General features: G+C 44.1%; 48 protein-coding genes (2 of these 48 cut by a window edge). 27 read left to right on the top strand and 21 right to left on the bottom strand.

Going from position 1 to position 57,671, the window contains the following annotated elements; all coding sequences use genetic code 11:
- The 5 genes from HY064_10630 to HY064_10610 form a co-directional block, all read left to right on the top strand.
- A protein-coding gene (locus HY064_10630; GenBank protein ID MBI3511108.1) for a SpoIIE family protein phosphatase crosses the window boundary here: on the top strand, nucleotides 1-2,970 show its 3' portion. 264 nt of this gene lie to the left of the window's left edge; only the last 2,970 of its 3,234 coding nucleotides appear in the window; its start codon lies off the left edge, out of view; the stop codon is at nucleotides 2,968-2,970.
- A 4-nt stretch (nucleotides 2,971-2,974) separates the two neighbouring features.
- On the top strand, nucleotides 2,975-5,047 hold the full coding sequence (locus tag HY064_10625; GenBank protein ID MBI3511107.1) for a tetratricopeptide repeat protein: 2,073 nt from the start codon (nucleotides 2,975-2,977) through the stop codon (nucleotides 5,045-5,047).
- A 1-nt stretch (nucleotide 5,048) separates the two neighbouring features.
- Complete coding sequence (locus HY064_10620; protein ID MBI3511106.1) at nucleotides 5,049-7,151, top strand: SpoIIE family protein phosphatase; 2,103 nt, start codon at nucleotides 5,049-5,051, stop codon at nucleotides 7,149-7,151.
- Between the two features lie 359 nt (nucleotides 7,152-7,510).
- Complete coding sequence (locus HY064_10615; protein MBI3511105.1) at nucleotides 7,511-11,077, top strand: gliding motility-associated C-terminal domain-containing protein; 3,567 nt, start codon at nucleotides 7,511-7,513, stop codon at nucleotides 11,075-11,077.
- 160 nt (nucleotides 11,078-11,237) lie between these two features.
- Complete coding sequence (locus tag HY064_10610) at nucleotides 11,238-12,935, top strand: peptide ABC transporter substrate-binding protein (GenBank protein ID MBI3511104.1); 1,698 nt, start codon at nucleotides 11,238-11,240, stop codon at nucleotides 12,933-12,935.
- Between the two features lie 29 nt (nucleotides 12,936-12,964).
- On the opposite strand, the gene HY064_10605 is transcribed toward HY064_10610, so the two are convergent.
- From HY064_10605 to HY064_10580, 6 genes are all read right to left on the bottom strand, one after another.
- Nucleotides 12,965-14,239: a TlpA family protein disulfide reductase gene (locus HY064_10605; GenBank protein ID MBI3511103.1), complete on the bottom strand. Its 1,275-nt coding sequence runs from the start codon at nucleotides 14,237-14,239 to the stop codon at nucleotides 12,965-12,967.
- Nucleotides 14,236-14,991, bottom strand: coding sequence for a hypothetical protein (locus HY064_10600; GenBank protein MBI3511102.1), 756 nt, complete (start codon nucleotides 14,989-14,991; stop codon nucleotides 14,236-14,238). Before HY064_10600 ends, HY064_10605 begins: the two co-directional genes overlap by 4 nt.
- 120 nt (nucleotides 14,992-15,111) lie before the next feature.
- Nucleotides 15,112-16,665, bottom strand: coding sequence for an aldehyde dehydrogenase family protein (locus HY064_10595; protein MBI3511101.1), 1,554 nt, complete (start codon nucleotides 16,663-16,665; stop codon nucleotides 15,112-15,114).
- Nucleotides 16,666-16,994: 329 nt separating this feature from the next.
- Nucleotides 16,995-17,771 (bottom strand): hypothetical protein, encoded by a 777-nt coding sequence (locus HY064_10590; GenBank protein MBI3511100.1) that lies wholly within the window; start codon nucleotides 17,769-17,771, stop codon nucleotides 16,995-16,997.
- A gap of 237 nt (nucleotides 17,772-18,008) precedes the next feature.
- A complete protein-coding gene (rseP, locus tag HY064_10585) occupies nucleotides 18,009-19,337 on the bottom strand; it encodes an RIP metalloprotease RseP (protein ID MBI3511099.1) in 1,329 nt (442 codons plus the stop codon).
- Nucleotides 19,338-19,484: 147 nt separating this feature from the next.
- A complete protein-coding gene (locus tag HY064_10580; GenBank protein MBI3511098.1) occupies nucleotides 19,485-19,829 on the bottom strand; it encodes a helix-turn-helix transcriptional regulator in 345 nt (114 codons plus the stop codon).
- Nucleotides 19,830-19,913: 84 nt separating this feature from the next.
- Between HY064_10580 and HY064_10575 the strand changes: the two genes are divergently transcribed.
- The gene (locus HY064_10575) at nucleotides 19,914-20,270 is read left to right on the top strand and encodes a hypothetical protein (protein ID MBI3511097.1); all 357 of its coding nucleotides are present in this window, start codon (nucleotides 19,914-19,916) and stop codon (nucleotides 20,268-20,270) included.
- 120 nt (nucleotides 20,271-20,390) lie between these two features.
- Here the strand turns inward: HY064_10575 and HY064_10570 are convergent, their stop codons facing one another.
- From HY064_10570 to HY064_10560, 3 genes are read right to left on the bottom strand one after another with little or no spacing between them, the layout of a single operon-like run.
- Nucleotides 20,391-21,575, bottom strand: coding sequence for a 1-deoxy-D-xylulose-5-phosphate reductoisomerase (locus tag HY064_10570; GenBank protein MBI3511096.1), 1,185 nt, complete (start codon nucleotides 21,573-21,575; stop codon nucleotides 20,391-20,393).
- A gap of 26 nt (nucleotides 21,576-21,601) precedes the next feature.
- Nucleotides 21,602-22,219, bottom strand: a complete 618-nt coding sequence (locus tag HY064_10565) for an OmpA family protein (GenBank protein MBI3511095.1) — start codon at nucleotides 22,217-22,219, stop codon at nucleotides 21,602-21,604.
- Complete coding sequence (locus HY064_10560) at nucleotides 22,216-23,085, bottom strand: M23 family metallopeptidase (GenBank protein MBI3511094.1); 870 nt, start codon at nucleotides 23,083-23,085, stop codon at nucleotides 22,216-22,218. Before HY064_10560 ends, HY064_10565 begins: the two co-directional genes overlap by 4 nt.
- A 215-nt stretch (nucleotides 23,086-23,300) precedes the next feature.
- Between HY064_10560 and HY064_10555 the strand changes: the two genes are divergently transcribed.
- The 14 genes from HY064_10555 to atpG all read left to right on the top strand — a co-directional run bounded on the left by HY064_10555 (nucleotide 23,301) and on the right by atpG (nucleotide 35,795).
- Nucleotides 23,301-25,961 (top strand): tetratricopeptide repeat protein, encoded by a 2,661-nt coding sequence (locus tag HY064_10555; protein ID MBI3511093.1) that lies wholly within the window; start codon nucleotides 23,301-23,303, stop codon nucleotides 25,959-25,961.
- A gap of 135 nt (nucleotides 25,962-26,096) precedes the next feature.
- Nucleotides 26,097-26,495 (top strand): polymer-forming cytoskeletal protein, encoded by a 399-nt coding sequence (locus tag HY064_10550; GenBank protein MBI3511092.1) that lies wholly within the window; start codon nucleotides 26,097-26,099, stop codon nucleotides 26,493-26,495.
- Nucleotides 26,496-26,517: 22 nt separating this feature from the next.
- Complete coding sequence (locus HY064_10545) at nucleotides 26,518-26,682, top strand: AtpZ/AtpI family protein (protein MBI3511091.1); 165 nt, start codon at nucleotides 26,518-26,520, stop codon at nucleotides 26,680-26,682.
- A 99-nt stretch (nucleotides 26,683-26,781) separates the two neighbouring features.
- On the top strand, nucleotides 26,782-27,546 hold the full coding sequence (locus HY064_10540) for a hypothetical protein (GenBank protein MBI3511090.1): 765 nt from the start codon (nucleotides 26,782-26,784) through the stop codon (nucleotides 27,544-27,546).
- A 10-nt stretch (nucleotides 27,547-27,556) separates the two neighbouring features.
- On the top strand, nucleotides 27,557-28,225 hold the full coding sequence (locus tag HY064_10535) for a hypothetical protein (protein ID MBI3511089.1): 669 nt from the start codon (nucleotides 27,557-27,559) through the stop codon (nucleotides 28,223-28,225).
- Between the two features lie 89 nt (nucleotides 28,226-28,314).
- Nucleotides 28,315-29,010 (top strand): hypothetical protein, encoded by a 696-nt coding sequence (locus HY064_10530; protein ID MBI3511088.1) that lies wholly within the window; start codon nucleotides 28,315-28,317, stop codon nucleotides 29,008-29,010.
- Between the two features lie 139 nt (nucleotides 29,011-29,149).
- On the top strand, nucleotides 29,150-29,521 hold the full coding sequence (locus HY064_10525) for a hypothetical protein (protein ID MBI3511087.1): 372 nt from the start codon (nucleotides 29,150-29,152) through the stop codon (nucleotides 29,519-29,521).
- Nucleotides 29,522-29,735: 214 nt separating this feature from the next.
- Nucleotides 29,736-30,395, top strand: a complete 660-nt coding sequence (locus HY064_10520; GenBank protein ID MBI3511086.1) for a hypothetical protein — start codon at nucleotides 29,736-29,738, stop codon at nucleotides 30,393-30,395.
- A 184-nt stretch (nucleotides 30,396-30,579) separates the two neighbouring features.
- A complete protein-coding gene (gene atpB / locus HY064_10515) occupies nucleotides 30,580-31,755 on the top strand; it encodes a F0F1 ATP synthase subunit A (GenBank protein ID MBI3511085.1) in 1,176 nt (391 codons plus the stop codon).
- A gap of 27 nt (nucleotides 31,756-31,782) precedes the next feature.
- Nucleotides 31,783-32,043: an ATP synthase F0 subunit C gene (gene atpE / locus HY064_10510; GenBank protein ID MBI3511084.1), complete on the top strand. Its 261-nt coding sequence runs from the start codon at nucleotides 31,783-31,785 to the stop codon at nucleotides 32,041-32,043.
- A 91-nt stretch (nucleotides 32,044-32,134) separates the two neighbouring features.
- The gene (locus HY064_10505) at nucleotides 32,135-32,629 is read left to right on the top strand and encodes a F0F1 ATP synthase subunit B (GenBank protein ID MBI3511083.1); all 495 of its coding nucleotides are present in this window, start codon (nucleotides 32,135-32,137) and stop codon (nucleotides 32,627-32,629) included.
- Nucleotides 32,630-32,637: 8 nt separating this feature from the next.
- Entirely contained in the window at nucleotides 32,638-33,192 is a 555-nt protein-coding gene (gene atpH, locus HY064_10500; protein MBI3511082.1) for an ATP synthase F1 subunit delta, read from the top strand.
- Nucleotides 33,193-33,270: 78 nt separating this feature from the next.
- On the top strand, nucleotides 33,271-34,851 hold the full coding sequence (locus HY064_10495) for a F0F1 ATP synthase subunit alpha (protein MBI3511081.1): 1,581 nt from the start codon (nucleotides 33,271-33,273) through the stop codon (nucleotides 34,849-34,851).
- A gap of 68 nt (nucleotides 34,852-34,919) precedes the next feature.
- Nucleotides 34,920-35,795, top strand: coding sequence for an ATP synthase F1 subunit gamma (gene atpG, locus HY064_10490; protein ID MBI3511080.1), 876 nt, complete (start codon nucleotides 34,920-34,922; stop codon nucleotides 35,793-35,795).
- Nucleotides 35,796-35,986: 191 nt separating this feature from the next.
- On the opposite strand, the gene HY064_10485 is transcribed toward atpG, so the two are convergent.
- Nucleotides 35,987-37,153 carry an ATP-binding protein gene (locus tag HY064_10485; protein MBI3511079.1) on the bottom strand — a complete coding sequence of 389 codons (1,167 nt, stop codon included), beginning with the start codon at nucleotides 37,151-37,153 and terminating at the stop codon, nucleotides 35,987-35,989.
- Between the two features lie 415 nt (nucleotides 37,154-37,568).
- Here HY064_10485 and HY064_10480 point away from each other — a divergent pair, with 415 nt between their 5' ends.
- Complete coding sequence (locus HY064_10480) at nucleotides 37,569-38,363, top strand: hypothetical protein (protein ID MBI3511078.1); 795 nt, start codon at nucleotides 37,569-37,571, stop codon at nucleotides 38,361-38,363.
- 245 nt (nucleotides 38,364-38,608) lie between these two features.
- Nucleotides 38,609-38,977 carry a helix-turn-helix transcriptional regulator gene (locus HY064_10475; GenBank protein MBI3511077.1) on the top strand — a complete coding sequence of 123 codons (369 nt, stop codon included), beginning with the start codon at nucleotides 38,609-38,611 and terminating at the stop codon, nucleotides 38,975-38,977.
- Nucleotides 38,978-39,092: 115 nt separating this feature from the next.
- Here the strand turns inward: HY064_10475 and HY064_10470 are convergent, their stop codons facing one another.
- The 4 genes from HY064_10470 to lysS all read right to left on the bottom strand — a co-directional run bounded on the left by HY064_10470 (nucleotide 39,093) and on the right by lysS (nucleotide 45,479).
- Entirely contained in the window at nucleotides 39,093-40,499 is a 1,407-nt protein-coding gene (locus tag HY064_10470) for a hypothetical protein (GenBank protein MBI3511076.1), read from the bottom strand.
- 82 nt (nucleotides 40,500-40,581) lie between these two features.
- Nucleotides 40,582-41,577, bottom strand: coding sequence for an NAD(P)H-dependent glycerol-3-phosphate dehydrogenase (locus HY064_10465; GenBank protein ID MBI3511075.1), 996 nt, complete (start codon nucleotides 41,575-41,577; stop codon nucleotides 40,582-40,584).
- 172 nt (nucleotides 41,578-41,749) lie between these two features.
- Nucleotides 41,750-43,813, bottom strand: a complete 2,064-nt coding sequence (locus tag HY064_10460) for a glycosyltransferase family 39 protein (protein ID MBI3511074.1) — start codon at nucleotides 43,811-43,813, stop codon at nucleotides 41,750-41,752.
- Nucleotides 43,814-43,949: 136 nt separating this feature from the next.
- Entirely contained in the window at nucleotides 43,950-45,479 is a 1,530-nt protein-coding gene (gene lysS, locus HY064_10455; GenBank protein MBI3511073.1) for a lysine--tRNA ligase, read from the bottom strand.
- Nucleotides 45,480-45,788: 309 nt separating this feature from the next.
- On the opposite strand from lysS, the gene HY064_10450 reads away from it, so the two are divergent.
- A complete protein-coding gene (locus HY064_10450) occupies nucleotides 45,789-46,529 on the top strand; it encodes a DUF1570 domain-containing protein (GenBank protein MBI3511072.1) in 741 nt (246 codons plus the stop codon).
- Between the two features lie 111 nt (nucleotides 46,530-46,640).
- Here the strand turns inward: HY064_10450 and uvrC are convergent, their stop codons facing one another.
- Nucleotides 46,641-48,449 carry an excinuclease ABC subunit UvrC gene (uvrC, locus tag HY064_10445; protein ID MBI3511071.1) on the bottom strand — a complete coding sequence of 603 codons (1,809 nt, stop codon included), beginning with the start codon at nucleotides 48,447-48,449 and terminating at the stop codon, nucleotides 46,641-46,643.
- Nucleotides 48,450-48,674: 225 nt separating this feature from the next.
- Here uvrC and HY064_10440 point away from each other — a divergent pair, with 225 nt between their 5' ends.
- Both HY064_10440 and HY064_10435 read left to right on the top strand, forming a co-directional pair.
- Nucleotides 48,675-49,691 (top strand): T9SS type A sorting domain-containing protein, encoded by a 1,017-nt coding sequence (locus HY064_10440; GenBank protein MBI3511070.1) that lies wholly within the window; start codon nucleotides 48,675-48,677, stop codon nucleotides 49,689-49,691.
- On the top strand, nucleotides 49,688-50,515 hold the full coding sequence (locus HY064_10435; GenBank protein ID MBI3511069.1) for a hypothetical protein: 828 nt from the start codon (nucleotides 49,688-49,690) through the stop codon (nucleotides 50,513-50,515). The genes HY064_10440 and HY064_10435 overlap by 4 nt, the downstream gene beginning before the upstream one ends.
- A gap of 129 nt (nucleotides 50,516-50,644) precedes the next feature.
- On the opposite strand, the gene HY064_10430 is transcribed toward HY064_10435, so the two are convergent.
- From HY064_10430 to HY064_10405, 6 genes are all read right to left on the bottom strand, one after another.
- Nucleotides 50,645-51,607 carry a type IX secretion system membrane protein PorP/SprF gene (locus HY064_10430; GenBank protein MBI3511068.1) on the bottom strand — a complete coding sequence of 321 codons (963 nt, stop codon included), beginning with the start codon at nucleotides 51,605-51,607 and terminating at the stop codon, nucleotides 50,645-50,647.
- A 218-nt stretch (nucleotides 51,608-51,825) separates the two neighbouring features.
- Complete coding sequence (locus HY064_10425) at nucleotides 51,826-52,548, bottom strand: hypothetical protein (GenBank protein MBI3511067.1); 723 nt, start codon at nucleotides 52,546-52,548, stop codon at nucleotides 51,826-51,828.
- Nucleotides 52,523-53,104, bottom strand: a complete 582-nt coding sequence (locus HY064_10420) for a sigma-70 family RNA polymerase sigma factor (protein MBI3511066.1) — start codon at nucleotides 53,102-53,104, stop codon at nucleotides 52,523-52,525. Before HY064_10420 ends, HY064_10425 begins: the two co-directional genes overlap by 26 nt.
- A 312-nt stretch (nucleotides 53,105-53,416) precedes the next feature.
- On the bottom strand, nucleotides 53,417-54,163 hold the full coding sequence (gene rnc / locus HY064_10415; protein ID MBI3511065.1) for a ribonuclease III: 747 nt from the start codon (nucleotides 54,161-54,163) through the stop codon (nucleotides 53,417-53,419).
- A 164-nt stretch (nucleotides 54,164-54,327) separates the two neighbouring features.
- The gene (gene fabF, locus HY064_10410) at nucleotides 54,328-55,590 is read right to left on the bottom strand and encodes a beta-ketoacyl-ACP synthase II (GenBank protein ID MBI3511064.1); all 1,263 of its coding nucleotides are present in this window, start codon (nucleotides 55,588-55,590) and stop codon (nucleotides 54,328-54,330) included.
- 33 nt (nucleotides 55,591-55,623) lie between these two features.
- The gene (locus tag HY064_10405; protein ID MBI3511063.1) at nucleotides 55,624-55,860 is read right to left on the bottom strand and encodes an acyl carrier protein; all 237 of its coding nucleotides are present in this window, start codon (nucleotides 55,858-55,860) and stop codon (nucleotides 55,624-55,626) included.
- A 141-nt stretch (nucleotides 55,861-56,001) separates the two neighbouring features.
- Between HY064_10405 and HY064_10400 the strand changes: the two genes are divergently transcribed.
- Complete coding sequence (locus HY064_10400; GenBank protein MBI3511062.1) at nucleotides 56,002-56,814, top strand: hypothetical protein; 813 nt, start codon at nucleotides 56,002-56,004, stop codon at nucleotides 56,812-56,814.
- On the top strand, nucleotides 56,811-57,671 hold the 5' portion of the coding sequence (locus HY064_10395) for an aminotransferase class V-fold PLP-dependent enzyme (protein MBI3511061.1). It continues 324 nt past the right edge of the window; 861 of the gene's 1,185 nt are visible here — the first part of the coding sequence; its start codon is at nucleotides 56,811-56,813; its stop codon lies off the right edge, out of view. The genes HY064_10400 and HY064_10395 overlap by 4 nt, the downstream gene beginning before the upstream one ends.

Below are 57,671 nucleotides of genomic sequence, written 5' to 3'. Positions count from 1 at the left end.
ACAGGAATAATTTATGTGGGCGCGGTTGACGAATTCGGTTATCTCGAACGCAATGCCAATGGAAAACTGCATTACGTTTCTCTTTCCGCCCCTCTTGATTCTGTAAAAAAGGTTTTTACCGATGTGTGGAAGATCTACTGTCTGGGTGGAAAAACTTATTTCCAGTCCTCGGAGCGCATCTTCGTTGTGAAAGACAAGAAAGTCATCTCAACTGTTGAACCATCGGGTGAGAATGATTTCGCACTTTCTTTTACCGATGGTAAAGATCTTTACGTTCGCGAACGGAATGTAGGATTCATGAAAGTGACAAGCGACGGAAAACTGCTTGCCACTCCCGGCGGTGAAATTTTTTCTACGCTGCGTTTACTCGGAATGATCCCGTGGAAAAAAAATGAACAGTTGCTTCTTACCGGCGATCGCGGATTTTATCTTATGAATGATCGCACCGATTCTTCCGGCTCATTCTATCACCCATTCAAATCGGATAGTTTCCTGGTGAATTCCGGAGTGCTTGGCTGTTTGTGGGTGAATGATTCTACCATAGCAGTAAATACGAGAAGCGGAATCGGTTTTTACGACCGGCAATTTCACCTGAAAGAGATCATCAATAAAACGTCCGGCCTCGCTGATGAATCCATTGCCGCACTTTATCTCGATCGCGAAAAAAATATCTGGGTTGCGCACAATAACGGGCTTACCTGTATCGCTTATAACAGCACTGCTTTATTCTACGATGATAAATCTGGTTACACCGGAACACCGTGCATGGTTTATCGGTTCAACGGTATTTTATATCTCGCCACTTCGCAGGGACTTTTCAAAAAAGAAGAATTGAATAAAAATAATGCCGATGAGATCCGGTTTGTTCCTGCAGCAACTTTTCAGACGGAAGTATGGGATGTGCGCGCACACATGGGTGAACTGTTCGTGGCTACGAGCGAAGGATTATACTGGATGCACGATGGAAAAGAAGAAATGCTCAATAGCGAATACACCGACTATATCAATTGTTCGGATGACAACAAGACGATCGTAACCGGAGAGAAAGGAAGTTTTTCGGTGTTCGAACATGAGCGCGGGAAAAAACCGGTTCTCGTAAAACATTATATCGTTGCGGGTGATGAATTGCTGAGGATGTCGCGCATTCATCCTGCGGCCGGAGAAAAAAATATTGAACAGGTGTGGGCGGTGAATCGTTTCAAGAATATCCTGAAAATAAATTTCAATCTCAATGATAGTGTTGCTGCGGTTACGCGCTACGATACTTCGAACGGATTGAAAAACATCGAACATTATTTCGTGGAGAGTTCCGACACGGTTTATTTTTTCGACGTGGACCTGGCCATGCGTTATGTTCCCGCTCTCGATCACGGCGCGCATTCAAAATGTTTTATCACGTCAAAGGAACTATTTGACCGTCTCTATGAACTTCATACAGAGAAAATCGATTTTCCCATTGACAACCGGTTGAACCTGCAGGCGATGAATGATGTGAATGGTATATACTTCGGTGCGGAGAAAGAAAAAGTTTTTGCGGTGCGTTATATTGCCGGTTCGCTTTTCGAAGAGAACGGCATTCAGTTTGCGCTTGCCGAGCCGGATCACAAATTATGGTTGCTTTCCAATGATCTTATTCTTCATGCCGGAACTGCGGACAACAACAGAAGCAAAAAAAATGTTGCTGTCATCATTCGTTATGTAAGCATAGGAAAAGATTCGGTGATCATGCAGGGAACCGACAGTAGTTTTGTAGTGAATGAAAATGAGATCGCATACAAATTCAATTCGATTGCATTCCGTTACGCGGCCCCTTATTTCATGTTCAACGAGCAACCGAAATTTTCCTATCGCCTTGACGGGCTCGATACGAACTGGTCGGCGCCTTCAAATTCATTCACGAAAGAATACAATAATCTCGGTGAGGGAACTTATACTTTCCGGGTGAGAGCCACCAATGAACTGGGTATGATTGCGCGCGAAGCAACTTACACTTTTACCATTCTCCCGCCCTGGTACCGCACGTGGTGGGCTTATTCTTTTTACATCCTTTCCTTCATCGGGCTATTCTGGATATCCATCCGCATCAGTGCGCGGAGACTGCGTATGCAAAAACAAAAACTGGAAGTGCTCGTTTCAGAACGAACGGCGGAAGTTGTTTTCCAGAAGCAGCAGATCGAAAAACAGAAAACAGAACTGGAGACTGCTTACACGGAGATCCAGGACAGTATCCATTATGCGGAGCGCATACAGAATGCAATTCTTCCTGTGCAGTACGAGATGGCTGCGCATTTGCCGGAAGCATTTGTTTTTTTCCGACCGAGAAATATTGTGAGCGGCGATTTTTACTGGTACACGTGGCGTGACAATAAATCTTTTCTCGCTTGTGTCGATTGTACTGGTCATGGCGTTCCTGGCGCATTCATGTCGCTCATCGGTAACACGCTGCTCAACCAGATCATCATCGAGAAAAAAACAGATTCGCCCGACCAGGTGCTGAATATGCTGCATGAGGGAGTGCGTCATTCGCTCAAGCAGGATACGGGCGGAGAAACGCGCGACGGAATGGACATTGCATTCGTGATCATCGATCATGAAAAAAATGAATTGCATTATGCGGGAGCGAACCGTGCGCTGTGGTATGTGCGCGATGGAAATTTCAACGAAATCAAAGCCGATAAATTTCCTATTGCCGGCGACCAGTTCGAGGAAAAAAGAATTTTTTCAGGGCACACGGTTGAAATGAAAAAAGGAGATGTGTTCTATCTTTCCACCGATGGATATGCCGACCAGTTCGGCGGTGAGCGCGGAAAAAAATTCATGGTGAAACAATTCCAGAAAGTATTGCTGGGCATTGCCGGCGACGATATGAAGCAGCAGCGATCCATCATTGAAAAATCTTTTCTCCACTGGAAAGGAGAACACGACCAGGTGGACGATGTACTCGTCATTGGTTTTCGCTATCTTAACTGACCGAATGAAAAAAATATTTTTTCTTTTCGCATTCCTGTTTTCGTTTTTGCTGCCTGCGCAGAATTCTACGGATAGTATTCTTCGCGTGCTGAAAGGAACGATGCCTGACACGCAGCGCGTAAACCTGCTTGTGCGCGTAGCAAAGATCCTCGATGATCACAGCGATACAACAGAAAAAAAATATTCTCTGGAAGCGCTCGCGCTCGCAAAAAAAATAAATTACGAGCGCGGAATCGCATCCTCCTACGCCGTCCTTGGCCTCGCTGAAGAAGGCGCCGGAAATTTTGTGGCTGCAATAGACGATGAACAAAAAGCTTTTGAATTGCGTGAAAAAGAAAATGATTCGCTGGGCATGGCAAAAGCGCTTGGCAATATGTCGAATAACGAATACTACATTGGCGATTATACTTCTGCTGCCGAACATGCCTACCAGTCACTTGGCCTCTATGAAAAACTCGGTAATAAGATCGGGCTGATCGCGATCCATTATGGTATTGGAAATATTCTTGTAGAACAAAAATCCTACGAAGCCGGGCTTGCACAATTCCAGATGGCTCTCGAATTGAGTAAAGATTTTCCGAAGCAACCCGACTTCCGCGGGCGCGCACTCGCCTGTATAGGCAATGTGTATAATGCGACGAATAAATACGATAGCGCCGCTTATTTCTATACGACCGCCGACAGCATTTTCGAAAAACTGAATTCAACCTACGAGATCTCTGTTACTTTGAACAATCTCGGAACCATCCGCGAACACCAGGGAAAATATTATGAAGCCGAACGGTTATTCAGGAAAAGTCTTGATCTGAGAAGAATAAACGGCGACAGCGACGGCGTTTGTTCTGCAATGCAGAATCTTGGAAATCTTTGCAATGATCTTCTCCGGTATGATTCTGCACTTTTCTATTTTTCACATGCACTGCAAATCGCAATCAATTCGCAATCGCGTTCGCAACGGCTCGATTGTTACGATGGCCTTGCGGAAACTTATGCTTACCTGAAAAAATATGATTCCGCTTATCATTACCTGAATCTTTATAAAGAACTGAACGAAGTTGTAAAAGGACAAGCGAGCATCAATGCCGTGAACCAGCTCCGTACACGCTACGACCAGGAAAAACAAAAAACCAAACTCGATCTTCTCGAATCGAAACGCCAGGCCGAACATGCGGAATCGGCGCGCAACATTCTTTTCCTCGTGCTTGGAATATTTATCCTGCTCACCGTGGCGCTCGTTGTTATTTACCGCAACCGCGTGAAAGAAAAACTGACGCACGAACTGGAAAAACAGAATGCAGAAATTTCTGCGCAGAAAAAACACATTACGGATAGTATCAATTACGCGAAGAAGATCCAGGATTCTATTTTGCCGCCCGAACACCTTGTGAAAAATATTCTTCCCGATTCATTCATTCTCTATGAACCGAAAGATGTGGTGAGCGGCGATTTTTACTGGGTGGAAAAACACGAGCAGTATTCTATTTTTTCTGCAGTGGACTGCACCGGCCACGGAGTTCCCGGCGCGCTCATGTCGGTGGTCGGTTTCAATTTGCTCAACCAGGCGGTGAATGAAATGCATCTCACCAAACCTTCCGAAATTCTTCATCATCTCGATTACGGCGTAAATAAATTATTGCGCCAGTCTGATAAAGGAAGCATTGTGAAAGACGGAATGGATTTGGGTTTATGTTCACTCGACCGGAAAACAAATAAACTCCAGTTCGCAGGCGCATTCAATCCCGCATACATCATGCACAAAAGAGAACTGGTGGAAGTGAAAGCAGATAAATTTCCCATTGGCATAAACACGGATGGCGTTACCGATCTTTACACAAATCACGAAATTCAATTGTATCCCGGTGATGTCGTTTATCTTTCTTCCGATGGTTATGCCGATCAGTTTGGCGGACCGCTCGGAAAAAAATTCAAATACAACCGGCTTCGTGAATTGCTGAAAAGTATTTACACGCTTCCTGCAGAAGAACAGAAGAAACGGATGCGCGATGAATTTCTCGAATGGAAGGGTGAACACGAACAGGTGGATGATATTCTTGTTATCGGTGTAATCATCAGGTAAAATGCGCAGCATCTTTTTTATTTTATTTTTTTTACCCGGGGAAATTTTTCTTCGCGCACAGAACATGCAGGCCATCGACAGCCTGAACGCGCTCGCAGGAAAAGAACCGACTGATACGGGCAAAGCCACATTATACAATCACCTGGCGAATGAATATCGTTTCCATGATGTGAAAATGCAGATGGATTATGCAAAAAAAGCGCTGAACATTTCGAAACAAAATAATTTCATTCCCGGAGAAGCGAATGCCTACAACATGCTCGGCAGCGCCATGGAAAATACCGGGCGCTTCGATGCAGCGCTTAATTATTACGATTCTTCATTGGCGAAATGGACTTCCGTCAATTCGGTTTACAACGAAGCAAAACTCAATCTGAATGTGGCGAATGTATATGTTTCAAAAACCGATTACCATTCCGCGTCGGAGTATGCCATACGTTCGCTCAAGCAGCAGGAAAGCGTTCACAATAATTTTGGTGTAGCGGTTTCCAATCTCACACTCGGAAATATTTCCTACAACCAGGGCGATGTGAATTCGGCGCTCGATTATTACGAGATCGCTTACCGGCTGAATAAAGCGAGCAAAAAAAATATTGAGGTCTCTGCTGTGGCGCTCGGTAATATCGGCGGAATGTTCATTTCGCTTAAGCAATATGACTCTGCACTTTATTATTATCGCCTTTCTGCCGGTGATTTTATTAATGCAGGAATGTACCTGCGGCTGGGTTCTAATTATGATAATCTCGGTACGGTTTGGAAAGACAAAGGCAATACCGATTCTGCACTCTGGTATTTTCGTCACGCGCTGAGTCTCGATTACAAATACGATAATGCCGTGAGCGCATGCAAAGCGCTTCGGTCCATTGGAGGATTGTATGAAGACGGGAATATGCCTGACTCTTCTATTTTTTATTTCAACAAGTCGCTTGCAATCTCGACCAAACTAAAAACACTCGATGATGAACTGGGTGTGTTGTATGAGCTGAGCAATGATTACGAGATGAAGAAAGATCTCGCAAGTGCGCTCAGGTACGCGCGACGTTACACAGAATTGAGCGACAGCTTGCACGATGCAGAAAAAGCGGGCGTGGTGGAACAACTGAAAATGGTGAATGAGCTCGACAAAAAAGATCATGATCTGCAGATCGCGCAGGAGCGGCAGAAAGTTTCGGAAGCGCGGCAAAAAGTTTCGGATGAAAAATACCAGCGCAATGTGATCGTTTTTTCTTTCATGGGAATCGTTGGTGTGATTATCGTGGTGGTGCTGCTCATCATGTACCGGTTGAAAAGAAAAAACAATTCTTTGCTTGAGAAAAAAAATGAAGAGATCTCGGCGCAGAAAAATGAGATGATGTCCAGTATTCAGTATGCAAAAAGAATACAGGAAGCGATCTTCCCGCCGAAGGAACTCAAGTATAAATTATTTCCCGATGCATTCGTGCTGCTCTTGCCCCGCGATATTGTGAGCGGCGATTTTTACTGGTTCGCAGAAAAGAACGGGAAAAAATTTATGGCGGCTGTAGATTGTACCGGTCACGGCGTGCCGGGCGCATTCATGAGCATGATCGGTAATGCATTTCTCAATGAGATCGTCCTCGAAAAAGGAATTACTTCCGCCGGAAAAATTCTCGATGAGTTGCGCGGCATGATCATCGCATCACTCAAACAAAAAGGACAGGAAGAAGAAAGTAAAGACGGAATGGATCTCGCGTTGCTTGTCTTCGATGAAAAAAATAATTCCGCTGAATTCGCCGGCGCAAATAATCCCTTGTGGATTTGCCGTAACGGATCGATGAGCATGGAAGAAATAAAAGGTGATAAGCAGCCGATCGGATTTTATTCGGGCGAAGCGAAACCATTTCTCTCTCACAGAATAAATCTCGGTAAAGGCGATGCACTTTATGTTTTCACCGATGGTTACGCCGATCAGTTTGGCGGACAGTTAGGGAAAAAATTCCGTTACAAACCTTTGCAGGAATTATTCATCAACGTAAGCGCGGAACCCATGCGCATGCAGGAAAAAATTCTGCTCGGAACTTTTGAAAAATGGAAAGGTAATCTGGAACAGGTAGACGACGTTTTAGTGATCGGCGTGAGAGTTTAAATCAAGATCCGAAAATTTTTCATTGGTGGAATTTGCCGATACGGAAATGAATAATTTCCGTTTCATTCACAATAATTTCCCTCTTCCCTTCTACCCGGGACTTCTTCTCCTGATCCACTTCACGGTGAGTATATGTTTAAATTATACGATTGAAATATTTTTAAGTTTCACGCAACCCCCGCAACTTATTTAACGGTTATTTTCTTCGTGTTGTCGCTCAGTATTTTCCAATCTATTATGCATGCATAATAATTTTTTTAACGGCGCATTCTTCAAATCCTTCAGAAACTTCGCGCCAATTGCAGACGTTACAACAACAAGTTCTTTGATCGTCAAACCTAAAAGAAAGGAAAGTTTTTATGAAAACTATCTACGCAAAAGGATGGAAGCTCCTGGCCTGCCTCATCATCGCGTTCATACAGATGAGCACAGAGGCCTACGCTTCGCACGCGCAGGGTGGAGAACTTACTTACACCTGCCTTGGGGGAAACCAGTATCGTTTGCGCCTTGCATTTTACCGCGACTGCTCCGGAGTTTCTGCACCAGGCACCGTTTCAATAGATATCAATTCAGCAACATGCAACCAGAGTTTTACAACAGTACTCACACCTATTGCAGGAACAGGACAAGATGTAACTCCTATATGTCCTTCACAAACTACAGTCTGCAGCGGTGGGCCGAACCCGGGAGTACAACAATGGATTTACGAGGGAGTGATTACTTTACCACAACAGTGTACCGATTGGGTATTCAGTTTTACATTATGTTGCCGCAATGCCGCCATAAACACCATCACCAATCCGGGCGGACAAAATATTTATATAGAATCTCATTTGAATAATGTTGCTGCTCCCTGCAACAGTTCTCCTACATTCTCCAACATTCCTGTTCCTTATATATGTTCCGGACAAAGTTTCTGCTTCAATCACGGAGCGATAGATCCTGACGGAGATTCTCTTTCTTATACACTCGTGAATCCGGGAACAGGGCCGGGAACTTATGTTACTTATATAAATCCTTATACATCAGCACAACCGTTGCTTTCAAATCCCGCAGTAACATTTAATCCGGTTACCGGCGACATCTGCATGAATCCTACACAAATTATTGTAACAGTAATGGCGGTGCGTGTTGATGAATGGAGAAACGCGGTGAACATTGGAAGTGTAACGCGCGACATTGAATTGCACACGGTGAACTGCACCAATTCATTGCCCTACATCACCGGAATAAATAACACCGGCGTTTACAGCATGTCATCCTGCGCAGGAAACAATATTAATTTTTCAATCAACTCTTTCGACAGCGATCCCGGACAGAATATTACGATGACATGGAATAACGGAATCACCGGCGCATCTTTCACCACAACGGGCGGCCCGCTTCCCACCGGAACTTTTTCATGGACACCTTCCGCTGCACAGATCAGCAACAATCCTTATTGCTTCACTGTAACAGTAACCGATGATGCCTGTCCTTATTTCGGATCACAGACTTTTGCATTCTGCATCACCGTTACCGGTTTTGCAATGAACATCACTTCTACCGCGGCCAACTGTAACGCATCGAACGGAACCGCATCGGTGATTGTCACCAGCGGAACGGGGCCTTTCACTTATTCATGGTCTTCGGGTGGAAACAACGCAAACCAGAACGGATTATCAGCGGGAACTTATTCTGTAACGGTAACTGACGCCGCCGGATGTGTGGCAATGGATACCGTCACTGTAGGACAAGGCGCAGCGCCCGGAAACCTGGTGATGAGCCAGATCGATGTGTTGTGTTATAATACAACCAATGGAAGCGCGACGGCAAATATGAACGGCGGACAACAGCCCTACACATATTCGTGGTCGAATGGCGGAAATACTTCTACGATCAGTAATCTCACTGCGGGAACATACACAGTAACTGTGACCACGAACAACGGATGCACTGCAACAGGAACCGTTACGCTTACACAACCCGCGAGTGCGCTTGCAACAAGTTCAACTGTTATGAATAACGTTTCCTGCTTCGGTGGAAATAACGGGCTCGCCTACGTGAATGCTTCGGGCGGAACAGGCCCTTATGTGTACAGCTGGAATTCAACACCGGCGCAGAATACTGCAAACGCAAATTCACTTTCTGCAGGAATTTATTCCTGCGTTGTTACCGATGCTAACGGTTGTACTTCTACTTTGAATGTGAACATCACCGAACCGCCGGTAATTACTTCAACAGTTACATCCACTTCCGTTTCCTGCAATGGCGGATCGAACGGAGCGGCACAGATCATTCTCAGCGGCGGAACATTCCCTTACTCCATATCCTGGAATTGCACGCCGTCTCAATCGGGAACATTCGCGAATAATCTTTCTTCAGGAAATTACACGGCAACTGTAACGGATGCGAACGGATGTGTAATCAATGCTCCTGCCGCAGTCAGTCAGCCCGCTCCTCTTGCAGCATCACTTTCTTCACTCAATAATGTTTCCTGCAATGGAGCATCAGACGGAAATGCCGGAGTGAATGTGAACGGAGGAACATCGCCATACGTTTATAGCTGGAATACTACGCCGGCACAATTCACCCCCGCTGCAGCAAATATTCCTGCAGGAAATTACACGATCACTGTTACCGATGCGAATGGGTGTGCCACTGTGAGTACAGTTTCAATCACGCAACCTGCGCCGGTGAATATTACTGCTTTCAGTAACGATACGATCTGCCCGGGACAACCAGCGGTGATTGCTGCAGGTGCGAGTGGAGGAACCGGCCCTTACTCTTATGTGTGGAATAATAATCTCGGCAATAATTCCACTTACACCGTTTATCCTTCCACGCTCACGACGTACATCGTGCACGCAGTGGATGCGAACGGGTGCGCGAGTGCGAGCGCGAGCATCACGATCGATGTGTTTCAGTTCTCTCCTGCCAACCTGGTCATGAGCGGAAATGCGGCGTTGTGTTCTGGCACAACCACCATCATTGGAGCAACGGTTACCGGAAATACGGGCGCACTCAACTGGACGTGGTCAAATCAAACCTGGACGAACGGCGGGCCGTTCACTGTGCAACCGAATGCCACAACGAATTATATTCTTACCATAACGAATCAGTGCGGAACCGTTGTCAATGGAAGCGTGACGGTGGTTGTTCATCCTGTTCCGGTGATCTCGCTTTCGCCACAACTTGCAACCGGCTGCGATGAAGTTCCGCTCACATTCACTGACACTACGAGTGCGAATACGAATTGTTCTTACACCTGGAATTTCGGTGACAACAATACAGGAACGGGAAACGGCGTAGTTCACAATTACACGATTGGCGGGATTTACACGGTGACGGCAACTGCAACTTCCGTTTATGGTTGCGTAGGAACGGGATCAACAAATGTGAACGTTACCATCTTCGATTCACCGCGTGCTGCATTCGCAATGGATGCGCACGAAGTGAGTGAGCTGGAGCCCACCATTCATTTTACCAATGAAAGTTCGGTGAACACACTTGGCTGGCAATGGGATTTCGGTGACAATACAACGGACAACATTCCATCGCCCACGCACACGTACGCAGCGATCGGTTCTTACACTGCTCGCCTGATCGCAACTTCTAACGGCGGATGCACCGACACTACGATGCAGCGCGTGGAAGTAAATCCTGAATTCACACTTTACATTCCGAATGCATTTACACCGAACGGCGACGGGCTGAATGATAATTTTCTCGCCTATGGAAACGAGGTGAGTGATTTTCACATGATGATGTTTGACCGCTGGGGAGAAATGATTTATGAGACGAGTGATATGAATGCGGGATGGGATGGAACAGCGCGCGGCGGAAAAGAAATTTCACAAGAGGGGGTTTATGTTTACAAAATAATGGTGACCGACTTCAGGGGTAAAAAGCACAGCTACACCGGTCACGTATCTCTCCTCAAATAGTGTAGCGTGCTGGTTTGGTTTACCGCTTCAGCAAAGCGGAAATTCCGCAAGTGTTGGTCGCACAAGCGGAGGTTAATCGCAGCTAACCGGGATCAAAAACCGGTTGGCTGTTTTTTTTCTCCCGTTTAATTACCTTTAACTTTCACAACCCCGATCGCGGATGAAACATTTTTTTTTCTGGTCCTTCTTCCTGTTTTTTGTTATCGCTATTCCATTCCAGGAAACTCATGCAGGAAAAAACATGACTGATTCTTCCCCGATTTACGGTGGAATTTTCCGGATGAATTTTACCGAAGATTTTCTGAGTCTTTATCCGCTATCCATTTATGATGATGCGGGAATCAATATCGGGAGGCAGATTTACGAAGGGCTCGTGAAGTTTGATCCGCAGACTTTAAAAATTATTCCGTGTCTTGCGGAAAGTTGGGAAGCAGATACTTCCTTCCGGCGCTGGACCTTCCATCTGCGCAATAATATTTATTTTCAGGATGATGTTTGTTTTCCTGCCGGCAAAGGAAGAAAGTTAACTGCAAATGACGTCAAATTCTGTTTTCAGAAGGCGTGTGAAGAAACTCCGGAAAGTTTTTTTTACAGAACGTTTACCGGGATCATTAAAGGTGCTGAAGAATATCATCTCGGGCTTGATATGGACGTAAGCGGATTCAAAGCGATAAACGACAGCACATTTTCCATTGAAACAATTACTCCCTGTCATTATCTAACCGAAATCCTGACTACGCCCTTCAGTTGGATCTTTCCAAAAGAAGCATTGGATAAATACGGAGACGACATGCGGATACATCCCGTGGGGACAGGCCCGTTCTTTGTGAAGAAAATTACAGAAGGAGATGAGGTTGTGTTGCAACGCAACTCTGGTTATTGGGGAAAAGATGAGGACGGAAATCAATTGCCCTATCTTGACCAAATCAAAATCACATTTCTGAAGGACAAGAAATCCGAGTTGACTGCATTTCAGAATAAAGAGATCGATCTGCTGTGGAATCCGGACGTGGAAGATCTTGCTTCTTTTGTGAGTTTCGCTATCGATTCATTTCCAAGCCCTCCGCAATTCCAGCTTTTCAATTGCAACGCTTTGAGTATTGATTATTATGGATTCAATAATTCCGTTCCTCCATTCAATAATATTTATGTGCGCCAGGCATTCTGTTATGCTATTGACAGGACTAAGATCGTTGATGAAATTCTCAAAGGCGCAGGAGTGCCTGCCGATAATGGTTTTGTTCCTCCGGGCATAAATGGATATTCAGGGCAGGAAACTTTTTATGCCTATGATCCGGAAAAAGCCCGTGCATTATTGAAGAAAGCCGGATTTGCCAATGGAAAAAATTTTCCGGAAGTAACGCTTGAAATCAATGCTGGTGCAGCCAACATAAACTCAAAAGTTGCCGATGCTGTTGTAACGATGCTGAAGCAGAATCTGGGAGTGAATGTGCGTGTGAATCTTGCTCCGTTTGCACAGCATCTTGAAGAACTCGAAACAGGCCGGTCTCTTTTCTGGCGTTCCGGCTGGATTGTTGATTATCCTGATCCGCGCACTTTTCTCATTCTCGCTTATGGAAAAAATGTTCCGCAGGATCCTCATGCGCGCTCCAGCCTGAACCCCTCCCGTTTTATAAATAAGGATTTTGATCTTGCATTTGAAAAGGCGGAAACGGAAAAAAGTGAAACCACAAGGATGGATGATTATCACACTGCTGAAAAAATTGCGATGGAGAATGCTTTTGTCTGCCCGTTGTATTATAGAACAAACTACCTGCTGTTGGGAACAAACGTTCGTAATTATTTTCTGAACGGGCTCGATGCCCGCGATCTTTCACAGGTATGGTTCAGTAAATGAATTCCGGGATGGTTGTGCAGGAAATTTTTTCACTTCGCTTTCTCCGCCAATAATTTATTGATCAGCAATTCCGTTTTTCTTTTATCCGTTTCATACGCCTCTCCTGTAGCGGGTCCATTGAACCCGGTGTACACTTCGCGCACATTTCCGTTCCTGTCAATATAAATTGTTGTAGGAAATGACATGATCCCATTTAAAAAAGGAAGACTCTCCGATGCGCCCTTCGCTCCTTTTTTTCCGGTGAGAAGAAAAGTATAATCAGAGCCGAATCTTTTTTTCACGCGACGGATATTTGCATTCGCAATCGCAGAATCTGAACTCCGCTCATACGCGAGCGCTACGATCTCCAATCCATCATCATGATATTTGTTGTACAACTCCGTCATCATCGCTGTTTCATCCATGCAATTCGGGCACCAGGTTCCCATCACCTGAATGATCACCACTTTCCCTTTGAATTGAGGATCGCTGAGTGAAACAGGATTTCCATTGAGATCATTGAACGTGAAATTTATTTTTGAAGAATCGACAACGTAAGTAAGATGAAGCGGATCGCGCAGTTGATAGTTATCATTCCGCTTCGCGATCCACTTTTCATAACCATAATTTCCATACCATGCTTCTCCTTTTATGGTTCCATCATATTGCCTTTCCCCTTTGAAAACAAATGCATGCGAACCATCGAAAGTGGAAATGGTGAAATCATTCCAGCCGCCGAATGCTCCACCGAGGTAACGATAGTCTCCTGTTTCCGTGAGAAAAGTTCCGGTCATGTACCCGCTGTTATAGGGTGTGCTGAAAATTCCTATCGCGTTACTGCTGTCCGGAGTTCCGGGAGAAAAATGACATTCCCATTTGCCACTGAGATCTGTCGGGTCTTTTCTCGGATAATAAATAAAATTCGCGTTTCCATATTTCGCATGAAAGGGAATGACGTAAGGATGGCTCGCCGCATGATTATAAAATGAACCGGAGAAAGTTGAATCTGTTTCGCGTCTGCATTTAAAATAAGAATCGAAAACAGGCATGTGCCAGCTGACAGAATCTTTTGTAACAACGAGATCTTCCACCTGGATACTCTCTTCCGAATTATGAATCGTCAACGTGTATCCTTCCGGTGAATAATCCACAGAAAAAGAAAATGGTAATTCTACAGAGTCATTGAGCCGGAGTGTTCCGTGCCATGCGCCCAACTGGATTTTCAAATGGCCTTCCGACATTTGCGTGCGCTCAGGCGAGATCTGAGCGAAAAGAGGCACGAGAGAAAAAATGAAAGTGGAAAATAGAAAAAAAAATATTTTCATGGTGAATTAAAGTTACTCAAAATACCTGCGTTACCCTTCGCGCCTGCACCCATGCCCGTAGCGAGCATGTACATGCACAGAGCAACAACCGCAATCAAAGACAATACTGCGAACCATCCCCAACTCACCATCATCTGGTCGCGCTCATTCCGCTCGCTGCCTTTATCATACACAAACATGTTGTGCATAAAATAACTCCGGGCCGAGTAAACAGAATCGATACCGATGGCTGTAAAATAAATGATCTTCCACCTGGTACTGAAACCGGTCCGGAAATGATCGAGCGCCGGCCCTGTAATTATGATGAGAAAAGCGAGGATGGTAAGAAAAAATATGAGCGGAAGAAAAAAGTAGCCGGCATTCTTATAGAAATACCATTTCCCCCTCTGGGAAGGGACCAGGAAAAACACACACATGGGTGCGAAATAAAAAATAAGCGAGAGTGAAGAAGAGAATAAAACCGTGTAGGATGAGAACAGCAACTGGCCGGTCCCGGAAAAAAAAGCGGCCGTCGCACCGATCACGGAAAAAAATAAAAGTCCTGCTGCATGAAGTGTGTCAAACGGGAAATAACGCTGGCGAAACAGGAGGTAATAGATAGCCCACATGAATAATCCGCAGAAAGAAAGGAAACGGACAATAACCGGGAATGAATCATAATTTCCGGGATAATACTGATTGATGTAATACAATCCGAGCGGCGCTGCAGCAGCGATCCAGAGAAAATAAACAGTGCGGATGAAGGTGTACATTTTTTCGTTCTGCTATATTTTATTTTTTATTCGCAGTGAGTACCAAACTAAGCAAACACAACGGCAATAAAAAAAGCGAAGAACTTTTTTCTTCGCCTGAAAAATATCTTTTCGCAAAGATCAGATGTTGAATTCTATGCCCTGCGCCAATGGGAGTTGCGTTCCGTAGTTGATCGTGTTCGTCTGGCGGCGCATGTAAACTTTCCACGCATCACTTCCGCTTTCTCTTCCTCCGCCCGTTTCTTTTTCTCCGCCGAAAGCTCCGCCGATCTCTGCTCCTGATGTTCCTATGTTCACATTTGCAATTCCGCAATCGGATCCGTTGTGTGAAAGGAATTGTTCCATCTCGCGCAGATCAGAAGTGAAAATGCTCGACGATAATCCCTGTGGAACTCCGTTCTGCCGGGCGATCGCTTCGTCCATGGTTTTATATTTCATCACGTAAAGTATAGGCGCAAAAGTTTCTTCCTGTACAATATGAAATTCATTCTTCGCTTCAATGATGCATGGCTTCACATAACATCCGCTTTCAAATCCATTGCCGCTAACAATTCCTCCTTCAACAATTAGTTGCCCACCTTCTTTTTTCGCGCGATCGATCGCATTCAAATATTCTTCTGTTGCTTTTTTATCAATGAGCGGCCCCACGTGATTTTTTCCATCAAGCGGATTTCCGATCTTCAATTGTGCATACGCATTTTTCAGAACAGAAATTGTTTTGTCGTAAATGCTTTCGTGAATGATAAGGCGTCGTGTTGAAGTACAACGTTGCCCGGCGGTTCCAACTGCGCCGAACACCGCACCAACCAATACCATATTCAGATCGGCATGTTCGGAAACGATGATCGCATTATTACCACCGAGTTCAAGAATTGTTTTTCCGAAACGTTCTGCAACCATGGAAGAAACTCTTCTACCTATTCTTGTTGATCCGGTGAATGAAACAAGCGGAAGACGTTTGTCGCTGTTCATCCAATCGCCAACGGGGTTCCCGATGAGTAAACAGCTCACGCCTTCGGGAATATTATTTTTTTTCAGCACAGAAGAAATAATATTCTGGCAGGCAATTGCACACAATGGAGTTTTGCTCGAAGGTTTCCACACACACACGTCACCGCATACCCACGCGAGCGCGGCATTCCAGCTCCACACTGCTACCGGGAAATTGAATGCAGAAATAATTCCTACAATGCCCAGCGGATGATATTGTTCGTACATGCGGTGCTTCGCCCGCTCACTGTGCATCGTTAGCCCGTAAAGTTGCCGCGAAAGTCCCACTGCAAAATCACAGATGTCGATCATCTCCTGTACTTCTCCCAATCCTTCCTGCAGTGATTTTCCCATTTCATAGGAAACTAATTTCCCAAGCGGTTCTTTGTATTTGCGCAACTGATCGCCGATCTGTCTCACCATTTCTCCGCGCCTGGGCGCAGGAATATTTCTCCATTCCAAAAATGCTTCGCTCGCTTTTGAAATTATTTTTTCATAATCATCAGCAGTGGCCTGGTTCACACTGCCGATGTATTGTCCGTCGGCAGGAGAATAGGAATCCACTTTCGAGCCTTTTGTATTCCAGTGATCGGTGCCGGTTGATGCGCCGTAATTCACTTCGTTAATGCCGAGCGTTTTCAGCGCTTCTGCAATTCCGAAATTATCCGTTAAAACCTGGGTCATGTCTGTTTTTTTTGTGAGTACGAAATGCAGAAGTACGAAATACGAAAAGTTTACTAAAAGTTACGAAATACGAAAGTGTACTTAAAGTCTATTGGGGAACACAGATTTCGTATTCATCTGCATTTCGTAACTTTTAGTAAACTTTTCGTATTTCGTACTCATTTTTAAAGGGAAGTAAAGGTAGTCAAATTCATTTTTTATACGAGAAGATCAGCAATGAAGACTTACAATTCCGATTAACGCAGCTTTGCCGCCGACCAATGCGGATTGTACCCGATAAAAATCTGAAGAAGGGGTAGTTATTGGAAGAGCAGCAGGATTTCGTTGTTCTATTGTGTTGGTTTTATTCCAACGAGATATTTTTCGTAAACCGCTTTTGTGATCGTAGCGAATGCGCTGTCGATGATTTTCTTCGGCGTATTTGAAGTGGAGGAGAAATTTGATTTTGATTTTCCCATCGCCACGCGTTTACCGGTCGTGGAATTGAAGATGGTCCAGTGTGCAGTAGCAACGCGTTTAAAATCTTCTTTGCCCTGCAGGTTGTAGGGATCGGCGCCGAGGTCATTATCAATATCCATTTCATTGATGAAAATAACGTAATCCACTTTGTAAACTTTCCGGAGATAAGTGAGCAGGTTCGGACTGATGATGACCGTGTTCATAAATTTATCTGCATCATCATCTGCAGTTTCTACTTGTCCTTTCTGAACTCCGCTCGCCGCTTTCAGTTTTGCTGAATCTGCTTTCGTCGGATTCAGAGGAAAATCAACAGGCGTGTAGGACATGCTGGTCACATTGTAAACATATTCGAGATCGCGTTTCATTGCTGTATCATCGAGCAGTGAAACAACATTGCAGGTTGCGCCGAAAGAATGTTTCACCGATTCCACGAAACCTTTCCTGAGCGCGTCCTGCACCTGGTCATACTTCTGCCCGGTCTCGTTCGCGATCGCGCGCGTGATGTCGGAACTGCAATTGAACATTTTCGGTTCCCAGGGAATGAGTAAAATTTTTGTTTTTTTCGAGCCGGTCGTTGAAGAATTATTTCCATCGCCGCGCGTGGTAGTTTGTGCGGATATTCCTGTTCCAATAAAAATCACCGTCAACAGGAATATTACTGGTTTCGAAAAACTTCCGATTTTCAATTTCCAATTTCCAATTGAAAATAAATTGTCAGGCGTAAATCGTAAATCGTAAATTTTTCCGGCTACGTTTTTCATCTTAATGTAAATAGGCAATCCCAATGCCATAACGAAATTCGGGAGAATAAAATTGCCGAAAACGTCTCTGAAAAACCAGTTATTCAACGCCGGTTTTTGATAAAAAAAGCCAATTCGTGAAGATCAGTGGTGAAAAGCGCGGATAATGTCGTTTCCATTGGCATAAATGAGCAGGGCGAGTACCAGGTACATTCCTATCGCGAGCGCACGTTGCATGAATTTATCGCTCACTTTTTTGCGCGTTATCATTTCGTACAACACGAAAAGAATGTATCCGCCGTCGAGAACAGGTATCGGCAATAAATTCATGAATGCAAGGATGACGGAAAGAAATGCGGTGATGTTCCAGAATGCTTCCCAATCCCACGTGGAAGGAAATAATCCACCGATGGTTGCAAATCCGCCGATCTTGGATGCGCCCACTTTTGAAAAAAGTAATCCGAGTTGTTTCACATAACTCGAAAGCGTTTCTATCGTGCGATCGAATCCTCTTCCCCACGCAGCAAAAAATCCGTAGCTGATGGTTTTGTACTGAAGAAATTGATCGGGGCCTTTTCCGAGTATCCCGATCTTTCCTTCTTCATTCACAGTGACGGCAACGGAATCGGATTTCCCGTTCCTGATAAAGCCGAGCATGAATTTTTTTCCTTTGCTTTTCTGAATGCGATCCACAAAATGCTGTGCATAATGCAGCGAATCTCCGTCAATGGAAATCAGACTGTCGCCTTTCATCAATCCTGCTTTTCCGGCCGGCATATTGGCCACCACGCTATCGATCACGTACGGAATTTCTTCGGTGAATAAAGCTTTCACTTCCTTCTGCACGGCCATTTCTGTGAATCCTTTGGGAATATTGATGGAGATTATTTTTCCGTTGTGATCAAGCTGAATTGTTTTCGGTTTGTCGAGGAGAATTTTCAATGTTGCTTTTCCAAGATTATCGACAGCCGCATTGTCAATGGAAACTAATTTATCGCCATGATGAGCGCCAAGATTGAGAAGAAGAGAGTCGTAATACAATCCATACTTCGCATTTTTCGCCGGAAGATATTCATCGCCCCAGGCCCATGCCACCATACTGTAAATGACAATAGCGAGAAGAAAATTCACCGTAATTCCTCCCGCGAGAACGATCAGCCGCTGCCACGGTTTTTTTGCGCGGAATTCATCAGGAGCAGGGACGGCATTTGCATCGGTGCCTTCTTCGGCCTGCATCCCGTGAATATCCACGTATCCGCCGAATGGGAACCATCCTAATCCGTAAGTTGTTTCTCCGATTTTCTTTTTGAAGAGTGAAAAATTCAACAGCGCAGGAATAGGAAAAAGAAAATCGAAAAAGAGGTAAAATTTATTCACGCGCATTTTGAACAAGCGCGCCGTAATGAAATGACCGAACTCATGCAGAACGATGAGCAGAGAAAGACTTAAAAAGAATAATGTGAATTTTATCACGGGAATGAATTACAAATTATGATTTACGATTTTTATTTGAGCGGAGTCAAAAGTACGCATTTGCGCTGTGATTCGCCGGAAGCACTGACCCGCCTGCTCTTCGTTTAGTCGGGCAAGCTACCGCCGCTGGTTACTGTCACTGGCCACTCACTTCTTCTTTCTCATTTTTGCGATCAGTTCTTTCTGTGTTTCCAGCAACTGCATCAGCAACTCTATCTGGCGCTGGAGTTTTTCGATTTCGTTGCGGTAATATTCCGTTGACCCCGGTTTACCTTTGGTAAATATCCCCGCTTTTTCTTCGACGATATTGTCGATGGAATTCTCAGAAACATCCAGCACACGAAAAATATCTTTGAGTGTTTCGGAGCTCACGTTCCCCGATTTTTCAATATGAGATATCAATGGTCGCGCCTTGTGTATTCGTTTTGCCAGCGCTTCCTGGGTGAGTCCTTTTGCCACTCTTGCCAGCTTGATCTTTTTACCGATATGCATGCGCTTAAATTAACATTCCGGTCATTGCCTTTTGGTTATTTAAATTTACATTTGGTTAATTCGATATAACAAAAACTTCCTACTATGTACACGACCTGCGAAATAGAACTCACCGTGCGGCCCTGCGGGAACAATGATAACAAATGGCAACTGGAAATTCCGGCGGTGGCCTCCGCACAGTATTTTTTCGATTGCAGGAAACCGGTCGTTCTTTCAATAAAGGAAAAAACTTTCGCTACACGCACCACGTTCGGAACGTGGAGATACGATCAGAAAAAAGCAGCGGTTGTCTGTGTGAAAGGCTACATGCTTTACAGCGATGATCTTTCTTCTTTCATTTACAAAAACGGCTGGCACAAACCCGCCGGAGGAAAACCCGCATTACTCATCTTCCGGCTGAAAGAATTCGATCATCATTTCGAACTGGTGTGCCTGCAATGAAAGTCTCGGTAGCTTGTTTTTTAATCCCGTAATTCGCAATTTCAATTTGCTTTTTACGGTATTAATTTTGGCCATTTACCAATGAAACTATGAGAATTGCATCTGCAATGTAAAATGTGATCACCGGCAACTGACAACCGACAACTGCCTTGCCTCCTCATCACTCTTCACATAATCTTCCAGTGTCGGATTTTTCACGAATGAAACTTTTGAAATTGTTTTTTCGATGATCTCCGCGATCTGAAGGAATTTTATTTTCTCTTCGAGAAATGCCTTCACCGCCACTTCATTTGCGGCATTCATGACGCACGCACGGTTGCCTCCCGCACGCAGCGCGTCGTACGCTATGCCCAGGCACGCGAATGTTTCCACGTCTGGCTTTTCAAAATTCAACGCGGGATATTTCGCAAAATCGAATCGCGGAAATTCTGAACTCAGTCTTTCCGGGTAACCGAACGCGTACTGGATCGGCAGTTTCATGTCGGGCAGCCCGAGTTGTGCTTTAATACAACCATCGCGGAATTGCACGAGCGAATGAATGATACTTTGCGGGTGAACGATCACATCGATCTGTTCCGGTTTCAGTCCGAAGAGCCATTTTGCTTCTATTACTTCGAGCCCTTTGTTCATGAGCGTCGCCGAATCGATCGTGACTTTTGCGCCCATTTCCCAGTTCGGATGTTTGAGCGCATCTTTCTTCGTCACATTCTCTAATTCATTTTTTTTCTTTCCGCGGAAAGGCCCGCCCGATGCAGTGAGGTAAATTTTCTCGATAGGATTTTCAAATTCTCCGGCGAGACATTGGAAAATTGCAGAGTGCTCAGAGTCGACAGGATAAAGATTCACTCCTTTTTCACGCGCCGCTTTTGTCACGAGATCTCCTGCTACAACCAACGTTTCTTTATTCGCCAGCGCAATTTGTTTTCCTGCATTCACGGCAGCAAGTGTGGAACGCAATCCCGCGTAACCAACAATGGCAGCGAGCACCATGTCGATCGTTTCCATTTGAACCACATCGGCCAGCGCTTCTTCTCCTCCGTAAACTTTTATTCCATCATCGAGCAACGCGTCTTTCACTTTCTGCAAATGAGAAAGATCATTGATGACGACAACATTCGGTTTGAATTTTTTCGCTTGTTGAATTAACAGATCACAATTATTTCCAGCAGCAAGAACTTCTACCGAAAATTTTTCCGGGTGAGAAGCAATAACTTCCAAAGACTGGGTGCCAATAGAGCCGGTACTTCCAAGTATCGCGAGTTTTTTGGTTGCTTGGTTGCTTGTGTTTGTTGTGTTGCTTGGCATTAATTTTTATCTGTGTAATCCGTGGCTTATTTCTGTTGTGCTGGCATAAAATCTGTTCTGAGAATTTTCAATTCTGTTCTTCGGTCAAGCATTCTCATGTACTGATTATCTGCTCCCCTTCTATTCGTGTCGATCTTATCTATTCTTGATTCAAAAAGCACCGTTCCTTTCTGAACGATCTTCCCCGAAGGAAGAGTTAAGTCATTCTCAAGAATTACCGGCCTTACATCTCCATAACTCTTCGCAACAATTCTTTCTCTTTCAATTCCCATTTTGATAAGGGAATCGGTAATTGAAATGGCGCGATTGTATGTTAATCGTGTCGAACAATCTGTACAAACGTGATCAGTATGTGTTCCGACTTCTATCACAAATGATGGATGATCCTGGATAAAAGCGAATACCAATCGTAAAGAATCCATTCCGTGGTGAGTGCTGTCCTGCCAGATCGTTGCCTTGTCAAAATTGAAAATTATTTTCGGCGTACGCACAATATCATTCGTATCGAAAACAGTGTCAGCAAAAGTTTTGTAATGCCGGATATTCGTGCTTTGAAATTTCACGAAAGAATTCATCAGCACAAAACACATCACCGCCGCTCCCACAACGAATCGTTGAATTTTGAATTTTGAATTTTGAATCATTGAATTAAAATATAATCCTGCGGATCGACCGGCGTTCCATTGTACCACAATTCAAAATGAAGATGTGGCCCGATCATTTGTTCGCCCGAACTTCCAACAATAGCAATGGGATCTCCCGCTTTCACATAATCGCCGGTTTTTTTGAGCAGCGCTGCATTGTGTTTGTAAATAGAAATAATATTATTCGCATGCTGAATTTCTATCACGTAACCATTATCGATCGTCCATCCGGCAGAGATAACAGTTCCGTCGAGCGTGCTGCGAACGGGCTCGTTATCATCAGTAGCAGCAATGTCCACACCGAAATGTTCTTCTGCTGCATTGAAAATATTCGTGACTGTTCCCTGGAGCGGAACGAAAAAGAAAAAGTCGCCGATCCCGCCTTTTCGATCGAAATTCGCAGTGAGTGAATACTGATCCATGCTTTCCACATCATTGCGCAGCGCGGTGTCTTCCTTCGAAGGTTTGAAATTGAGATTCGTATATTTTTTTGTCGTGTCGCGCGGATTCACCGGATGCTCTGCCGAATCTTTTCCTTTCAGGATCGTGAGAATATTATCTGTGTATTTCTGCTGATCAGTAAGAATTTTTTCGATCGAGTCGGTTTTGAAATGAAGATCGAGTAATTTCTGCTGCGACGTTTCGTCGGCGTACCCGGGAATGTACTCGCGTATGGGCGTGAACGCAATGAGCACGACCACGAGCGCGATCATGAAGATCGTAAGCGAAATAATAGCAATGAGAAACCCGAGCGGAGTTTGTCGCCAGGAAAAACGTTCTTCGAAAGTATCGTCGTTCATTACTACGAGGCGATACCGGTTCCGCAAACGGTGAATGAGTTTATTTTTCGCTTTGTGTTCGGTCATTTTCTGGGAACGTCAAATATCGGGAAAAGAGAGCACAGTGGTCAGTAGCAGTTGTCAGCGGCAGTTGTCAGTATTTGGAAACACTTCTATACTGGTGACTGAGAACTGAAACCCGGCAACTGAGCAGAAGCAACCATTGGTAATTTATCCGTCTTTGTAGAAGTAATACACTATTTTTGCGCTTCCGGCGTTGCATTTTGCCGGATTTTTATTCTGTGAAGTTTCGCCTCTCATATTCTCTTTTTCCCGTCATCGGATTCGTGCTGTTCCTGCTCGGGGCCTGTTCCACCACGAAGAATAAATTCATGCACCGTGCGTATCACAACATGACCTCGCGGTACAATGGATATTTCTACGCGAAGGAAAACATGAAAGATGCGCTCGATCAGCTCGACAAATCATACATCGACGATTATTCGCAGATACTTCCGGTTTATCGTTTGCCCAATACACCGGAGACGAAAGGATGCTATGCTCCATTGGAAAAAGCGATCAAGAAATCGAGCAGCGTTATTGAACATCACGCGATCACCACCAAGGGCGGCGACGAGATTCCCGGTGCAGTAAAATGGATCGATGACAATTACCTGATCATCGGCCGGGCGCGTTATTACAAGGGAGAATACATTTCCGCTATTGAGATCTTCGATTATCTCATTCAGAAATATTCCAAATTCCCGATCCGTTATGACGCGATCATGTGGAAAGCGAGAACAGAAATTGAAATGAGCGGCCTCACCGAAGCAGAAGGGATGCTCGATGTGATTGCCAATGACAAGGGTTGCCCCGAACGTCTTTTGCCCGACATCAAAGCCACCTATGCTTATCTCTACATCCAGAAGGGGAATTACAATGCAGCGATAAAAAATCTCGAAGAGGCGATCAAGATCACAAAGAGTAAAAAACCCCGCGTGCGTTACATGTACGTGCTTGCGCAGTTGTATGAAAAAACAGGAAAGCAAAAAGAAGCATTCGACATGTACGACAAAGTGATCGGCATGCACCCGAGGTACGATATGCTTTTCAATGCAAAACTTTCGCGCGCACGGCTGAGTGCATCTGATCCGAAAACAAGAAATGAGTCGAAGAAAGAATTGCAGAAAATGCTTTCCGATTCGAAGAACACGGAATTTCAGGACCAGATCTATTACACGCTTGCGCAATTAGAAATGGGATCGAAGAATGAAGCGGGCGCCGTGAGTTACTACAAACTTTCTGTTGCTTCAAGCGTGGGTAATAACAAACAGAAATCACTTTCTTACCTCGCGCTCGGTGATATTTATTTCGGGCGGACTGATTACATCAATGCACAGGCGTATTACGACAGCACTATGCAGTTCCTTCCGAAAGATTATCCCGATTACAAATCTATTGACGAAAAAAGAAAATCGCTGAACAACCTGGTGCATTACATCAATCTTGTTGCTTTCGAAGACAGCACACAGATGGTTGCGCGCAAATATGGAGATGACACACTCAAATTGTATCCGTTCATTGATAAACTCATTGCAAAACAGAAAGCGGAAGACAAGAAAAAGAAGGAGCAGCAGGATGCATTGGCCGCCGCGGGAGGAACGGGTTTCACTGCGGGGCAGAGCAGCACCAACACACAACCGAGTTCATTTTATTTCTATAACCCTTCGAACATTTCTTTCGGTGTGAATGAATTCACGCGCAAATGGGGAAACCGGAAACTGGAAGACAACTGGCGAAGATCGAACAAGGAATCCATTGTGGAAGAAGAAAGTTCCGATAATCAGAATGCTGATTCTTCCAATACAAAGGGGGGCGGGAAAAAAACGGTCAACGATAAATATTCGCGCGCTTATTACATCAAAGATCTTCCGCTGAATGATTCGCTGGTGGCCGCGTCCAATGAAAGAATCGCAGATGCTCTTTTCAATCTCGGAACTATTTACAAAGAGCAAATGAAAAATTATCCGCGATCTGAAGATGCTTTTGAAGAATTATGCAAACGATTCCCGAAACACAAATACAATCTTCCTTCGCATTTTCAGCTCTACCGGATCTATTCGGACCAGACCGTGAACAACACCGCAAAAGCAAAAGAACACAGCGATTATATCTGCAACAATTTCCCGTCGAGTGAATATTGTGAGCTCATAAAAAATCCGGACCACGAAGTAGATGTGCTTGGCGCGAAAAAAGATATTTCCGCTTATTACGACAGCACGTATTCGATTTACCTGCGCAGGGATTATCAGCAAGTCATAGCTCGTTGCAATTATGCCGATTCTGTTTACGGAACAAAAACAGACAAGAATGAAATGGCGGCGAAATTTGCGTACCTGCGCGCTGTGAGCATTGGAAAAACGCAGGGCATTCCGCAAATGGAAACTGCACTCACAAAGATCGTGGCTAATTATCCGAAAGACCCTATTCGTCCGCAGGTGCAGGCGCTCATTGATGCTATTCACAAACAGAATAGCGGTTCAACCGATGTGGTACTTACCGATACGGCGAGCGTGGTGAATGGAAATGGTTACAAGATCAATGACAATGGAGATTACCAGTTCATGATCATTGTGGAAAATGGAAAAGGTGATGTGAATAAAACGAAGATCGCGATCACGGATTTCGATGGCGTGAATTATACTTCGGAAGGACTCGTTGTTTCCAGCATGATGCTCGACGATAAACACCAGTGCATTCTCGTAAAAAAATTCAGCGGGAAAAAGTCGGTGATGGATTACTATGGCGTGCTGAAGATCCATCCCGAATTATTCGCAATGCTGCAGCCCGGAACGTTCCAGGTGATGGCGATCTCTTCTGAAAATTTCCCCGTATTTTTTAAAGACAAGAACATCGATACCTACAAAGCTTTTTTCGAGAAGAATATTCTTACCGGCAAGTGATCTGTCCTTGATTTTTCACTGGCAATCCGCAATTAACATTTTACGTTTTTTATCAACGAAGCCCCCGGAGTGAAAACCTATATTGCTTAGCTTTACCGAAACGCGACCAACATGTTCAACAAAAACTCAGGGCCAATGCGCTCGAATTCTCCCGATTCCGGATCGGTCAATATCATTGGCGCCGGAACTTCCATTGATGGTGATATAATTTCTACCGGCGATATCCGTATTGACGGAACGCTGAAAGGCACTGTGAAAACAAGAGGCAAACTGGTGATCGGGCCTTCCGGAAGCGTGGAAGGCGAAGTGAATTGCCAGAATGCGGACATCTCCGGAAACATCCGCGGCAAAGTGAATGTGTCTGATCTTCTCGCGCTCAAATCAACTGCAAAACTGAACGGAGAAATTTCTACCGGTAAACTTGCTATTGAGCCCGGCGCTGATTTCTCCGGATCGTGCAGCATGGGCGGCGTAGTGAAAGAGATCCTGCAGCATGACAACTCCGAAGCAGAGCTCGCCGAAAAAACCGCTTAATAACACAGCGAAATATATTTCGATGACCAGCTTCATGGCTGCTGTCATCACGCTGGGTACATTGGCCGGCCGCTGGCTCGATAATCATCACCCGGTTGTAAAATTCCCACTCTTCACACTTACACTTTCCCTGTTCTCCGTTTTCGCTGCGATGTGGTATTTCATCCGCGATTTTGTGAAGAAGTGATCTTTCGTTTTGCGAATTTTTTTCCTGGCTGATCTTATTTGACCTGATCTAAATGTTGTTGTTCACCTTATCTTTATACTTCACCCCGATTATTAATTTATGAAAAATATTTTTTCGCTGTGCCTCATTTGCATTACTGCGAATTCCCTTTCCGCCGGGCCGTTTCATCCGCGGTGCACGAAAGAAAATGTTCATTCACGCACTTCTCATTTTTATCAGGGACATTTGATGAATTATTACAGCGGCGCATTCAAAGAATTATGCGCGATGAAAAGCTATTCTTATTCTGATGATGCGGTTTCCACCCGCGGCTTGTCATTCGGTTACTCCGCTTTCAATCCTGCTCCACTGAATAATTATCTTGCACAATTCGGACAAAAAGAAATATTGCGGAATTATTATAAAATGATCGGCTATGAAGATCTCGTGGTCGACGATCCGCTTACTGCAGCGGTCAGCGTAAATTATATTTTTCCGCAATACGGATCAGCAGGAACGAACGATTCGCTTCGATTTAAAATTCACGGATGGCAAATGATGACCAGTATTATCGGGTTCGATCTGCTCGGCACCGAATACGTAGATCTAATTATCGGCCCGCAGATCACCTGGGGAAGTTATCACCTGATAAAAAATACTCCGTCAACAGGAAAAGAAAAATACAAAGAACCTTTTGTGGCGCCGGGTCTGCGGCTCGAACTTCGTTTCAATCTCGGCAGTATTTCCATTGGAGGACGCGCGGTGTACGCGTATGATGTGACCGATCCTAAATGGAAACGCAGATCTCCTAATCTTGAAATTCTTCCCGGTTATCTGAATCGCGGATTGTATTATCAGGCTTATGTCGGAATTTCTTTCAACTGATTTAAAAAAAATGAAACACTTTTTTCTTTGCCTGATCCTTCTTTGTTTTTCATTTCATGCTGAAGGAAAAAAAAATCTGCATTCAAAAAAAGGATGGCTGCAGGATGGAACGGCTGACCAGAGGTGTATTATGGCTTCGGCCGGATATTATCCGCAGAATTTCAATTCGCTCAACACCTACGTACTTCGTTCCGGCAATAAATCATTCGCCCCTTTTCTTTACGGCGCGGGCGCAAACATGGTTGTGCCTGTGGGCGGGCGCAGCGGTGAATGGAAAGGATCCTTAGGCGCAGAAATTTTTATCCCGCAAAAAATAACACAGAATGATTCGCTCCAGTTCAAACTTGGAGGATTGCATATTATTACAAGCTGGTACGCTCACGATTTTCTGCCCGGCAATGCTCATCTCGCTCTCGAACTTGCTCCCGGTGTTGACTGGGGCATAATTAAATTCACACAAACCATCAACGGAAGAAATTTCAATTCTTCTAATCCTTTCGTTGCCCCTCTTGCGCGAACGGAATTCAGAATTGTTTTCCATCCCATTGCATTCGGCATACGCGCCGTGTATCGTTACGACATAACGAGTCCGCGCTGGAGAGATGACATTGCTCTGTCGCACACCCGCATTTCAGGTTTTGGATTCCAGGTTTTTCTCGGATGGGGAAAAACAGTTTGAATTACGAAGGGAGAAAACTCTTCCGACGTTTTTTTCGTAATTCATTTTAGAAGCTATCTTTAGCATGAAATATTTTTATACCTCCGCTTATGAAAAAAATATTTTTATTCCTGTTCATTCTTGCGCCTGCTTTTTTGTTCTCCCAGAAAAAGAAAGACGGCAATAATTTTCACTGGATCTCGGAACAATGGGCTGTCGCTCCTTCCGGCGGACAGTTTCATCCCGATCTGCGCGCGATGAATAATCAGCTTACCGCATGGAAAGGAAATGACCAGGATCTTTTTTATTCGGGGCTTCGTGGTTATGGTTTAACCTATGCAGGGCCTTGTGATTTGACGCGTGGAGGAGAATTTGATGGTTCATTTGCATTCGACCTGATGATGCCTTCGAAAGTTTCCATTGGTAAAGTGCAGAAAGATTCGCTCACCTTCGATCTGAAAGGATGGAATTTCATGTCGAGTTTTTTTGGGAAGGATATTATTCCCGGAAGTATTGTTGCGCTCGTTCTTGCGCCGGGAATAGATTGGGGAACATTAAAAATGATAAGCGCTGTGAATGGAAATGGAACGTTGCAGCGGAATTTTTTCATTGCGCCACTGGGTCGTGCGGAAATGCGTTTCGTGTTTGGTCCTATTTGCCTTGGCGCACGCGGATGTTACCGCTATGACGTGACAAAAGATTCCTGGAACCTGAAATCGGGTCCTGCGTTTGCATTGCCGGGAGTGAAAAATACCGGAACCAGTATTGAATTCTTCGTCGGCTGGGGACATGTGCATTACCAGTGAGAATGTGCGATGTAAGATTTACAATTTACCGTTTTTGAGAACGACTATTTGACACCACGTTATCTGCCGGAAACAATCTCTTCGGAAGAACTCCAAAATTGTAAATCATAAATTGTAAATCGTAAATACCTTCGTGCCGATGAAACACTTGCTCCGTTATTTTATTTTTCTTGTTGTTCTTTCTGTTGCACTTTTTTCGTGGAATAAATTTTTTCCGCGATATGATGCCGGATGGATGAGCTGGGCTTTGCTTATTTTCCTCACGCTTGTGTACGTGTTCGCCCACCTATACATCAGCGCGGGTGAAAAAGGTAAACCGGGCGTTTTTGTTCGGCGCTTCATGGGTGCAACTACGCTGCGGCTGATGCTGTTTCTCATTGCTATTCTTATTTTCACTTTTACACGTCGTGATAAAGCTGTTTTGTTCCTTTTTCATTTTCTTGTACTGTACATTCTTTTCACTGTTTTTGAAGTCATCACTTTTTACAAACAACTCCGGAAAAAAAACTGATCCATTAGAGTTTATATCGATTAAGAGTTGTATAAAAATGATTGCAAGCGCTCCATTATTAAAAACTGAGCATTTGCAAGGCATTCCCGATGCTCAGTCTGATTCATTTGAATGCCAAAAAATTTCCTGTTTCGCATTTAGTATCTTATTCGGAATAAACTCTATTCATTAAATCAATTTTATTTTTTAGGTTTGTTCAACAACTCCAATTCTTATGAAATCTAAAAAATTCTCCCTGTTCATCGCGATGATCGTGATGGTATTCTCCTGCAAAATATCTTTTGCGCAATTGTCCGATACGCATAGCTACACGGCGATCAGTACCGGAATTTATTTACCGAATCTTGCCACACTGAATTCTGTACCGTCGGGCACCTACAAACTCGGAGGATTTTCGAATCCGCTGGGAATTGGAATTGATCGCGGCGCTACGGCAAAGAGTGAAAAACTGAATCACGCTGCTGTGACTTTGCTTTCTTTCCAGTATTTATTGCCACAAACCATTTCCAACGACAGTGTAAGTTTTAAATTGAACGGCTATCATGTTCTGCTTGACATTGTGGGATTCAATTTTCTGAAATCAGACAATGCGGTGTTCACCGGTGGAATCGCGTGGTGCTTCGGGCGATTTAAAGTGACCGAAAATCAAAAGGGAAATGTTTCCACTTTCCTCGATCCTTATTTCGATCCGGTATTGCGCTTGCAGTTGCATGTGCGCCTCGGCGATCATTTTTACATTGGTGCAAGGGCCGGTTACCAGTACGATGGATTCTTCAATTCTGCCTGGAAAAAAAGCGGATCTACTTCCGATGTTTTCCCGGCGCTTGACATGAGCGGCGTGAATAGTTCCTTTTTCATCGGCTTCGGAAAGTGATCCGTCGTCACTGAACTTCGTTTCGGAACAATCCTGATTTTCATTGCTGATAAGTAGTGAAAAACAAGTTCATTTCTTCCCTCAAAATAATTGACAGGAATCATGATCATTAATGGAACAAATACCTATTTTTGCGCCGAATTTTGAAAGTGAAAATTCTCCTTTGAAATAATTCTGCGAATCAATGCGTTTGTCTGCCCGAATTGCCCGGATCATTTTTTCAGCCAGTGCCCTTTTTTTTCCTGCATTTTCCTATGCGTTCGATCCTGATGCAGTAGCTGCCGCCGACACGGTTCGCGCACAAAAAACCACGAACGATGTTGCGGCAGATGAAGGCGGTTTCAAACCGAGTGAAATGATCATGGAGCATATTGGTGATGCGCATGAATGGCACATTTACGGGAAGATTTTCATTCCTCTTCCCGTGATCATTAAAACAGACAAGGGGTGGGAATTTTTCTCTTCCGGAAATTTCAGGAATTCCGAAACAAATGAACTACAGCCATACAAAGGCAGGTATTACACGTACATTCTCAAAGACGGAAAAATAAAAGTGTGGGATCCATTGGCGATGATGGAAAATGAGAATGCTTCGAAAACAGTTTTCGATATTTCCATTACCAAAAACGTAGTGACATTGCTGGTCGTGGTGCTCCTGCTGATGCTCATTTTCACCGGCGTTGCGCGTAAATACAAAAACAATCCCGGCAAAGGCCCTCGCGGAATGCAATCGCTCGTTGAACCATTCATCATTTTCATCCGCGACGATATTGCCAAAACGAGCATCGGAAAAAAATACGAGCGCTATCTTCCATTTTTGATTACCGTTTTCTTTTTTATCTGGCTTGCAAATATGCTCGGGCTCATCCCTGTTTTTCCGGGAGGAGCAAATTTCACCGGCAACATTGCGATCACGATGGTGCTTGCGGTCATTGTTTTCATGATCACCACTTTTTCTGCAAAATCCACTTACTGGCGCCACGTTTTTGCAATGCCCGGCGTTCCCATTGGTGTTCTTGTCATTCTCACTCCCATTGAAATTCTCGGCATCTTTCTCAAACCATTCGTATTGATGATCCGATTGTTTGCAAACATTACTGCCGGCCACATCATCGCACTTTCATTCTACTCGCTCATTTTCATTTTCGCAAAAGGCGGAGAATCGCTCGGCGCCGGATTTGGCGTGGCGGTTGTCTCTATCGCTTTTTGTGTGTTCATGATGTTCCTCGAATTGCTTGTTGCGTTTTTACAAGCGTATGTTTTCACTTTGCTCGCTGCAATGTATTTCGGCTCAGCAGTGGAAGAACATCATCACGAAGAAGAACATGCACAACAAGAACACGCAACAGTAACCACGTAATCTTTTAACCTAAATAAAATCACAATTATGAATCCAATGATCCTTTTAGAAGCAGCTCCCATTGAAAGCATCGGCATCGGCTACGGCCTTGCTGCTGTTGGCGCAGGCCTTGCTGCTGTTGGTGCCGGTATCGGTATCGGACGTATCGGTGCGGGCGCGCTCGAAGCAATGGCGCGTCAACCCGAAATGCTCGGTGATCTTCGTGCCAACATGATCCTTACTGCCGCTCTCGTTGAAGGTACCGCCTTCTTCGCAATGGTGGTTGGTCTGCTCGTAATCTTCAAATAAGATCGCGGGAAAAAATTCACCGCTCTCTTTTGCGGTTGGCAGAAGAGAGCGGTTTTAAAAAAGAAAAAAATAAAACAAAAAATAATTCGCCATGGGATTAGTAATGCCCGATACCGGTTTAGCGATATGGATGCTCATCACGTTCATGATCGTTCTTGTTCTGCTGAAAAAATATGCGTGGAAACCGATCCTGAAATCCATTAAAGAGCGGGAAGATTCCATTGACAATGCCTTGAAGTCGGCAGAGAATGCAAAAGCAGAAATGGCAAATCTGAAATCGGAGAACGAACAGATCCTCGCTCAGGCACGTGCGGAACGCGATCACATGATGAAAGAAGCACGAGAAATGAAAGACAGCATCGTGGGCGAAGCAAAAAATAAAGCGAAAGAAGAAGGAGATAAAATGCTCGCCTCGGCACGCGAAACCATTCAGAATGAAAAAATGGCGGCCATCACCGAATTGAAAAACCAGGTGGCGCAACTTTCCATTGACATTGCTGAAAAAATTCTCAAAAGTGAACTCGCAGATGATACCAAACAAAAAGAGCTGATCAAAAATCTGCTCAAAGACGTTAAGCTCAACTGATCTCTCCGATGGAAACAAGAGTTTCTCAACGTTACGCAAAATCATTACTCGATCTTTCACTCGACAAAGGTCAGTTGGAACAAGTGTATGAAGACATGCAACTGGTGCATTCTACTATTCATCAAAGCCATGAACTTTCTGTTTTAATGCACAGCCCCGTTATCAAAACAGACAAGAAACAGGAAATTCTCAAAGCGATATTCGGTGGTAAGATCGGCGTGATCACTTCTTCTTTCATTGACATCGTAACGAGAAAACGCCGCGAAGCAGAACTGGAAAGTGTTGCGGAATCTTTCATTGCCCAATACAAAAAACATAAAAATATTCTCACCGCAGTGATCACCACCGCTTCTGGCCTCGACGAACGCCTCCGCGAAAAAGTGATGGAGATCGTAAAAGAAACTTCGCAAACAGAAATTCAACTGGTGGAAAAAGTAAATAAAAATCTCATTGGCGGATTTGTGCTTCGTGTCGGCGACAAACAAGTCGATGCAAGTATCATCCGCCAGATAAAAGAACTGGAAAGATCCTTCAATGAAAATCCATACGTAAGACCGAATTAATTCTACGAATCCAATAAGGGTCAACCCCGGTAAGTCAGAACATAAAATAAAGTACAGAACTTTCAATAATAAAATAAAATGGCAGAAGTAAAACCAGCGGAAGTTTCCGCGATCCTCAGGCAGCAACTCGCAGGATTCAAATCGGCGAAAGAACTCGAAGAAGTAGGAACTGTTCTTCAAGTGGGTGATGGCATTGCGCGCATCTACGGCCTTTCGAATGTAGGTTCAGGCGAGCTGATCGAATTTGAAAATGGGTTGAGAGGAATTGCACTCAATCTCGAAGAAGATAATGTTGGTGCCGTGTTGCTCGGAAATTCAACCGATATCAAAGAAGGTGATACTGTAAAGCGCACCGGAAAAATTGCTTCGATCAATGTGGGCGAAGGAATGCTTGGACGTGTAGTGGATACACTTGGAAATCCCATTGATGGAAAAGGCCCGATCAAAGGACAGACGTATGAAATGCCGATCGAAAGAAAAGCGCCCGGTGTAATTTTCCGTCAGCCGGTGAATGAGCCCCTGCAAACAGGAATAAAAGCGATTGATGCAATGATTCCCATTGGACGCGGACAACGTGAGTTGGTGATCGGCGATCGCCAAACCGGAAAAACTGCAGTGTGCATTGACACGATCATCAATCAAAAAGAATTTTACGAAGCAGGAAAACCTGTTTTCTGTATTTATGTTGCCATCGGGCAAAAAGGTTCTACCGTTGCAAATATTGTTCGTGTGCTTGAAGAAAACGGTGCTATGCCTTACACAGTTGTTGTTGCTGCTCCTGCCGCCGATCCTGCACCGTTGCAATTCTACGCACCGATGTCGGGCGCTGCCATTGGAGAATTTTTCCGCGACACCGGCCGTCCTGCACTGATCATCTATGATGATCTTTCAAAACAAGCTGTAGCGTATCGTGAAGTTTCCCTCCTTCTTCGTCGTCCTCCGGGGCGTGAAGCTTATCCCGGTGATGTTTTTTATCTGCACTCACGTTTGCTCGAGCGCGCAGCAAAAGTGAATGGCAATGATGATGTGGCGAAGAATATGAATGATCTTCCTGAGTCGATTCGCTCCATGGTAAAAGGCGGCGGATCACTCACTGCACTTCCCATCATTGAAACACAGGCAGGAGACGTTTCTGCTTACATTCCTACGAATGTGATCTCCATTACCGACGGACAGATATTTCTTGAATCCAATCTTTTCAACGCCGGTGTGCGTCCTGCAATCAACGTAGGAATTTCAGTTTCACGTGTGGGAGGAAATGCGCAGATCAAGTCCATGAAAAAAGTTGCGGGAACATTGAAGCTCGACCAGGCACAGTACCGCGAACTGGAAGCATTTGCAAAATTCGGCTCCGATCTTGATGCGGCTACAAAAGGCGTTCTCGACAAAGGATCGCGCAACGTGGAAATTCTCAAGCAGGGGCAATTCTCTCCGTTCCGCGTGGAAGAACAGATCGCGATCATTTACTGCGGAACAAAAGGATTGCTGCGCAATGTGCCGGTGAATAAAGTGAAGGAATTTGAAGTTGATTTTCTCGCGTACATGAAAGCAACACATGCCGATGTAATGAATGACCTCAAAGCAGGAAAATTCGATGACAAGATCACCGCAGCATTAGATGCAGCAGCTAAAGAAATTTCCGCGAAGTACAAAAAATAAAATAACAAGAATCAAAATAACATTTTCGCATTTGTGATTTGTTTTTTGTTTTTTGAAATTTTTCAGAAATGGCAAGCTTAAAAGAAGTCCGCAATCGCATCACCTCGGTGTCCTCCACACAGCAGATCACTTCTGCTATGAAGATGGTGTCGGCTGCGAAACTGCGCCGCGCCCAGGACGCGATCATCCAGATGCGCCCGTATGCGAACAAGATGAGTGAGATACTTTCTAATCTCAGCGGAAGTCTCGACAGCAGTGAAGGCGGCGCTTATGCAAAAACGCGTGAAGTGAAAAATGTGCTCTTCGTGGTCATCACTTCCAACCGCGGGTTGTGCGGCGGATTCAATTCAAGTGTGTCGAAAAGAACAATGCGCGCTATTCGCGAGGAATATGCCGGTGCAAAAATTCATTACCTCTGCATCGGGAAAAAAGGGAATGATGTTTTCAAAAAAACAAATTACACAGCAGCACTGGGCAATATTGAAAATCCGAATGCATTGTTCGACGGCGTGTCCTTTGCCAAAACGGCTCCCGTTGCCGAAGCGATCATGAAAGCATTCGCATCCGGAGATTTCGACCGGGTTGTACTCGTGTACAACCAGTTCAAGAATGCGGCTGTGCAACTCACGCAATGCGAACAGTTCCTGCCGGTTGTTCCGCCGAAAGGAGCAAAAGGAAATAAAACCGATTATATTTTCGAACCCAATCGTTCAGAGATCGTACTTGATCTTATTCCGCGTTCGCTGAAAACACAATTGTACAAAGCGATTCTCGATTCATTCGCCTCCGAACACGGCGCGCGCATGACCGCTATGCACAAGGCGACCGACAACGCGCAAGATCTTCTGAAAGCTTTGAAAATTTCCTACAACAAAGCGAGGCAGGCTTCGATTACCAATGAGATTCTGGAAATTGTGGGTGGGGCGGAAGCGCTGGCGGGATAGGGCTGCGAAATACGAAAAGTTTACTAAAAGTTACGAAATGCGCGATGGTCATTGCGAACAAAGTGAAGCAATCCTGCGGGTTGGGCTTTCATAACTTTTAGTAAACTTTTCGTATTCCATGCTCTGTGAAATCTTGCAAATGAATTGCAAATTTTCACATTTTATCTGAACTTCGCGCAAGGGTAAAAATACTATTTCAGAAGCGCCGGCAATTCCCTATTTACGAAATCATCAAGCGAACAGATTTTTATTTTTCCGGCGTTGTAGCCCGAGTTCCGGTCGAAGGTTACAATGAATTGTTTTTTTGCCCTGATCGCCTGGAAGGTTTTATTTCCCTGCTTTGTCAATGAAGCTCCGGATGATAATTTAAATTCAACCGACGCAAGAATATGAATTCCGCGCGCAATGACCAGGTCCACTTCTCCGCCTACATGTTCTTTGTAGAAAAAAAGTTCCGCTCTCTTTCCTGTTGCGTTTGCGATCTGCTCGACGGCAAATGATTCGAATGAGAATCCTACCGCGGGATGAGAAAATACATCGCCTTCTGAATTTACATTGAGCAAATGATGCAGCAATCCGGAATCCCGGATATAAATTTTCGGCGTTTTTACAATGCGCTTTCCGAAGTTGGAATGCCAGGGCTGAATTCGTCGCACGAGATATCCATGCTCGAGAAAATCCAGATAGGTCTTCACCGTATTCACACTCAGCCCGAGTGCGCGGCTGATCGTACTCAGGTTAAGCAGTTGCCCGTTCAGGTGCGCGAGCATTTGAATCAGTCGTTGCATGACCAATGGAGAGGCGGGCGAACCGAGCGCAGGAAGATCGCGCTGCACGTACGTGAAAAGAAAATTTTCAAACCACGTTCTGCGTATTTCATTATCACCGGTAAGAAACGGAATCGGAAATCCTCCGCGGAACCATAATCGTTTTATTTTTTCTCCTGCTTCTTTTATACTTAGGCCGCCGAGTTCAAGAAATGCTATTCTTCCGGCAAGTGTTTCAGAACTGTCGCGGATCATATCAGGAGAGGCGGAACCAAGCAGCAGAAATCGTTGTGGTTTTCTTTTCACATCTACCAAATGCCGGAGCAAAGGAAAAATATTTTTCAATCTTTGTACTTCGTCAATAATGACGAGTTTGTCCGCCAGTTCTTCCAGGAAAAGCTGGGGCGCCACGGAAAGCCGCTCAAAATCTCTCGATGATTCCAGGTCGAGATAGATGAATTGCTTTTTCAGGTTGCGGGAATATTGTTTTGCGAGTGTAGTTTTCCCGATCTGCCTTGGGCCGGTAATGGCGAGCACAGGAAAATGCTTCCCCAGTTTCTCCAGCTGCAGTATGGCGTGGCGGTCGATCATACCACAAAGGTATGTGAAAATTTGCAAATGAATTGCAAGATTTCACATTAATTGATGTGATTTGTCGGTATTCCTACCGACTATTGAATAGGGTAGAATTTTTAGGGTTTATGGAGTTATTCGTTTACAAACGACTGCATATTGGGGAAAAATGTAAATTGCAATTCTAAAATTCAGTCCCATGAAAAAAATTCATCTTTTCTCAATCTTCGTTTTCTTTCTTTGTTCATTCATAAAATTTGACCTTGCTCCTATTGACGTTAACGAATCAACACTTAAAGTTGGCGGGTTAAGCGAAGAAGTTCTTTATTATGGTTTCGCAGAAGGAGACCAAATCATTTTTTCATTCGAAGAAGTAAATGGCAAAGAATTAAAAGAAGTAGAAATACTCGAAATGCCTTCATCGTCGAAATTCATGGATTACAAAACAACAAAAATTGACAACAAAATTATCAACGTAACGCGAACAGGAATTTACAAATTCAGATTTTCGAATTCTGCTGTTGCAGGAAGAGTTTGCAAATTCAAAATTCAGAGAATTCCAGCATCAGATCAGACGAAGGATTTCAATACGAGTGTTTATTGGAAGACGATTTATGATACGACGTATACACCTGTTCAGGAAAAGTATCTCGTAAGTTCTGATACTTCGTCTAGTTTAATCATTGATCAATTAGCTAAAGTCTCTTCTCAAAACGCACTGAATGGAAACCCCAACAGAACAGTTGTGGATTTTGATCTTCCTGCTAATACAATTTCATGGAGTTATTACATTGGTGTTGGAACGGAAGGTCAAAAAGAATTTGACAGAGCATCGAGCCAATTTCTAAGTTCTGCCGCCGGAGTTGCTATGAAAATTCCTGGCGGTGCAATGGCCGCTTTAGCGCTTTACGGAATGAATTATTTCAAACAGGTTGGAGGTGCAGATAATGTGAAGTATGATTTCATTACTGATTGGCCAAATGTTCAGGCCTTTATGGCGGGACAAACCTATTACCAATACAAACAAGGAGATGTAATTAACGATGCATCGCAAATGAAAAAACCACTACAAGGGAAAGTATATCTTGGATTGTATAACGATAACATTACGGATCCAATAGAAGTAACTGTTAAGGTAAATGCGATTACTGTGCTACAGAACTGGGGAACGAGAACAATTCAGAAAATGAATGTAAACTCGCATGAGGAAGCTTATTTGAAGAATTGAACATTTCTGAAAGAATAAAATGAGAAAATTTTATCTCATTCCCCCTACTCTCTTTCGGCTTTTCGGGGTTACGCCGCCAGAACAAAAAAATGCCACAGGGAAAACCTTGGGGGAAAACGACCCTGTGACAAGGGTCCTGCGTTTAACAGAATTTTACGTTTATATGCAATAATACAAACTTTTTTGTGAAATTCAAACACCATCTGCATGTAAACGAATTTCTCTGCTTTTAAGGACTTTTGAGCATGAGTCAAAACCTGGGAGCAGAAATAAAAAAAATCTTGAAGTATCGTGGAATGACGGTGAGTGAATTTGCGAGAAGGATCAATAAATCGAGAGAAAATATCTACAGCATTTTCAAACGCAAAAGTTTAGATACGGAACTGTTAAGAAATATTTCACAGGTGCTTGAACACGATTTCATGAATAAAAATTCCGGCAGGAAAAAAGAAACTTCCATCTTTGAAGAATCACGGCCGGCCTATACGAGGATTGAAAAAGAAATTCATTTTTTACGGGAAGAAATGCTTCACATGAGAAAAGAGATCCAGTTCCTCCGTGAGCGGATGAATGTGGTGGAGCGTCCGAAAAAGAAAAGCGGGTACAGGAAATAAAATTGCCCTATGAGGAACGACAGCTTTTACTCCTCCCGCAAAATTACTTCTCCCGATTGTAATCCGGATCGCTCATTTCGCCTCCCGGCGGCAGGCGGGTATTTCGCACTCACCGCTACCTGCAACTCCCATCCAGCAACACATACGCTCCATCCTTCATCACAAAATATTTTTCATTCACTGAATTATCCGGCATCAATTCCTGGCGGCGCATCATGTAATTTTTATCGTTCAGTTTTTTTCTATTGCCATTTTCTTCGAAATCAAACCACGTTGCAATAGTCACCGTTTTATTTTTATCGATCGCCGCTGATCGCAACATCGTTTCCATCGGGAAAGACCAGTCGTCGGCCCACTGCATACAACCGCCGCCACCTTCTTTGTAATCGGCCGGATTGAGTTCAAACTTACTTCCGTTTTTTGCTTGCGCCTGCGCGATCGCGCGATCGGTTGCATGCGCACGCGTGCGATAATCCAATCCCACATCCACAAATCTTCCGATGCGCCAAACAATGACGAGTGCAATGAGCCAGGCACCGATTGCATTGCGTAGAAAAAACTGCGTGAAGATGTCGTAGAGAAACGGAAAAAATACAATGGGCATCAGCGGCATGTACATGCGCTCGAAGTAAGGCGTGAGCACGGGATCGCATACGTGCGTGAAATTCACGAGGCCGATGTGTCCGAAAAAAAATAATGAGACAAAAATTGCTTTCCGTTTTGTTCCGCGAACGAGATACATGATGATGAGTGTGATGTAAACAAGAACAGGGATCGTATAATATGTAAAAAAGAATTTTGTGAGAAACCAGTAATAGGAAGGATGCAACAGATCGAGATAGGCTTTATTCCACCTGGTGTCCAGCATCGAGATTTTCCCCGCTTCGTAATCGCTTAGAAATAATTTTTTTACAATGAACCATGCCCCGAAAGTGATCACGACGAGAATAAATAATTTCCAGTTCATGATCCATTTCTCGATTACATCGAGCATGAGAATAAAAAGAAGCGGAATGAACAACAACGGATGACTGAACAGCACGGTGATCATGAGCGCGCCGATAACAATAAGATCGCGTGTGAGAAAATATTTTCCTTTTACAAGATGAGAGCGGATGGGAACAAGCAACATAGTGCCATACCAGATCTCGTACATGGGTGTGAATTGTAAATGAAGAACGCCGAGACATTGAAAAAGAATGACAGCAACGCCGGCCGTTTCATCGCGCAGGTAATAAACGCAATAACAAAAGATGAAATAGAAAAATAAAATATTGCCGAGTGAATTCAGAATAAAAATGGCGTTCAGCGACAATCCCATTTTTGCACCGAGCAGCGGCATCCATTGAGAAAAAATAAGAATGTAGCGCTGGTGTTCGATCTGAAAATGTCCCGAATTGACAACTTTAAAAAGATAATATGCGCCATCGGCCTGGAAACGTTCCTTCGCGAAGATGAGTGCGAAGATCATCATCGCTAAAAAAAAGAGATGCGTGTAGAGATTGTATTTGTTGCGGAGCAAGTTGGTGGTCGTTTGGTTAGTAGTTGGTGGTGAAGTTCATTTGCGATCGACTACCAACCACCAAAAAACCTAACGACCAACTTTAAGAAAGTTTATCTGTCAGGAGTTTTATTTCAATAGCCGGTGCAATTTTTTCATAGACGATGTGATACACTGCATCTGTAACAGGCATGTGCACTTTTAATTGCTGATTGATTTCGCGAATACATTTCACCGCATAATATCCTTCGGCGATCATATTCATTTCGAGCTGCGCCATTTTCACCGAGTATCCTTTTCCGATCATTGCCCCGAACATCCTGTTTCTTGAAAATTGAGAATACGCGGTAACGAGAAGATCCCCGAGATAAGCCGAAGATTTTATATCGCGATCAATGGGATGAACTGCATCCACAAACCGTGAAATTTCCTGGATTGCATTCGAAATAAGCACCGCCTGGAAATTATCGCCGTAACCAAGTCCATGGCAAATTCCGCTGGCAATGGCAAAAACATTTTTCAGAACAGCGGAGTATTCCGTTCCATAAATATCATCGGAAACAGTGGTGCGGATATAACGACATGAAATTTTTTCCGCAACGAGTTGCGCATACGCCTGTGTGTGCGACGCGACCGTGAGATAAGAAAGTTTTTCGAGTGCAACTTCTTCCGCGTGGCAAGGCCCGGTGATGACGCCGATATTTTCATAAGGAACACCGAACTGTTGATTGAAATATTCCCCGACGATGAGATTCGGCCCCGGAACAATTCCTTTTATGGCGGAGAAAATAATTTTGTTTTTAAAATCATCCTTTGTCAATCCATTCAGCGACCCGGCGAGGAACGCGGCGGGAACCGCCATAATGAGAACGTCGTACCCTGCAACTACATTTTTAATTTCTGTATCCAGCCCGAGTTTTTCGAGATGCAATTCTACCGAGCTGAGATAATTCGGATTGTGTTTGAATTTTTTTATGTAGTCGATCGTTTCCTGATTGCGGATCCACCACCCGGCCTTCCGGCCTGTGGTTGTATTATTACACAACATCTTGATTATTGCTGTAGCCCAGCTTCCTCCTCCTATAACGGCGATTTTCATGCTGTACGAAGATACGATTAGGGAACGAATTGCGAACTCATCCGCAGTGGCGGATGTGCGAAAATGCGTAGTGCGAACATGCGTATTCAGGATTTCGAAATACGGATTTCGGACATTCGTATTTCGCATTTTCGCACGGCGGTCTTTCACCGCCGGGTTCGCAATTCGTTCCCTATTGGAAATCCGATCTTACTCCATAGATTCCTTCATGTCCGCGCATTGCTTTTGCCGTAAGCGATCGAACGAGAATCGGTTTTTTATTCTGCGAGTAAATATAAAAACGCACCTCGTCGTTCAATAAAAGACCTTCGGGTAACTGAATTCCGAAATACACATGGTGATAATCACCGGTGTCTGCAGCAGACAATTGTGTATTCGTTTCTCTTCCGTTCCAGGAGAGTAATGAATCGCCGCGGTGAATTTCAATGACGAGTACTGCGTTCGCATTTTTTTCTTTCAGTTTAACATCGGCGTCGAGTTCAAGAATATTATCCGGGCTGCGCAGCATGTCTCCGAGTTTCATTTTCAGAAGCGGTCCGTAGATGCAGGAACTATCGAGCATTGTTGAATAGAGCTCTGGGGACGTAACATATTCCTGTATTGGTTGCAGAATTCTGATGAATTTTCCATTCCATGTGTTTGCCAATAATGTGTCGCCCAATAAAAGATTGCATGGCTTCGACCATTGTGAACTGTCGCCGTTAGGAAAAAAAATTGCATCCGACTTCCACAACACATCATCGCTTTCATGCAGGTAAGAAAGAGTTGCCGATCTTCCGAAAACATAAAACGCGGAGTTGAAAAAATAATCGCGCTTGAGTAAATACGGGAATTTTTCGCGGATGATCTCCGGAACTTCCGGCGGCGAATATTTTGTACTCCATGCATAAATAAAAAATTCGGCATTTGAATTTTCCACGAGCTTTCTGAAACTCTTCAATTCAGAATTTCCATTGTTGATCGTTCCCAGCACGTTCAGTTTTTTCTTTCCTGCTCTTTCATAATAATAATCCACGAAATACGGCGCATCCACATTGTAAAAAACATCCGTCTGGTTCAATCCCGCAGTTTCCTGCCAGTCGATGGTCTGGTTCACTAATTCTTTTAATCTTCCGAAATGATCCGTGAGACGATACGGTTTGTATTGGCCTACATAATAAAGAAGCCCGAGCGTGATTGCGGCGGGAATGGTGGCAACCAATTTTTTTTCTTTCAGAATGTTATTCGTCCAATCAAGCGGCGGCAACCATCCAAAAAGAAAAATGAGCAGGAAAGGAAATTCGAAAAGCAAAACAGAATCCATGAGCACCGGGTTCACTGTCACGGAATAAATATATCCCACGACCAGCGGAATAAGCCACAAGGTGAAAAGCAGCAGATGCATTTTGCTTTTATTTTTCCTGAAAATAATTGCGGACAGGAATACAAACCCGAGCACAGTCCATGTTAATCCTCTCGAAGAATTGAAGATGAACATCAAATGATGCAGCAGAAATTCTCCGTTCGGTTTTCCAAGCCAGCCACCTGCTCCGCCTACTCCGGCTATTTTCAGCTGATGAAGAAAAATTCCTACGTAAGGAAGAAAAAGCGCGATCGAGATCCCGCACGACAGAAAAAATGCTTTGCGGTTATTTTTTTTAACGAGGAATGATCCGGCGAGTGCGATCAGGCCGGCTTCCATCATCGCGAAGTAATGAGAATAGGCAGAAAGTGAAAACGAAAGTGAAAGTGCGATGATCGTTTTCCGGGATACTTTTTTCTCACCGAGGAATCGCAGCAGAAAAAACATCGAAAGCAAAACAAAAAATAATCCCGGCGCATACGGACGCGCGAGTTGCGAATACATGAGCGGGAATTGCAAAAACGCCATTCCCCCGGCGACACATAACGAAACTGTGTCGTTGAATAATTTTTTCGCACTATCAGCGGCAAGAAAAACACAAGCTGTTCCCATCAGCGCAAACGGAAAACGAATGGAGAATTCACTCACACCAAACCATTTTGTCCAGAACCACAACAGCACTTGTGCGAATGCGGGATGTCCGTCGGGCCGCACTCCACCTTCGATCATTGCAGAAAAAGAAGAAAAATGTAATCGCAGCAACGCACTCGCTTCATCAGCAGTAAGCGATTCTGTCCCGATATCGCGAAAACGAAAAACAGCCCCGGCAATTACAATTCCTGCGAGAGCAAGATTGAATCGTTTACCGGAAGAAATTTTTTCGAGAAGATTCATTTCGTTACGAATTTCGAATCCCGGGAAAGTTCGGGACGAATATACGAATGTGTGCATCCTTCGTAATTCTTTTCTCTCTGAAAACTGCCCGCCGTCATTTAGTTTCTTCGGAAAAGTTACTGCCTGCTGTCGCTGCTTACTGTTTCTCCGGCCTCATCTGCGGGAAGAATAAAACATCCTGAATCGAAACATTATTCGTGAGAAACATCGCGAGCCGATCGATCCCTATTCCGATTCCTGAAGTCGGCGGCATTCCGTACTCAAGCGCGCGCAGGAAATCGTGATCGATGAACATCGCTTCGTCATCGCCGCGTTCCATGAGTTTCAATTGCTCTTCAAAACGTTCACGCTGATCGATCGGGTCGTTCAACTCACTGTAGGCATTCGCAATTTCTTTCCCGTTGATCATTAATTCAAAACGCTCAACGAGCCCGGGTTTACTTCTGTGTTTTTTTGTGAGCGGCGACATTTCCACCGGGTAATCGATAATAAATGTCGGCTGAATATATTTCCCTTCGCATTTTTCTCCGAAGATCGCGTCCACTAATTTTCCGTGTCCCATTGTTTTATCGACGTGAATGCCGAGTGAGTTGCACGCATCGCGCAATTTTTCTTCATCCATTCCATTCACATCAATTCCGGTATGTTCTTTTATTGCGTCGTAAATAGTAATTCGTTTGAACGGCGCCGCGAAACTGATCACCGATTCTCCCATCTGCACATCCGTTGTTCCGTGAATAGCTGTCGCTACTTTTTCCAGCATCTCTTCCGTAGTGCGCATCATCCACTCATAATCTTTGTATGCAACATAAAATTCGAGCACGGTGAATTCCGGATTATGCGTGCGATCCATTCCTTCATTGCGGAAATTTCTTGAGAATTCATACACGCCGTCGAAACCCCCGACGATCAGGCGTTTTAAATAAAGTTCATTGGCAATTCTCAAATAGAACGGAACATCGAGCGCGTTATGATGCGTGATGAACGGGCGCGCGGCCGCACCACCGGGAATACTCTGCAGCACGGGTGTCTCCACTTCCAGCAAACCTTTATCATTTAAATATTCGCGGATCGTGTTGATCATTTTCGTGCGCCTGATAAAAGTTTCTTTCACCGCAGGATTGATCACGAGATCGGCGTAACGCTGGCGGTAACGGAATTCAGGATCAACAACTGCATCGTGCGCATTTCCTTCCTCATCTAATTTCACAATAGGAAGAGGGCGCAATGCTTTGCTCAGCATTTGAAATGAAGTAACGTGAATGGAAATTTCTCCAACCTTCGTCGTGAATACAAAACCTTTCACACCAATGATGTCACCGATGTCAGTTAGTTTTTTGAAAAGAGAATCGTAAATCGTTTTGTCTTCGCCGGGGCAAATATCATCGCGGCGAATGTAAAGCTGAATTCTTCCTGTAGCATCCTGCAAAGAAGCGAACGCCGCTTTTCCCATATCGCGAACCGTCATTATTCTTCCCGCGATGGAAACATCTTTGTAATTCGTTTTATCGCGCTCGTAATTTTCGTGAATATCTTTTGCAGAAACATTCACTTTGAATTCCGCAGCCGGATACGGATCAATGCCGAGTTTTTTTATCTCTTCTAATTTTTGCCGACGAACAATTTCCTGCTCTGAAAGCGTGGTGGGTGCTGTGGAGTTTTCCATTGCGCCAAAAGTACGAAATGGGAGAGGATTACAGATTTTACGGAATACAGATTACAAATCTCAAGGATTTCTAACTCAACACATCAAATTCTTAAACAATCTTTATCCATAATCTGTATTCCGTAAAATCTGTAATCTTCCCGCCAAACAAACCCGATGCCATTACCACTTATTCATTGGTGAATTCATGTTAAATCGCTGCCAGCCCTTGCTGCTCAGCACAGTAAATTTTTAACTTTTTCATTGGGAAACTGTAAATCTCTGGCACGTTTTTCTCGGATTTTCATTGGGAAAATCTTAAATTTAAATATGAGCAGAGTAACCCCAATAACACAACCGGGAACGTTGCGCGGAGGTCGTTTCAGGCAAAAATTGAAACTCATCAGGCGCGGATGCCGGATAACGCGGGAAGAACAGGATTCGCTGCGGCAAATGGTGAATTACGAACTGGAATTTTTCAGAAACTGTTTTACGGATGGAAATATTCCCGCCATCAGTATCACTGTTTACGGCCAGTTTAATGAATTCCTGAATTGCCAGAAGAGTACACCTAAATATGCGCGTTCCGATTACGGATTTTACGACGTGGATACAAAAGAGATCACGGTTTACAAAGACGCTGATTTTCTTTCAACGTGTTATCACGAGATCAGTCATTTTTTTCTCGGTACATTTTTCCGCATCGCACCCGAGTGGCTCGACGAAGGAATTGCCGAATATTTTGAAGGCGCCATGGCAGGAAAAAACGGAATTCGAATTTCCGATCGCACCTGGCAATTGAAAAGGATCCGCAAACTCATCCGCAGGAACAGGATACGGATCAAGCGCCTTGTCGGCTTGTCGTACAAAAAATTTCACAAGCGCCGCGAACTGAATAATTATGCCTTGTCATGGGGAATCATTCACCTGCTCATGTATCTCGATCCGCGTTTTGTAACGGAGATCATCAACCAGTTGCGTGCGAAAAAAAATGCAATCGAAAGTATAAATGCAGTTTATCCCGGCGGAATTTTACAACTGCAGAAAGATTTTGTGATTTTCTATAAGTGAAAAGCAGGACGGGGAGGTCATCGCGATCCCGAATTTATTCGGGAGAAGCGATCTTGTGGGTTGGTTTTGTCAGCTGAATTTCATTTCTGCTTTTCCTCCATTCTTCCATTCTCAACTTCTTCCCTTCTGAAAATATTCAACTACCCACTCCGCCTTCGCCTTTCCGATAACCTCTGCTAATTCCTCCGCGCTTTTCTCTCTGATATTTTTTACAGATTTGAATTCCGATAATAATTTTTTCGCCGTCACTTCACTGATCCCTTTTATTTCCGTCAGCTCTGTTTTGATCGTGCCTTTGCTGCGTTTTTTCCTGTGGTGCGTAATTCCGAATCGGTGCGCTTCATCGCGGATGTGTTGTATCGTGCGCAGTGTTTCCGATTTTTTATCAAGGTAAAGCGGAACAGGATCATCGGGATAATAAATTTCTTCGAGACGTTTGGCAATTCCTATCACTGCAACTTTTCCGCGCAATCCTAATTTCTCCAATGAATTCATGGCCGCGCTCAATTGTCCTTTCCCTCCGTCGATCACAATGAGTTGCGGCATTTCCAGATTTTCTTCCTGCACACGTTTGTAGCGGCGAAAAATTACTTCTTCCATCGTTGCAAAATCATCGGGGCCTTCCACGGTTTTTACATTGAAATGGCGGTATTCTTTTTTCGCCGGTTTTGCATTCCGGAAAACGGTCATGGCAGAAACGGCGAAATCGCCCTGAAAATTTGAATTATCAAAACATTCGATGAGTTTGGGTTCTTCTTTCAATCGCAGATCTTTCATCATAGTGGCGAGAATTCTTTTCGTGTGCCTTTCCGGATCTACGAGCGATTCCCGGCGTTCGTGTTCTTTCCGGTAATAGGAAACATTCCGCTGCGAGAGCTGAAGCAGTTGAAATTTATCTCCACGCTGCGGAATAAAAAAATCTACTTCCGGAATTTCCAGTGATGGAATAAAAGGAACGATGATCTCTTTCGCATTGCTGGAAAAACGTTCGCGCAATTCAACAATGGCCATGGTCAGCAATTCATCATCACTTTCTTCGAGGCGTTTTTTCATTTCAATGGTATGCCCCTGTACAATGGCGCCGTCTATTACTTTGAAAAAATTCACATAGCCCGTTTTCTCATCGCTTTGGATGGAATACACGTCTACATTAGTGATCGTATTGCTCACCACGGTCGATTTTGCCTGGTAATTTTCGAGCGCATCTATTTTCTCTTTCACCTCGTGCGCTTTTTCGAACTGCATTTCCACTGAATATTTTTTCAGCAGTTCTTTCAGCTCCCGCACCACCACGCTCACATGTCCTTTGATGATCTTCCGGATATTTTCAATTCCCTGGTTATAATTTTTCTCTTCCTGCAAACCTTCGCAGGGGCCTTTGCAGTTCCCGATATGATATTCGAGACAAACTTTGAATTTTTTCGCCGCAATATTTTCTTTTGAAAGATTCAACCTGCAATTACGAAGCGGATACATTTTTTTTACGAAATCCATTACGGCGTACATCACTTTTACATTGGCATACGGCCCGAAATATTCAGAACCGTCCTTCATCATTTTCCGCGTATGAAACAATCTCGGAAAACGTTCGTTGGTGATGCAGATCCATGGAAAAGTTTTATCGTCCTTCATCATCACATTATAACGCGGCTGATGTTTTTTGATCAGGGAATTTTCCAGCAGCAGCGCATCCAGTTCTGAATCGACAACAATATATTTCAGATCCGCAATTTTCCGGACGAGGATTCCTGTCTTCGCATTATCAGGTTCCCTGGTGAAATAAGAAGAAACTCTTTTGCGCAGATTTTTTGCCTTGCCCACATAGATCAGTTTTCCTTCCGCATCAAAATACTGGTACACCCCCGGAGATTCGGGAAGCGACTTGAGAATTACCGACAATGGTTTGTTAGCGTTCTTCATTGGGGGAATAAAGATAAGACAGCCCCTGATGGTTCTGCCGGGCTGTCTTTTGCGATAATTTGTCTTCTCTTTTTGTTATTTCGCCGAACCTTTTTAACTTTTATGCGTAGAAAACAGCACCCCCTATGAGTCCCGTTCACCAATTCAATAAACACTAATCCTTAATCCACACTCACGGCAATTATTTGCTGCGGGAAAATAATTTTCACACCAATCATTCGCACCATGAAAACTTACATTACCCCAAAGAACATTTTATGTTCATTCATTCTTCTCGCAGGAATAACATTCACTTCCCGTGCCGCAACTATAACTGCAATTGCAAATGGCCGGTGGAGTTCGCCCGATACATGGGATGTACACCGTGCGCCTGCTGATAATGATACTGTAGTCATTTACGCAGGAACTACGGTTACCGTTGATATTAACTCTCACGATTATGCATACATGGCTGTTTGCGTATTGGGCACACTTAATTTTGATGGCGGACAAAAATTAAATATTTGCCCTGCAGGATGTGTTATTATTTATGATGGCGGACTGCTTACCGGCGATAACCCGGGTGCAAAAATCAATATTTGTGGTACTACAGATTGGACGGGTCCTGATACTGCAACGGGTCCTGTAGGTTTTGGTAATTATCCTAATAGTGGTTATACGGGCACCGGCCCCACAGTTCACACAGTTTCTGGTGTTCAGGACAAAGCAACAGCAAACAGTGTCATTGCTAAGTGGTCTTCACCCATTGTTTTTGCCGGTGACGTATTTACAATTGAGAGAAGTGAAAATGGTTTGACTTTCGAAACGATTGGAACAGTAAACAGCACAGGATTTTCAATGGCAGGAACAGAATATTCTTTCGAAGATAAAAATCCGTTAGAGGGTTCGGCTTATTACCGCGTTACACAAAGTAACAAGCATGGCCTTAATTCCACGTCTGACAATGCTATTGCCGAAAGGACCATTAATAATTCCGGATGTTCGCTCAAAGTATTTCCTAATCCATGTACCGACGATTGCCAGATTAATTTCACTGATTGTCCTGGTGATAATGACGGAGTGATCACTGTGGATATGATTGATGCCAACGGAGCGGTTGTATCTTCGCAGATTGCGGAGCAAAATGCAAACGGCGGATTCAATTTGCATATTGACAGAAGCAATAATCTTGCGCCCGGCGTTTACATTGTGAGAGGAACTTCTTCTAAAAATGCATACATGCAAAAAGCAATTCTGAAATGAGAAAAATAATTTTCGCTTTTGCATGCGCATCTTTTCTGTTCGGATGCGGTAATGATAACAACTCAGGAACAAAAGGAGTTCTTAACGCAGATTCAACAAAACTTTCCGACACTACAGCGAAAGTGATGATCCTGCCCGCGCCATTACAGGTTAGCACCTGGATGCGACAATACGGAACAGAACCGGAAATGAATCTGCTGTCGCCTGCAAAAAGAGCTGCGGATCTTTACAAGACAGATGCATCACGTGCACTCAATCTCGGTGTAACTCTTACTGATCTCGGTTATTCGTGCATGTACAATCAGCGCCAGCAAGCGCTGGATTATCTTGCCATTGTAAAACAACTTGTTTCAGATCTGAAGCTTGATAATATTGCTTCTCCTTACATGGCTCGCCTCGAGAAAAGTATTCCACAGCCCGATTCCATCTGCAAACTGATCCTTACGCTTTACGATGAAGCCAATAAACAACTGAATGAAAGTAAAAGGGAAAAAACTGCTCTTTTCATTACCTCCGGAAGTTTTCTCGAAGGGCTTTCTATTTCTTTGTCGAGTTCGAATTCGGAAAAAGTAAAGAATTTTCCACAGCTGCTCGGACAGCAGAAATTAATGCTCGGCAATCTTTCAACAGCGTTGACTTACATTACGCCGGATAATGAGACACAGGATTTGTATAATACTTTCTACACCCTGCAGCATTATTATGAGCCGATAAAAGTAACGGTGGCCAATAATGTTAATGTGAGCAGTTACACAAAAGACCAGATCGATCCCCTGAAAAAAAAGGCGGTGCAGCTTCGTGATGAGATCGTAAATAAAGGATGAAGAAAGATCGTGGAGAATGGCATTCTGATAAAACCGGAGTAAAAAAAATCCGCCACTGCATCAACGTTGGCAAACACTGCAGTGGCGGAACACACCCTGATCCCTAACGGATCTTACCAAAAAAAATTCTTAAAAGCTGGGACAAGAAACCGGGCGATATTTTCTTTTCGGCGGCTTGCATTTCATAGTATATCCTAAAGTTATTTCGTGAGAACCTGCGGTAGCATTTGAAAGTTTTGAAACCGTCACATCATAACTGTAACCGATCTTCAGCAATCCCGATTCTACTCCTATCAGGAGAATAAATGAATCATTTCCGCGGTACCAGAGTCCGCCTACGATAGATTCTTTCTTCACATAAATTCCGAGATCAAGTTGTTTAAAATCTCCCTGTTGCTGATACATCACATTCGGTGAAATGTAAGACTCGTCGTAACGGCTTTCTCCAAGCGGAATAATTCCGCCGGCATGAGCAGTATATTTTCTCGGCAGAATACTTGTTCCGTTCAGAAACGATTCATTGGGCTGAAGAATGTGGTGTACTGCAACGCCTGCGAAAAAATGACGGCTTGATAATACCATTCCCGCTGCGAGATCGAAATTTCCTTTGCGTTGCATACCTGGAACTTCATCGGTATTGTAAATAAATCCGCGTTTAGGATCGATCATATCACCGAAAGTGAGTTTGTTCCAGTCCACCGTTTTCTGCCAATAGCCCGCTTGTATTGCTGCGCTTACAGAAACGGTATGCGAAAGCGGAATGGTTGGAGCATAGATCAAACCAATTCCAGTAGTGTTGAGTGTTCCTTTTGCAGCACGATCATTCACCACTATTAAACCTATTCCACCTTTCACTTTATAAGCGAGACGGTCAACAGAAAAAGCCATTGTGGAATAAGTTCCGTAAATGCCTGGCCATTGCGCACGATAGCTCATACACATGCGTGGACAAATGTTGCTTCCTGCCAATGCAGGATTTAAATAAATAGGACTCGCATAGAATTGTGTTAGTTCCGGATCCTGCGCTGATAATTTTCCCGCACACAAAACGCACAACAGCGAAATGGAAAAGATGTGTAGTACGTGTTTCATGACAATGTTTTTTAATAAGGTGTAGCCATATAAAAGACGCGCCGGCTCTGAATGGTTGCCTGCATTTTACAGATGAATTATTGGGGGAATGAAATGCGAAAAGTGTGTATCCGCGGAAACAGGAATGCGCCTGCCACATATTAAAAGCGGCTATTCGTAATATTAAGTATTACGTAACTTTTCCCAAAACTCGTTCGGGGTTTCGTATTTCGTACTCCCTAGTTACTCTGGGGGCCGAATCCCTGAGTTTCACCGTCTGTTGGAGCGCCTTGAGATGAAGAATTATTCTGCGAAGGTGCGCTCGTTTTCTTAGAAGCGGTATCTTTTTTCAGCCGGATCTTGGTGGTTTTTCCATTCACGATATCATAGTAATAGCCGGGAATGGAATCCTCGTGACTGTTCACAAGTTCGGGATCTTCCTGAGTATGGTGAATGAACCCTTTCCTGCGATCGATCTGGTCGCCGAAATAAAGGCCATCGCCGTTATCTTTTTTCTGCCGGTGCGCTTTCGTGGAATTATCCGAGGATGTGATTCCGCTTGTTGCATCGGCGGCAACGGGATGGTTGTCTTGTAACACAACCCCATTATTGTCGGCAGTTACGTTCTGCGTGGTATTCACTACGAAAGAATTGGTGCCCGCAGGCGGGGCCTGTTTAGGTGTTGTTACCTGTTGCGCATTCTCCTGTGGAGAGGCAACATTGGTTTTCTTTCCGCTGCTTTTTACGAGTGTGATCGCAAGCGCAGAAATTCCCACTATACCGATTCCAATGAGAATGGAATTGAGCGAGATTTTCCACTTGAAGCGGGAAACTTTAGGGAGCTGGTCGAGTGAGCGGCTCATAGCATCCCAGTCGGCGCCCTCGTAAGGTGCTTCGTAGTTGCTCAGCCGTTCGTTCACCGCCCGGAAGAGTTTGTCATCGTGTAGAGGTCCGTTCTCCATCAGTTGTTTTGATTTGTTTGTAAAGATTTTTTTTCAGTTGGAAGCGGGCCTTTGCCAGGTTTGATTTCGATGTTCCTTCCGAGATGTTCAGCTGTTCAGAAATTTCCCTGTGCGAAAAATTCTCGATCACATAGAGGTTGAACACTGTTCTGTAAGCCGGACTGAGTGTTTGCACACACGCGAGAATTTCTTCTTCGGAAAGTGTGTTCACTAAATCCTCTTCTTCCACTTCTTCGGAATGATCCGGAATCTCACCTTCACGCGCATAAACGGTAGAAACGATCATGTACTCATGCTTGTTTCTTCTCAGGTGATCCACTGCAGTATTCACGACAATTCTCCGCACCCATCCTTCAAAGGAACCCTTGAAAGAAAAATTGCGAAGCGACGTATACACCTTGATGAATCCTTCCTGTAACATATCGCGGGCCTCGTCTCGGTCTTTGGCATAACGCAGGGTGACTCCAAGCATTTTACCATAAAACCGTTTGTACAATTCTTCCTGGCAGGTGCGATCCTGCCTGATACAACCGGCGATAAGTTCATTGTCCGTCATTGGGCGGTTAAGTGTCCGCTTCATTTTACGCTAAAAAGACGCCAAAAGGTTTGTGAAGTTGCCTTACTTCCGGCTCCAAATCTGGTGTTTTAGGCAGAGAATTTTAGGTAATGGCAAAATTTAATATCGATTTTAAAAAGGTGGGAAATTGAAGTTGCTCTTATTTTTGCTTAAATATTCCGATTATTCGTATTTTTTATTCAATAATTTGAATAAATGAGTAGTTTTTGCTGATTTTGTACGTAATAATAAAAAAAGTATAGAATTTATATTGAAAGTTTTCCCACCTGCCGATTCTCTACCTGAATTAATTTATTGGTTCAGCCCCAACTCTTCGAGACACTTCCCGGCGGCTTCCTGCTCCGCCTTTTTCTTGGAGGTATGCTGGTTTCGTCCATAGGGGACTCCGTCAATAGTCACTTCGACCGCATACAATTTATTCATTCCATTGCCAATCTCTTCCACTAATACGAATTTCAATTCTTTCCTGTTCTTCTGTGCCCATTCAATGAGTTTACTTTTATAATCTGTGTCGGTAGCTTCGATCTCATCAATATCCAGATGATATTTAAGGATGTTGACGCGAATGAAGCGCTGCGTGAAATCATATCCTTTGTCGAGATACATAGCGCCAATCAGCGCTTCAAAAACATCTCCATTGATTGAATTACTTTTTCCTGCGAGACCTGATTCTGCTTCTATGAATTTTTCGATGCCAAATTTCAAAGCAAGTTTCCCGAGTTGCTGACGACTTACAATTCTGGAGCGCATTTTAGTAAGGAACCCTTCGTCTTTGTAAGGAAATTTCATGTAGAGATAATCAGCGATCGCAGCGCTGAGGATGGCGTCGCCAAGGAATTCAAGTCGCTCATAACTTTCCGTGGTCACATTCTGTTTGTGCGTTCCCGGTTTCGTTTTATTCTGATTGGCTGCCGACGAGTGTGTAAAAGCTTTGCGGTAAAGGGAAATATTGCCGGGGAAAAATCCGAGCAGATTTTTCAGCGTTTTACGGAAGGCTTTTTCGCCCGCCGGTGCAAATAAATATCTGAATGAAAACAAGGTTACTGATTCAAACCCCGTTTGTAAGAAAAACAAAAATCAAAATCCCGAATCCCAAAAAGTAATTTCTGTTATTAGAGACTGCAACGTTTGTTTATCCGAAAAAAATCAAAAAAACAAACTCCAGGCACCAATCGGAATTGGAACGTGGAATTTTTTTTATTCTACTTTTTTTCTGACGGGTATTTTTTTACAACCACGGCAGCATTGTGCCCGCCGAAGCCGAATGTATTGCTGATAGCAGCGTGCACAGTACGAGATTGCGCTTTGCCGAATGTGAGATTGAATCGCTGATCGATCTCGGGATCATCAGTAACGTGATTGATCGTGGGAGGAACAAGATCATTTTTTACAGCGAGTATTGTAGCGATCGCTTCCACCGCGCCTGCCGCGCCCAACAAATGGCCCGTCATGGATTTTGTGGAACTGATATTCATTTTAAAAGCCTGCTCACCGAAAATTTTATTGATCGCTTTTAATTCCGCAACATCTCCGAGCGGAGTTGATGTTCCGTGCGTATTGATGTAATCAATGTCGTTCACAGTTAATCCGGCATCTTCCAGTGCAGCACTCATTACCAGTGCAGCACCAAGTCCTTCCGGATGTGGCGCAGTTATATGATGCGCATCCGCACTCAATCCTCCTCCAACTACTTCAGCATAAATTTTTGCGCCACGCGCAAGTGCATGCTCAAGTTCTTCGAGAACAATTGCAGCACCTCCTTCGCCAAGAACAAATCCATCGCGCTCTTTATCATACGGACGTGATGCAGTTTGTGGAGAATCATTACGTGTACTCATTGCCTGGCATGCATTGAATCCTCCAATTCCCGCTTCGCAGATTGCAGCTTCGGATCCACCAGTAATAATTGCATTTGCTTTTCCGAGTCGGATATAAGTAAATGCATCGATCAGCGCATTGGTAGAAGAAGCGCATGCAGAAACGGTAGTGAAATTCGGACCATGAAAACCAAAGCGGATCGAGATGTGGCCCGAGCAGATATCGGCGATCATTTTCGGAATGAAAAAGGGGTTGAATCTTGGTGTTCCGTCACCTTTCGCAAAAGCGAAACATTCGTCCTGGAAAGTCTGCAATCCGCCGATGCCCGATCCCCAGATCACACCTATGCGGTTTTTATCAATTGAATCGGCGTGGATTCCGGAATCTTTCACCGCCTGATCGGCCGCAGCAATTCCATAATGAGAATACGGATCGAGTTTGCGCGTTTCTTTTTTATCGAAATATAATTCCGGGTTGAATCCTTTTACTTCACACGCAAATTGTGTTTTGAATTTCGAGGGGTCGAAACGTGTGATGCGCGCAGCACCACTTTTTCCTGCTACCAGGTTATTCCAGTATTCAGGAACAGTATTTCCCAATGGAGTAACTGCACCAAGTCCTGTAACAACAACCCGTTTCAACTGCATTCCGATAAATTTTTTGTGGAGAAAAAGCGAAAATTATTTCGCGTGCTCCTGGATGTATTTGATGGCTTCGCCGACTGTATTGATCTTTTCGGCCTGGTCGTCGGGAATAGCGATGTTGAACTCTTTTTCAAATTCCATGATAAGTTCAACTGTATCGAGCGAATCAGCACCAAGATCGTTGGTGAAGCTTGCCGCTTCGGTAACTTCTTTTTCGTCAACTCCGAGTTTGTCAACGATAATGGCTTTTACTTTTGCTGCGATGTCAGACATTTTAAAGCGATTTATTTGGTTAAATGTGCCTGCAAAGATAGAGGGATGAGGTAAATATCAAAAAGAATAATCTAACTTATTCATCTATAGTTAATTAAAGAGCTTTTCGAGTGCTTTTTGATCCCTTTATTTGCATAAGCGATGTCTTGCTACATTCGTTTGATGAAAAATAATTTCCGTCTCCTTTCTATTTGCCTGTTTTTTATTCTTGCATCATGCGGCAACGAACAAAAAACTCAGAACACAACAATGAACAACAAAAAAGATTCTACTGTTGCAAAGATCATTGACACACTCACGATAGCACAACATCTTGGTGGCGATACGCTTCTCTGCAAAGATCCATCACTCATTGCATTTGCGTACGATGCAAAACTCGAAAAACATAAAAGAACATTGCTGAAGTCCAAAGAAGTCCGGAAGAAATTTTATCCGCTCGTGTGCGGCAAAGATGAATCAATCCTGTTTTATTTCGAAAGATATTTTCAGCTTGATTCACTTGGAGTCGTGGATGAAACTGAAGAGGATTTTCATGAAGGTGATATTGTGGATGAGAAAATTTATTTCATCGACTCCATAAAAATTTCTCCTGCTTACAACGCGGTCTGCTGGGCCATGACGTACAAATCTTTCGAAGCCGATCCTTATTCCGAAGGAACATTTTATATGCTCACCACTTTTACTCCTGCCGGAAAACAAATAGAAACCATTCAGCTTGGTGAAACTTCCATGGGCGCCGATCCTCCTGTTGCCGGCAATACCCATATTTATTCATCGGTTTTCAAAGATGCTTCTTTCAAAATGATCTCGAGCGATTCGGTATGGGAAGATGAAGAAACTTACCCCGACAGTGTGGAAGTGCAGAAGAAAGTTTATGTCGGGAAATTCGATCCGGGTGGCCGTGTGCAGAAAAAAATTATTGACTCCGTCAACCTGAAAATAAAAACGAAATGAATTCTCCGCACTATTCTCCTCTGATTAAAAACTGGTCGCTCGATCAATCTATGACTTTTCTCAATCACGGTTCTTTCGGTGCAACGCCGGTGAAGGTTCTTGAAGAGCAGCATAAATTCCGCAGTGAACTGGAAGCGGAACCTGTGCGATTCAGTACACGCGAACTGGAACCGCTTTGGGATAATGCACGGAAAATAACAGCAGCATTTCTCGGGACGAAAGGAGAAAATATCATTTTCGTGAAAAATACGACGATGGGTGTGAATACTGTTTTTCATTCGCTGAATTTCAACGAAGGCGACGAGATTCTCACACACGATCACGCATACGGCGCGTGTGTGAACACGATAAAATATTATGCGGAGAAAAATAAATCTCATTTACGCATTGCGGAAATTCCTTTCCCGATAAAAAGCGAGAACGAAGTGGTGGAACGATTAGTAAGGGAAATTTCTCCGAAAACAAAAATGCTTTTTGTAGATCATGTTACTTCTGCGACGGGACTTGTTTTCCCGGTGAAAAAACTGATTGAAATTTTCAAAGCAAAGGGAATTTCTGTTTTTGTAGACGGCGCACACGCTCCCGGAATGATCGATCTTGATCTCGATGAACTCGGCGCCGATTATTATGTTGGCAACGCGCACAAATGGATCTGTTCACCGAAAGGTTCTGCCATTCTTTACGTTCATCCTTCGAAACAAAAAGAGATCGCCCCGCTGCAGATCTCGCACACGTACGATCGCGCAGATGTGTGGGCGAAGAGTTTTTTCTGGCCGGGAACTGATGATTACACGGCATGCATTTCTGTTCCGAAAGCCATCGATGTGATGGGAAATTTATTCCCGGGAAAATGGAAT

The sequence above is a fragment of the Bacteroidota bacterium genome (assembly GCA_016194975.1).
GTDB lineage: Bacteria > Bacteroidota > Bacteroidia > Palsa-965 > Palsa-965.
The sequence above is the reverse complement of the archived record's forward strand: the minus strand, read 5'-3'. Positions and strand labels throughout refer to the sequence as shown.

Coding starts and splice junctions, on each gene's coding strand:
- HY064_10625 (MBI3511107.1), top strand. CDS start 2,975: ATGAAAAAAATATTTTTTCTTTTCGCATTCCTGTTTTCGTTTTTGCTG.
- HY064_10620 (MBI3511106.1), top strand. CDS start 5,049: ATGCGCAGCATCTTTTTTATTTTATTTTTTTTACCCGGGGAAATTTTT.
- HY064_10615 (MBI3511105.1), top strand. CDS start 7,511: ATGAAAACTATCTACGCAAAAGGATGGAAGCTCCTGGCCTGCCTCATC.
- HY064_10610 (MBI3511104.1), top strand. CDS start 11,238: ATGAAACATTTTTTTTTCTGGTCCTTCTTCCTGTTTTTTGTTATCGCT.
- HY064_10605 (MBI3511103.1), bottom strand. CDS start 14,239: ATGAAAATATTTTTTTTTCTATTTTCCACTTTCATTTTTTCTCTCGTG.
- HY064_10600 (MBI3511102.1), bottom strand. CDS start 14,991: ATGTACACCTTCATCCGCACTGTTTATTTTCTCTGGATCGCTGCTGCA.
- HY064_10595 (MBI3511101.1), bottom strand. CDS start 16,665: ATGACCCAGGTTTTAACGGATAATTTCGGAATTGCAGAAGCGCTGAAA.
- HY064_10580 (MBI3511098.1), bottom strand. CDS start 19,829: ATGCATATCGGTAAAAAGATCAAGCTGGCAAGAGTGGCAAAAGGACTC.
- HY064_10575 (MBI3511097.1), top strand. CDS start 19,914: ATGTACACGACCTGCGAAATAGAACTCACCGTGCGGCCCTGCGGGAAC.
- HY064_10570 (MBI3511096.1), bottom strand. CDS start 21,575: ATGCCAAGCAACACAACAAACACAAGCAACCAAGCAACCAAAAAACTC.
- HY064_10565 (MBI3511095.1), bottom strand. CDS start 22,219: ATGATTCAAAATTCAAAATTCAAAATTCAACGATTCGTTGTGGGAGCG.
- HY064_10560 (MBI3511094.1), bottom strand. CDS start 23,085: ATGACCGAACACAAAGCGAAAAATAAACTCATTCACCGTTTGCGGAAC.
- HY064_10550 (MBI3511092.1), top strand. CDS start 26,097: ATGCGCTCGAATTCTCCCGATTCCGGATCGGTCAATATCATTGGCGCC.
- HY064_10545 (MBI3511091.1), top strand. CDS start 26,518: ATGACCAGCTTCATGGCTGCTGTCATCACGCTGGGTACATTGGCCGGC.
- HY064_10540 (MBI3511090.1), top strand. CDS start 26,782: ATGAAAAATATTTTTTCGCTGTGCCTCATTTGCATTACTGCGAATTCC.
- HY064_10535 (MBI3511089.1), top strand. CDS start 27,557: ATGAAACACTTTTTTCTTTGCCTGATCCTTCTTTGTTTTTCATTTCAT.
- HY064_10530 (MBI3511088.1), top strand. CDS start 28,315: ATGAAAAAAATATTTTTATTCCTGTTCATTCTTGCGCCTGCTTTTTTG.
- HY064_10525 (MBI3511087.1), top strand. CDS start 29,150: ATGAAACACTTGCTCCGTTATTTTATTTTTCTTGTTGTTCTTTCTGTT.
- HY064_10520 (MBI3511086.1), top strand. CDS start 29,736: ATGAAATCTAAAAAATTCTCCCTGTTCATCGCGATGATCGTGATGGTA.
- atpB (MBI3511085.1), top strand. CDS start 30,580: ATGCGTTTGTCTGCCCGAATTGCCCGGATCATTTTTTCAGCCAGTGCC.
- atpE (MBI3511084.1), top strand. CDS start 31,783: ATGAATCCAATGATCCTTTTAGAAGCAGCTCCCATTGAAAGCATCGGC.
- HY064_10505 (MBI3511083.1), top strand. CDS start 32,135: ATGGGATTAGTAATGCCCGATACCGGTTTAGCGATATGGATGCTCATC.
- atpH (MBI3511082.1), top strand. CDS start 32,638: ATGGAAACAAGAGTTTCTCAACGTTACGCAAAATCATTACTCGATCTT.
- HY064_10495 (MBI3511081.1), top strand. CDS start 33,271: ATGGCAGAAGTAAAACCAGCGGAAGTTTCCGCGATCCTCAGGCAGCAA.
- atpG (MBI3511080.1), top strand. CDS start 34,920: ATGGCAAGCTTAAAAGAAGTCCGCAATCGCATCACCTCGGTGTCCTCC.
- HY064_10485 (MBI3511079.1), bottom strand. CDS start 37,153: ATGATCGACCGCCACGCCATACTGCAGCTGGAGAAACTGGGGAAGCAT.
- HY064_10480 (MBI3511078.1), top strand. CDS start 37,569: ATGGATTACAAAACAACAAAAATTGACAACAAAATTATCAACGTAACG.
- HY064_10475 (MBI3511077.1), top strand. CDS start 38,609: ATGAGTCAAAACCTGGGAGCAGAAATAAAAAAAATCTTGAAGTATCGT.
- HY064_10465 (MBI3511075.1), bottom strand. CDS start 41,577: ATGAAAATCGCCGTTATAGGAGGAGGAAGCTGGGCTACAGCAATAATC.
- HY064_10460 (MBI3511074.1), bottom strand. CDS start 43,813: ATGAATCTTCTCGAAAAAATTTCTTCCGGTAAACGATTCAATCTTGCT.
- lysS (MBI3511073.1), bottom strand. CDS start 45,479: ATGGAAAACTCCACAGCACCCACCACGCTTTCAGAGCAGGAAATTGTT.
- HY064_10450 (MBI3511072.1), top strand. CDS start 45,789: ATGAGCAGAGTAACCCCAATAACACAACCGGGAACGTTGCGCGGAGGT.
- uvrC (MBI3511071.1), bottom strand. CDS start 48,449: ATGAAGAACGCTAACAAACCATTGTCGGTAATTCTCAAGTCGCTTCCC.
- HY064_10440 (MBI3511070.1), top strand. CDS start 48,675: ATGAAAACTTACATTACCCCAAAGAACATTTTATGTTCATTCATTCTT.
- HY064_10435 (MBI3511069.1), top strand. CDS start 49,688: ATGAGAAAAATAATTTTCGCTTTTGCATGCGCATCTTTTCTGTTCGGA.
- HY064_10430 (MBI3511068.1), bottom strand. CDS start 51,607: ATGAAACACGTACTACACATCTTTTCCATTTCGCTGTTGTGCGTTTTG.
- HY064_10425 (MBI3511067.1), bottom strand. CDS start 52,548: ATGGAGAACGGACCTCTACACGATGACAAACTCTTCCGGGCGGTGAAC.
- HY064_10420 (MBI3511066.1), bottom strand. CDS start 53,104: ATGACGGACAATGAACTTATCGCCGGTTGTATCAGGCAGGATCGCACC.
- fabF (MBI3511064.1), bottom strand. CDS start 55,590: ATGCAGTTGAAACGGGTTGTTGTTACAGGACTTGGTGCAGTTACTCCA.
- HY064_10405 (MBI3511063.1), bottom strand. CDS start 55,860: ATGTCTGACATCGCAGCAAAAGTAAAAGCCATTATCGTTGACAAACTC.
- HY064_10400 (MBI3511062.1), top strand. CDS start 56,002: ATGTCTTGCTACATTCGTTTGATGAAAAATAATTTCCGTCTCCTTTCT.